Raw genomic sequence first — 57,671 nt, forward strand, 5'->3', positions numbered from 1 at the left:
AAGGACTCATGCATAGATCACTAACTACACTCCTCTATTAAAAAATTAGCCGTAGACTTGATCTCAAGCGGTTAAGTTAGTTCGTGAAAAAATGCTATTATTTCATGCACTTTTTAACTGACCTATACCGTTTAAGACCGTAACGTCAATGTTACTAACGCAATACCATGATCGGTACTTTCGCCATCACGCTCAAAAATAGGATTAATTAAATGTCGATCATAAGTATCATATCCGCTAACTTCATAAAGACTGTCGTGATAGCTGGCATCAAATTCACATGACAATAATATATAGTCGAGAACAGAGCTACTCGCACCAAAATAATGTGTTGGTGTACGTGGCATTTTTTCTTCTTTACTCGTTTCATTTGTTATCGAGGCTTGAAATAAATCCCAACCATCTTTTAAACAATATTGAGCAAGATAGGCGTCGCGGTCAATAGACGACACAAAACGTAAGGTGTTTGTCAGTAAGTGACTTAACACACCATCAGTTAAGGTATTATTAAAATCGCCCATTAATACCATAGGATTACTTGTAGTCTCACGACGCTCAATCATATCAATCATTAATAGTGTCGCTTCACTGCCACGTTGTATCGTTGACCCCCAACCACCAGCAACTTGTGCTTTTAGGCTTTCAATAATGGTTTGCTCTGGCGAGCGACTTTTATTTTGCTCATCAAGTTCGATCATTGAACGTTTAGATTTAAAATGCACAACATAACAATCACAGCTCCCCAGATGAGGAACCTTAACCGTTGCTCTTAATACTTTTCGGCTAAAAGAAAAGTGCTGAGTTAAACCTAGTGTTTGTGCCAGTTCAATATTTGGCTTTACTGCTGCAACCTCAATAATCGGATAGCGAGAAGCGATGGCGACAACCGGGCGTTTGTAAATAAAATCATCTATCACTTGGGGGTCATCAACCACGGCAAAATAACGATAGCCCTGCCCCGCAACTAATTGTTTTAACGACTCGGGACTAAAGACTTCTTGAAAGCCAATAATATCAGGTTGATACTCACGTAAATATTCAGCAATCCAATGTTGTTTTTTACGCCACTGCTCAGCACTATAAATACGCTCAAAATCATAGAAAGCATTGGGAGGCTCAAGATAATTGAACAAATTAAAGGTCGCAATTTTAAGCTGTAAATTTGATACGGCTATAGAAGGCAATATCAGATTTATTTCTGTTGGATCTTTTTTCTCTGGGTAATCGATGATGTTAACTCTACTAAACGTTGAACTGTGATTATACCTGAGATAAAAAATTAAAAACCAACAAGATAAATTACCATTTAGCTAACAGCTTATTTACGTCACTTTTTGCTGTCTTTGATAACTTTTGTATTAATGCAAAAGGCACAAACTCGCCGTTAATTTTTTCTTCGATATCATCAAGCATCGATAACCATAATTTTGCGGTCATCTCTGCATCAAATAAAGCCCGGTGAAAGGCTCCATCTGATGGAATGTTTTTATAACGAATAAGTGTCCCTAGTTTATGATTAGGCGCGTCTATATTAATTCTACGTGAAACCAGTAATGAACAAATAAATTGCCCCGAGTATCTTCTAGAAATATTATTAAGCTCGGCGTCCAAGAACTTTTGATCAAAAGAAGCATTGTGCGCAAGTAAATTATCATCGCCAAGAAAATTGGCAAACTCTGCCATCACTTCATCACAAGAACCGACCTCAGCGAGCATCTGATTAGATATTCCAGTGTATTGTTCAATAAAGCTACTAACCCGAAAACCAGGATTCATTAACGATTGAAATTTGCCGGTAACCTTACCGTCTACAATTCTAACCGCCCCTATTTCTATGGCCCTATCACCTTGGGTTGGTGATAGTCCTGTGGTTTCAAAATCAAGAACCACTAACGAATTCGCATTTTCATGCATGTAAATTAACCCTGTAAATTAATGCTAGGCTGATTTTAACGGCTCTGTTTCAAAAGGAAAGTAATCATTACTTGTAAGATATTTAAATTATTCTTTTCAAAAATCAATTTGAAAACTACACTGTATAAAAATACAGTTGAGATTTAAGTGATGAACGTTATTCCTATTTACATTGAAGCAGGTATTTCAGGGTTTTAATCACCCGCAGCCGAATATAAAGAACTGGGGTTATCACTAGATACACTCCTTATTAGACATCCTAACGCTACATTTATTGGTCAAGCATCTGGTGAATTTATGCAGGGAGTAGGCATTTTTGATGGCGACTTACTTATTGTAGACAGATCGCTCACCGCTAGAAATGGCGATGTTATTGTGGCAAATTACAATGGTTGTTTTGTCTGTAAGTTAATTGATAAAAAACAAGCACGGCTATTATCTGCATCTAAAGATTTTGCACCGGTTAGTATTCAGCCCGAAGATGATTTTCAGCTAGAAGGTATAGTCACACGTGCTATTCGTCTTCATCACCCAGCACCTGAATTAACCGCATGTATGCACTAGTTGATGCCGTGTCTTTTTATGCTAGTGCCGAAAAAGTATTCGACCCAAGCATAAGAAATAAGCCCGTCGTTGTTTTAACCAATAACCACCCTAGACTATTTTCACTAAACACCAACCATACACTTTTTACAATGTGAAAATTTAAAGTATTATTGAAAACTATTATATTAATTAATAGGGTTACATTTAAAAAATAAGCAGATTTGAAAAGACTCTTAACGGATGAAATAGCATGTAAAGATAAAACAAAAAATTCAGTTGTTAGAAAATAAATTTGGGTACATTATTTAGATGACCTTCAGTTAGACGATGTAGAAATTGAATTAGCAAAAATTAATGCAAAGAACACTTGGGAACAACTTAAAAGCTACTTACCATTATATGCATTTTTCAATCAGATCGAAAAGTAGTGACAGATATAGTGAAATTCAAAATCCTTTAAAACTTGCAGTTCAAGAAATTTTGTAAGACTAGCGACTGATGGATAGTTTGAATGAAGTGGCTATTGAAGTGGCTATTGAAGTTGAAACTAAACTAAATGAGGTAGTAGTAAAGACTTTAGAAAAACTAGACGAAATAAATCCATAAATTTCAGATAGTCTTACCCCTTTAATTCCTAACGCAGACAGCCTCAAATCCGTTGATGTTTTTAAGTCGGTATCTATAACTGGAAATGAAGATATTCCTATTAATAAAAGAGGTCGCTGTGTTGAAAGGCTAGTTCTTTTGAATTTTTTAGATCATAAGCTGAAAGAAAAAAGATGAAAATAATGCCCCCAACATTATTTATGCTATTGAATAGCCTGAAACTTTACAGCAGCCAAGTTATCAAGAAAAATTAATCGAAGCATTTATCGAGCTTTCTAAGAGCCATAATGCACACGTATTACTTACCTCTCATGGTCCATCAATAGTGAAATCACTAGATTTTTACCATCTTAAGTTTATAAAGAAAGAACCAGCTAAAGGCGTTTTAAATGTCAAGAGAAGCGAGTCGCCTTATCCTCGTTCAATGAAGTGATTTTTTTGGCATTTGGCGAATCACATGATGAGTGCCACAATGAGTTATATGTATTTATTGAGAGTGAATAATTATTAACTGAATATAAAGGTGGCAGACCAACTATCAGCTATATAACAATAAAACGAAATGGTGCTCTTTTAGAAGAGAAAAAATTGTCAGTGAGTATATACGTCATGAAATACATCACCCCGAAAACATAAATAATGCACCGTGCTCAGATCAAAAACTTCAAGGTTCAATTAATGATATGAGAATATTTATTCAAGCTCAGATGAATTAATAGGAACCGGTAAGAAATTAAACAGTACAAAAGAGAGCTTTCAGGTCAACATTTGTCATTAACTTAAGTAAACCTAATGTCGGGTATGTGGCTTGAGTAACTTTAGAAAAATGAACACGGGTAGTTTTTCCCTCACCAAAAGCTAACGTCAAAAAAGTGCACAAAGAAGAAGTAAGCTTTTGCCGAGAACAACTGAACATCAGTTAGTTGACCTAAACATGTCGACAGCGGAATTAAGATTATTGGCATACCGGACGTTCCCACAATCGCTTTTGAGACTAACTCCATGCTCAAAAGCGCAAAATACAGTTATAGAACAAGAACAATATCTATGGCTGCTGTAAGCTCGTTGCTGCCTGAGGGGCAAAATCTCTGGATACGACTTTTTCCACAGTGACGAAATTAAACATGTTCATTATGTTTAATATAGAGATTAGATTAAATATTACCTCCTTCTTGTCTTTTAAAACCATCATACAGATTAACTTTTTATTTGATTTTTTATTCATGGTTAATTTTGAATTGAGCAACTAAGGTTTGCATATCTGTTAATAGTTTCGCTAATTCTTGTCTAGCTTTTGAAACGTCAACTATCGCTTGAGAACTCTCTTGGGTTTTGTCATTAATTTTAACAACATTCATATTAATTTCCTCGACAACAGTCTCTTGTTGCTCCGATGCTGTTGCTATTCGTGTACTCATATCATTTATTTGGGTAATAATGTCGGCAATGCTATTTAATGTATCCCCTGTCGATGATACGCTATTTATTACATTGATTACTTGCTCTTCGCTTTTCTTCATTAACGTTACAGCGGAGGTTGAATTCTTTTTAAGCTGGCGTATCAGAGCGTTTGGTCAACTTTTTTTGGTGTAGCATGGTTCCCCCCCATACCAAGCTGAAAGTATTATCAATATTGACTTTAGACTGTTCGAGTAAGTCAGCGATTAACGTTAGCAGACGTCAAAGCAAACTTCTTTTTAAGTGCATAAAAGCTCGAGTTGATAACTGCGGTTATTGTTAATAGTCAATGATGGTTTTCTATTGCTCTTAGCTACGCGTAATTCTCATGGTTATCTCCTAAATTAAGTCTGGAGATAACATAACGAAGATCAAACGCTAACAACAGGTGCCATTAGCTATTCGCTTACGAAGCTTTTTTCAAAAATCCGTAATTTAGATACGGCTTTCTCATGTCAATGAATGCTCAACTTTATGAAAAATTTGTCTTATAAATCTAACAGTAATGACCGCTATCAATTCAACGGCGCAAGTTGAACTTAATTAAAGCACTAAAAACTATACGCCCCACCCAAATAGATGACATCAACATCATTAGGCTCTAAAGCATAACGCGTAAAACCTAGGCTTAACTGCCATTGTTTGGTTAGTTGATAATGTCCCTCTAGGCCATAGTAAATATCATGATCGTCACGCCTAGTGGTTATTTGCTGTGCTTGATAGGTACTGGTGATGTTTCCTTCCCATGCTATAAGGCCCAGTGATACCGACGTACTTATATCTTCTTGTTGCCATAATTGATAACGCGCTCCAAGCGTAAAACCATCACCTAATACCGGCGATATGTTAGCGACACTATTGTGATATTGTGTTGGTGATAAACTGTCGCCGGTAAGGGTGACATCACCCTCACCCAGCTCAAGATAACTCGCTTCAAGGGTTAAGCCATTGTCTAGCTGATAACCAATACCTAATGACCAACTGATGTCACTGTCGCTCAGATGGGTAACTTCTCCTGACGGTAGCTGTGCAGTGAGGCTTCCTGTGTTAGCTTCGCTTTTTCCGAGCTCTACGCTGACCAACCAGTTGTTGGCGTGGCTCGTTGCACTTAACAGTAACCCCATACCTAGAGTAATTAATTTAGCGATCAAGTTTTTTACCTGGTTATGTTCTATAGGGCTACTTTTCATGAGCGGGCTCCTTGGCTTGTTAGTCTCTGCTGTGACACAGCCCGGCTATTTACCCAAGCAACTCTGCGGCGATAAACAAGTAGGGATACTATCCCCATAAACCACCAAGCTATTACGCCTCCACTACCGCTTTTATTGGTCACTGTAATGGTTTCATAGGCTTTAACGCTAACCGTAATTTGCCCTATCGCTTTGCCACCATTACCATCATCAATCGTATAGGTGATGATGTCGTTGCCGTCAAAGCCTGTTTTAGGGGTGTAGATTAACGTATTGTCAGTGCCTATCGTGACACTACCTTGCTCTGCATCGGCGCTAATAAGCGTTAAGGTATCATCATTACCATCACTGTCGTTTAGCAATGGCGCTATGATAATGGCTGTTCTGTCATCAGTGCTCGCACTGTCATTTTGCGCAACAGGTGCTTGATTTTCAATAATATTAACGGTCACATCAGCATAACTTGTACCGCCGCGACCATCACTTACACCATAGTTAATAGTAGCAACACCAATAAAGCTTATCGGTGGTGTGTAGATAAGTTGCTGGATATTGATAGCAATATCGACAACACCAAAATCAACACTTGCACTGTTAATCGTTAAGACATCGTTATCTTCATCGCTGTCATTAAGTAATACATCAATCGTAATGGGTGTATTTAGTGCAGTGCTTGTTGTTTCAGCTTCTGCAACAGGGAAGTGATTAGTATCTATTAATACGGCCACGCCGCCTGGGTCAACAATACTGCCGTTAGCTGAACCATCGTCATCGTTAGGGCCACCATCTTCAATTGTTAACTGTACACACCAATGGCCTTCGTTTAGTCCTATTGTCCAGCTTGCATCGCCAGGAGGAGGACAAAAGCCAAAGCTTCCTTCGCTTGAAGCAAACTTGTTATTAACATCAACAACAAATTCAACCCAGCCATTTACTGGCGTAAACTTCCGATACAAGGCATCAGCAGGTATGGGTAATCGTTGAGGTAGCACTAGATTGTAGCTTTGTCCTGCTTGAGGTAAACCATAAGCGATAAAGTCGAATATACCTCCTACATTTAGCGTATTTTCATCGTTTTGCACTTCATCAGGCGTCAGTTCAAGGCCACCACTTTGGTTATTCGCTACCGTAGCGCCTTTACGTAAACATACACCTGACTCACCTTCAACAAGGAAGAGTTGTGATTCACTGACTTGCTGTGGCATGACGTTACATGCACTGGGTACATCAAGATAATTAGGAATACCATCAAAATCATCATCACCAAGACCCTCTTCATTGTCAGGAATTAAATCGCCATCACTATCGACATCGGTTAATACGGCTAAGGTATCGGTAATAACAAGATAAATATTGGTTGTTGTTGATAGTGGTGTATCACCATTATCTGTCACCACTAAGTTCAAAGTTTGAATACCGGCTGTTAACCCTGCGGTGTTAAAGGTATAAATGGTTTCATCACTGTCAACATCGACCAATTCACTCTCACTATCTAGCCATTGATACTGGTGTGTATCAAGCGTATTACTATCAAAAACCTCTGTTTGAATAACCACTTGACCCGCATTGCTTTCAATCAATAAACGCTGTTCATTGTCTTGCGTCACACGATAAGTCACTTGTGGTGCAATATTTTGTTCAGTAATCGTTAAGGTATAAGCAGATTTAGCGCCCAGGTTAAGGGTATCATCGAGGGTAATGATTAACGTTTCACTTTCTTCAGCCATATCGTCAGCTAAAACATCAAAACTAATCGTGCCAACCTCTCCAGAGTTAATGACAATCTCACCTGCAATAAGGGTATGGTCGTTAGCATCAGCTGAGCCGCTCACGCTATAACCTACAGTGACAGGGTAAACAGGTGAAGTACCGTTTAAGTAAATCTCCACATCGTGTGAAGTCCCTTCTACTGACGTTTTATTTTGACTCATCGTAATCAGTGGGTACACGACGACAGATTGACTTGCCACACTCTTGAGACCTTGGCTATCTTCTGCTTGCCAATACGCTACGTTGTTACCCGGTCTAAATAACGTGGTGCCATCTACTAAGGAAACAGGCAGTATTTGTCCTGCATTATCCACAGCGGTGGCTACCCCTAAATCAACTTTAGTAAATAACGCCGTTGCATTAGCTATTACGTCTTCAGGTAGTGTAATAATTGGTAATTGTGCGTTGATGCCGCCATCAATAAATAACGTCACGCGTGCCTTTGCAGAGCCATTGTCTTGAGTTTTGTGTCCGTCATTGATAACGTAATCTAGCGAGATAACACCTTGTACACCCTCCTGAGCTTGATAAACTAACTGATTATCATCAATACTGACACTACCAATACTGGCAGAGGCGTTAGTGATAGTTAATTCGTCATTTTCAATGTCACTATCATTACTTAGCACATCAAGGATATAGACCCCAGTTTCATTAAAGGCAAGTGTAATATCATCATCGGTTGCTATAGGGGCATCATTAACAGAAGTGATAGTGAGCGTAACTGTAGCAGGCGCTGAATCTACATCACCATCATTCACCATATAGGTAAAGCTGTCTTCACCCTGATAATCCGCTTCAGGTGTGTATTGCCATTGCGCAGTATTATCTAAAGAAGCCGTTAACTTACCCTGTGAGGGTTCGCTTGCAATAATAAAGGTTAATTCATCTCCTTCATCATTGTCAGTGGCCGTTAAGGTAACAAACGTATCGCTATCTTCTGCTAAGGTTTCACTCACATCAGCAGCAACGGGTGCTTGGTTAATGTCAACCACCTCGAGGTTAAATGCCATTAAACTTGCTGATGCATTGCCACTGTCTGTTACGCTAATAATAATACCTGAGGTAATGCCAATATCACTCTTACTTGGCGTGCCGTTTAATGCGCCTGTTGTGGCGCTAAAGGCTGCCCAACTGGGTTCATTGGTAATACTGAAGGTCTGCGTATCACCTGCATCTGCATCTGCATCTGTCACACTCGGCGTAAAGCTATAAGCCACATCTTCAGCAATGGTCGTCGCTGGCGTACCCGTGATAACCGGTGCGTCATTGGTATTTGACACCGTGACACTAAAGGCGGTTAAGCTTGCGGTGGCACTGGCACTATCGGTGGCTGTTATCACAATCCCCGCCGTCACGCCCACATCATCATTAGTCGGCGTGCCGGTTAATGCGCCTGTTGTGGCACTAAAGGCCGCCCAACTGGGTTTATTGGTGACACTAAAGGTACTAGTATCGCCTGCATCTGCATCACTGACGCTTGGCGTAAAGTTGTAAGCCTCATCTTGCGCCACGGTTATCGCGGGCGTACCGGTGATAACCGGTGCGTCGTTGATATTTAACACCGTCACGCTAAAGGCGGTTAAGCTTGCCGTAGCACCGGCGCTATCGGTGGCCGTTATCACAATCCCCGCCGTCACGCCCACATCATCATTAGTCGGCGTGCCGGTTAATGCGCCTGTTGTGGCGCTAAAGCCAGCCCAACTGGGTTTATTGGTGATACTAAAGGTTTGGGTGTCGCCTGCATCGACATCACTGACGCTTGGCGTAAAGCGGTAAGCCTTATCTTGTGCCACTGTTGTGATGGGCGTACCGGTGATAACCGGTGCGTCATTAGTATTTGACACCGTCACGCTAAAGGCGGTTAAGCTGGCGGTAGCACCGGCGCTATCGGTGGCCGTTATCACAATCCCCGCCGTCACGCCCACATCATCATTAGTCGGCGTGCCGGTTATGGCGCCGGTTATGGCGCTAAAGCCAGCCCAACTGGGTTTATTGGTAATACTAAAGGTTTGGGTATCACCTGCATCGACATCCGCCACGCTTGGCGTGAAGCTGTAGCTGCTATCTTGCGCCACGGTTATGATGGGCGTACCGGTGATAACCGGTGCGTCATTGGTATTTGACACAACCACAGTGAAGCTTTGTATAGCCGCGGCGTTTTCATTATCAACCACGCTTAGTACCACGCTATTATTGCCCACATTAGCGTTAGTGGGTAAGCCCGATAACGTGGCGGTGCCATTGCCGTTATCTGCCACAGTCAACCACGTCGGTTGAGTGGTCGCGATAATGGTTAAATTTGTATCATCGCTATCGCTAGCAATTATGTTGTAGTTATAGTTACTGTTTTCAGTCGCGGCAGTTACCCCAGTAGAGGTAAAGTTAGGTAAATCATTGACTGAACTGACTGTCACATTAACTGTAATCGTGTCGTTGACTAGACCATCAGATACATTGACCACAAAACTGTCTGCACCAAAATAGTGGTTAGTGGGTGTATAACTTATCGCTTGACTATTACCTGTACCAGAAGCTGAAGCGCTGCCCTTCGTTGCTTGGCTGCTAATGCTCCACGTCAGTGGGTTACTATTAGCATCAGTGGCATCTAAGGTTAATGAAAACGCAGTAGGTGAGCCGTCTTCGCTCATCACAACCGTCGTATTAGTCCCTTGGGTTATCACAGGTGCAGCGTTAGACGTGGTTACCTCGACATTAAATGATGCTAAATCATTACCCGCGCCGTTTGAGTCTATAACCCGAATAACAATGCCTGACGTGGTTCCAACATGCGCTGGCGTTGGGTTACCACTGAGTTTACCTGTGGCGTCATCAAAAATTGCCCACGTCGGTTGGTTGGTAATAGTAAAGCTAAGCGTCTCGTTTTCAATATCGCTCGCCGCTGGCGTAAAACTATAAGCATTACCATCAACAACACTCGTTGCTGGCGCACCACTGATAGCTGGTGCATCATTAATCGCATTAATGGTGATGGTTTTACTCAATCCAGTGCCCGCTTCAAACCAATCGTTAGACGTGATCGTTAACGTACTTACATCGGTATTGTTTAGTGTCGTTTGAAATTTAATACGGTCACTATCATTAAGGAAGGTATTAATATCAGCACTTAGCCCGGTCAAGGTGATACTGGACGTACCGAATACTTGAGAGCCTGCAATGGTCGTTGATGACACGGTGCTATTGCCATCTTTGGCGAACAATAAACCGTTATCACTACTGAGCGTTACGGTAATCTCGTTACCGTTATCATCAGCAGTAAAAACATCGCTTAAATCTAACGACGTTTTGACATCTTCATCGATATCAAAAGGCCCAACGCTATTGGTAGCCTCGACAATCGTTGGTGACAGGTTGGTATTAACACTATGAACCTCGCCGGTTATATATCCCACAGGGATATTATTGCTTTCATCAACAATATCGGTGCCTGCATTTAAGTCTAAACGGATATCGCCTACTGTGACACCTGTTGTGATAGTTACGGTATAACTTGTTCCTGAGCCGCTTACAGTATTAATGACGGGGACGACATTAGTTGCGCCACTGACGAGAGTCAGTGTGAAGTCATTGATATCTAAGTTAATCACATCATCTGAAAAGACCATGTTATAAGTAATAGTGGATGCAGTTTGCGCTGGTGTACCCGATAAAGTGATGCTGGCGACATTGGGTAATGTATCGAGTGTTGTTAGGTTTAACGCCACCATAGAACCGTCTGCTTGCAGGTTAGTATTCGTGTCTTGAGCAACGATATAAACAGTGTAATTGACCGCATCACTTAAGCCAACAATGTTAGCCGTACCCGTGGTGCTGGTCGTCGCGATGGTACCACTGGCATGAACCGTGGCTCCAGCGTAATTAATCGCTGCTTTGGTTTGAGTAGCCGTTGGCGCGGTATCTGCCTGGTCAACAACAATGTAATAAACATCACCCTGCTCGTCTATATCGACAGCTAACGTTGCCCCCGCGTCAGTAATAGTTGATAAAGTCGGTGTGCTGCTCTCAAAAACTGGTGGCGTAGTATCGTCGTCGTCAGTGATAGTGATGGTTTGCTGCTGGGTTCCATTTTCAACAGCGCTACCGTCAGAGATGGTATCTACATCAATAATAATGGTTTCGTCGCCTTCTTCTACGCTGTCATTAACACTAGTGATCCCTGTTACTGCATCGCCGGACGTGGCGCCGCCCGTAATGGTAATATTAGTACTTGGCGAATTGTAATCAATTCCCGAATCGTCGGCTGAACCCGTGTAAGACAAATTAACGGTCACATTTGCATAGGTTGCATTGTTTAATGTAGCCGTGATGCTAGCCATGCCACCGTCTTCATTAATCGTGTTATCACTAACTTGTAACGTCACTACTGGGGTGACCTCATCATCGGTAATGATAATGGTGGGGTCGCCACCATTATCATTACCGATACTTAACACTGATGTGTCAATACTCACTACAAAGCTTTCATTGCTGGGCGCATCAAATATCGCATCATCTATACCTGTAGCGGTAATAAAGCCAGAGCTTAGGCCCGCCGTAATTGTGATACTACTACCTGACACACTATAATCATTATTAATACCGCTGTTATTTGTATCATCAAAACTCAGCGGTACGCTTAGATTGACTGGCCATTTGTTATTCAAGCTGCCCGTTATACTAGCTGTAATTATTTCGGTATCACCACTTTCACTTAGGGTGCCATCCGCAGCGCTTAAGGTAAAATCAGGTAAGTTGGCATAAATCGCATCGCTAACTTGACTAATCGCGGTGGTAAATGCGGCATTTGAATTACCCGATGCATCGCTAAGAATAAGACTAACGGGTATATCCGCCCCTGCATCTGCATCGGCCCCACCATCGGTGATGGTAAACGATGCGGTGTAGGTGGTGTCATTGGTCTTACTGAAACTTGCCAAAGTATATCCGCCTACCGTACTAGCCCCTAAGATATAGGTGTCAGTATCTGTGCTAACGGTAATGGTTGCATTAACGGTATCACCCACTTTATGGGGTGAATTTGGAATAACAATGGCGCTTATAACAGGCGCGATTAGATCGACATCGTGGCTTGCCCCTGAAGTATAAGTACTGATATAACCATTGTTATTATTACCATTGGCATCATCGTCAATGATGTTAGTCCCGGCATTTAGGTCTAAACGAATACTCCCCGCACCACTTATATTGCTCACGGTCACATCCACACTGGTACCGCTTGATGCAACAGCCGTAACATCCCCTGTTGCATCTCCTGAAACCGTGGTTACGGTAAAGTCATCCGTGCTGATGGCGTTCGCATTCTCATCAAACGCGACGGTGAATTGCATCGATGTATCGGTATTGTTTGGTGAGTCTTTAACCGTCACCCCTGTTACTATTGGTGGGCTGATGTCTGCTGTGGTAAAGCTCCAATCCGTAGTCGCTGAAATACCCGTATAACTGTTGCCTGAAATATCGTCAATAACAGTGGCATCCATGAGCACATAATACTCAGTGTTGTCCGCTAAATTCGCACTAGGGTTGATCGTTAAAGTATCGTTAGTAATACTTAACTGACCACCATGAGCGGCGACGTTAATGGTGGCCACGGTGCTATTGTTACTGCTCTTATTAATGGTGATATTACCCGTTCCCAGGGCAATATTTTCATTAAAGTCCATGCTGATATTAGCTGAGCTGCTCAAACCCGTGGCATTGTCTGCTGGGCTTAGGATTTGTAATGTTGGGGTGGTTAAATCAATTGCAATTGATAAACCACTCGATGCTGCTCCCACATTACCCAGTGTATCTGTCGCCGTTGCGGTAATACTATGCGTCACATTTGCTGTTAAGGCACTAGTGGTTAAATCCCAAGTTCCACCTGTGGCGGAACCAGAAGCAAGTAATGTTGAGCCTCCCCCTTCCTGATCACTGTATAATTTAATCGTAGTGCCCGATTCAGCAGTACCACTTAACGTCGGTGTAGTATCACTAGTGATATTATCTGAGTCTGAATCGCCCGAGTCTGTTCCTGTTGCTAAGTCTGGAGTGGATGGCGCCACAGGTGCCAATGTATCAACGCTGATAGTAAATGTTTGTATTGACGAAGTATCAACACCACCATTAGCCGACAAACCGTCATCTTGTACTTGTACATTTATTGTTGCTACCCCTTCAACATTACTCGCGGGGGTGTACGTTAAATTACCTGCGTTATTTATATCTACTGCAGAAACAACACTATTTACATCATTGGCTTCACTAATGATAAAGTTACTGATAGCTTGAGTCCCGTCATCACCATCATTAAAAGAACTAGCAAATGTATTAACGGTTTGTGTTACACCGCCTATACCAACGCCGCCTACTGTTTGATTTGCACCTATAGAAACGGTGGGTGCGTCGTTAACGGATGTAACACTGAGGGTACTTGTTCCTGAAGCACCTGAAAGTGCGCCATCATTAGGGGTTACCGTTAACGTGATATCAGTGAGTGAATTATTCGCAGTGGTCACCTCTATTTTATTCACCGTATCAAGATAAGTATGAATATTAGCTATTGACCCTGCAATGGTCATAGACGATGCACCAGAGTTAGCTACGGTGACACTATCAGTAACACCATCTCCATCTATTGAAGCAATAGTGCCGCTATTTACAGCCAAAATGACTGTTAGACTGTCACCTTCAGTATCAGAAAATGTCGCGGCTGATAAGTCAATTGCACTAGCAACATCTTCGGTTACTGTATAAGTGGTTGATAAACTTGTTAAGGTTGGGGCTGTGTTAGTATCAGACAGAGTAAATATTAAATCATCAAAACCAGGAGCAAAATGTCCACCACTATATATAACTTCCATAGTATCAACATTTGTAAGGTTCAAAGTCGCTAATTGACCATGTATACCATTAATATTAGTTGAATCATTGGCATTAATAGTTGTACTTTCACTACTTCCACTCGTAGTATTAGTGAACGTATAGGTACCTGTAGAAAAATCATTTACTTCAAGAAACTGAATAGATGTAATATCAATGATTGTATCAAAAGTAAAAATCACTTTGGTAAGACCATCACCTTGTGTATCAGCTATAATATTACCACTTGCTCCCCCAACAGATGCACTTGCTTGAGTAAATATATTGTTAGCATTTTCAGTAGTAACAGCAATAACGATACTTTGCTCACTGACATTAACCGCAAAATTGCCATTTTGAGTAAAAGTATCAAATGTTATTGTTGATGCCATACAAATATTGCTTATCATAACTGAAACTATAAAAGCAGTTAAAATTGATGGTTTTAGTTTTTTTAAAAATATCATGTTTGAATCCTAACATTTAACTTTATTTAACTTTATTTAACTGTATTTTATTTTATTTTTATACCAATTTCACTAATTATCTGTGCATTTTTACTGGTTAAAACAACCAGCTACTGCGTTATTTGATAATTAGAACAACTGGTTATTAAAATAAACGCCTTGTGTTTGGTCATTTTTCCTGCGTATAAAGTAGATCACCTAATTAATGAAATTGGTATTACCTTTGTGTTTTAAATATAAATAAATTACTTTTAGTTATTTAATGCCCCCCAAAACTTGACCTCTTATCTCAAAAAACCACCTGATCACCCATTAAGCTTAGCCATACTTAGTAGCTTATTTGGCATGAGTGGTTTTCGCAAAGCAATATAATAAAAGAGGTCGGTAACATATGAGATTAATTCTCATATGGCCTCTCGGAACATTTTGAATCCAAAGAGCTAGTACACTTTTCGTTAAATCAAGTTGTTATACCAATTACACTAATTAACACCCCAAATTGAGCCAATCTCTAAAACATATATTTTTCACCTGTTCTATATTACTTATAAAGATATGCCATGCATGACTACAAGATTCAACAATATCGTCATAATCCTTAGAACATTTATTCGCTAATTCATTCTGTCTTAACCACTGCCATACCTGCTCAACTGGATTCAATTCAGGTGAATAAACTGGCAACTTTATGATGCTAACATTATCAAATTCATCAACAACATTTTCTGTATGCCACCCCGAACATCCATTATGACCACGCTGTGTCTACCTGTTTGGGCTCTGTCAGCTCCGTCTTTGATGTGTGATAAAGCTAATAGACGAATTCGCATTCTACCATTGGTCTCTTGAGCAATAAGTACCTGTAAATTAATAGGCTCTAATTTCTCAGATAATTGTTTTTGAGTAATATATTTCATACCTACAATTAGATTACAAAATTAATGTAATTGGTATTAGTTCAGTCGGTTCCAATGTATAGCATTACGAAACTTGTAACGATGATAAAAAGCTTAACAGCAATAGAAATTTTCAAAAAATTTACTTATGTTAAAAAACAATTATGGGGTGGAGAATTTTGGTCTGATGGTTATTTTACAAGTACAGTTGGTAAGCATGGCGATGAATCTATGATCCGAAAGTATGTTAAAAACCAGGTAATAATTACGAACAGTTCCATCAATGTTTTATTAACTGGATACTGGCTGTCCAAAGACTCGTTCAAGGCGAGTTAACATGGCCGGCCTGTCACTCTTAATCATGAAAGGAGCGAAGTCTTAGACAATGCTCACTCCCCACTTTAATGATTCATAATAACAATTTAAAAGAGTAGCTTCAGAGATCTTATCGGTTGCAACAAAACTTCGCCCATTTTGGCGATTAGGCACTTCATAATACTTCGCCAACGCTAATAGCTCAGATAACTCTCCTTGCTCATTAGTGAGGGCAAATTTAATGTCTTGTGAAAAAATAAAGTCTTTCACTACATCTTTCATTGGTAAGTTTAGTATGGCATCTAAGTTACTTAGTATACCGGTTAAGAAGGCTTTATCTTTGAGATGGTTAAATGGTTTTTCTTCAGCGATTAGCTCCATCATTTTAGCGCGAACTAATGACTCTATAAAAAGCTCTGGTGAACTATCAGATGATAATGTCGACATGGATATTATCGCGACATACTGCTTTATTTTATTTGTACCCAAATAGGTAATAGCTTGTTTAATTGAAGTGATTTCAATATTACCGCACTCTGCTGCACTATTAACCAATTTTAATATTCCGCTCACCAAAGTAACATCACGGCTAATAATTTGAGTTAATTGATCAAAATCTAAATTTGGTTTATAGGCTTCTAAAAATAGTTGAATTAAATTTATTTTCAAAGGTGATACGCAGGTACCTAACTTTATCTCTGGTTTGTGAAAAAAGTATCCTTGGTAGTAGTCAATATCGATTTTTTTCAGCTGCTGGAATTGCTCATTATTTTCAATACGTTCAGCAATTATTTTTATTTGACTTTCAGTAGAAAGTAATCGTTTTTTAAGTTCCTTAATTTGATCATAAGAAACCTCTTCAATATCAATTTTAATAATCGAAATATAAGGGAAAAGGCTATCCCATTTACTTGAAAAGTCATAATCATCCAACGCAACCCTATAGCCTTTTTTATGGAGCTGAGAAACATTAAAAATAAGCTCCTCTGATATATTAATAGTCTCTAAAATTTCAACAACGATATCTCTTGGGTTAAACAACAAGGGCGAGTTTTGAAGTAATGTGAACTCATCAAAATTAATAAAAGCTAACTTACCAAAACAAACATCGGTTAAATTACCCAGAATATGATTTTGAAGTATTACTTTTGAGGTTGCTTTTTCAGGAGATGATTCTTTAAATACATTGTCTAAACTATCTCTAAAAAGAAGTTCATAACCTATCGTTTTAAGATTTATATCTAAGATAGCTTGTCTTGCAATGAATGTGTTGAACGTTCTTTCCATTAATAAAACCTATGAATTATTATTATTAAAGGATAGTTACTATTACCAGAAAATCTACTCTAAATACTTATTAAATAAAATAATATAATATCAACCTATGGTAAGTTGGATGTGCAGTAATATTGAACAAATAAATAACATATTAAAGACTCAAAAAGCTTAATAACACCTTTTTTTTACTGTATACATTTATTAAGTAACGATAAGAGAATAAACATAGCTCACCTCATTTATTAATGCGATAAAAGTTGATGAAAAATATATGTGCGATATAACGTTAACCCTTGAAAGTGAAGGTAAAGATTTATTAATGACCATCACTCCTGTTGACGGTCAGCCTAAAGCTAACATCAAAAAACTACAAAGAGCATTTACATTATCAGAGTACTCTGCTTTTTTACTTATCGACGGCGCAATGGCGTTACTGCTGGAAGAAGTGGTGAAGGCCAATGAAAATAATGAGAAAAAAGAGACCTCCAGCACCTCTTTAATTATTGCTCATGCTGTTGATGCGAGTTTAACTGTCACTATAGGCCCTGAAAACATGTCTGTGACCCTAGAACTCACTGCAGGGTACAGCGGCAAACAAATAAAAAACGCAAATGTTATAGAAATATTAAAAGAGAACAATATAACCAAAGGCATTATTAAAGAAAACCTCATTAATATTGTTAGAGATGGCATACAACTTCAACCTGGAAAAAGTATAACGACTGAAATAGCAAAGGGGAAAGCCAGCACGAGTGGAAAAGATGGATATATAAAATATTTAGTGGATGACCCCGCTGACCGTATTATGTGTCCAAAAAAGCTCGATAATGGCAATGTAGACATGCGTGAATTAGGTGATTTAATCCACGTAAAAACAGGTAAAAAGTTAGCTAAGTTAATACCGCCAACCGCCGGTGTTAAAGGCTTTAATGTCATTGGAACTATTACTGATGCTGTATCAGGTGAAACGGCTGTTTTGGAAGAGTCTGACGGCTCATCTTTTTCGGATGAAAACAATAACATTCTCATTGCGACGATTGATGGTATGCCAAAACATTTAGACAATAGTGTCACAGTTAACACATTACTCGAAGTTGAAAACATTGATGTTGGTACAGGTAATATCCGTTTTGATGGTTCAATTTATGTTAAAGGAAATGTTTGCGAAGGCATGGAGTTATCTGTAAGTGAAGACATAGTGATAGGTGGAATAGTTGAATCAGCATCGATCGCTGCTGGTGGTAATATATCGATTGCACTGGGAATTATTGGGCGCCAAGTCTCTGAAGATAACCATTTAGAGAACAACACAGTACTTCAGGCAGAGGGTGATGTTAGTGCGCAGTTTGTGCAATACGCTGATATTTTTGCAAAAAATGATATTAAAGTGACCCAATATATTTCTCATAGCCAAATTATTGTGGCGGGTGATTTATGGGTCGGCAATATTGCCAATGAAAAGGCAGATGGCAAAGTTTTTGGTACTTCCGTGCTTGCCGGTGGCTCAGTTCATGTGGGTACTTTAGGGTCTCGTTGTGGGGCAATGACAAACTTTAATTTAAATTATTGGGTCAATACCACCGAAGAATTAAAAATAAGTGCCCGTGAAAAAGCGGACAAAATAATGAGACGACTACCGAGAATATATCAGTTATTACGCAAGGCTAATAACCTTAACGACAACAATACTCAACAAATAGAACGCATTAATCAAGCACTAAAACAACATTTACACTTGTTAGGTAAACTCAATAAAAACTGGTTAGAAAAAGAGAGTACTATAAATAAACATTTGGAGACTTTTGAACTGTCGGTATACAAGTCAATACATTCCGGGGTAAATATTGAAATATCAAATAAAACGACTGTTTTTAAGCGAGACCATGAAGCAACGCAAGTAAGATGGCTTGAAAATAAAATCAGTGTAGAGCCGATAGTTAATTAACATTCAAACTCTACACGAATAAATCATCCAAACGCTTTATTTAAGTGTATATGAACACTTCTTTATAAATTTCCAATTCAAACCACCAAAATAACATCAGCATTATTTTATAAATTCAGCATGCGCTTTTTTAACCTTGCTAAATCAATCGCATTAGACCTTACTGTTAGCTTAATTTCACTGTAGTCGTAATCTTCTTTTGTAACGCTCATGCTGGATCGAATTTCACCTATAATACCTTTCGCTGTATAAGGAATAACAATTTCTTCTTCAATCATTTCGTTCTCAGCAACGCCAACAATATATTTATGTAGTTTGGCGATATCAAGCGGATTACGAGCTGAGGTCATCATGGCATCAGGAAATTCTTCAATCAGTACTTGTTGTTGCTCAGCACTAAGTTGGTCTGATTTGTTCAGTACCAATAACTTTTTACTGTCTTCAACACCCACCTCTTCCAGTACTTCGTGCACGACATCGAGTTGAGAACGAAAAGAAGGATCTGATGCATCTACTACATATAACAATAATGAAGCGTCATGGGCTTCTGCTAGGGTTGAATGGAATGAAGCAACTAAGTCATGTGGTAACTTTTTAATAAAGCCAACCGTATCTGACACTAATATTCGTGGTTGAGTGGCCGGATACAAGGCACGAACCGTGGTATCAAGTGTTGCAAAAAGCTTGTTCTCACCCGCAACATCACTACCCGTTATCGCTCGCATCATTGAGGACTTACCCGCATTGGTATACCCGACTAAAGCGACACAAAAAAGCTCTGAACGTTGGGTACGTCGTCCTTTCATTTCATGTTGAACACTAACCAATTCACGTTTAAGCTCGGCTAATTGATCGCGCACTGCACGGCGATTTAGTTCTAGCGTCGTTTCGCCAGCGCCTTTACCCATTTGACGTTCTTTATCACCACATGATGTTTCACGAAGTCGTGGCGCCACGTAATTTAAGCGAGCGATTTCAACTTGTAATTTCGCTGTTTTAGTACGGGCATGACGACTAAATATTTCAATGATAATGCCAGTACGATCAAATACTTCTACGCCTAATTGATTCTCAACATTACGTAGCTGAGATGGGCTTAAGTCACAATCAAATACCACGACGTCGGCACAGCCAAATGGGAGGTTTTCTGAGGGGATATCTGCCGGATTAAGGGTAAGTTCTGCTTCGCCTGCTAAATTTTCATCGTCTTCTACGCCTTCGACGGCCCCTTGATTACCAGTAAGATGAGCTATTTCGGCCAGTTTACCTAAACCTAATACATTAACTTTTTTAGTTGAACTCTGCTTTTGCGACTGAGTGCCAACTACTTTAAATCCTAAGGTAGTCACTAAACGTGCAAGTTCTGCAAGTGACTCTGTTGCTTCATCACCCTTAAAATCAGGTGTACAAATAGAAATAAGTAGAGCGTTGGTAAGTGATGCTTTTGCTGTTGGTTGCATAATTTTTTATGTTAGTGCACCTAAGTGCAAACCTAATTTTATATCTAAAGTTGTAATATCCTACGCTGTTATAGGTAAGCTTTATAGAGCAATAACAGACTAAATATAGAGTTTATTTTTGTTAATGAAAAATAACTGAACTTTGGCGGTATTAAACAACAAATTAAAGACACATAACTTGGCTTAGTACCGTAAACATATCTTAATATTTACCATGGGCTAAAATACCTAAAACTTACTGAATTTTAATAAAAAAAAAAATCATTTTATCAAGTGTTTTTAGTTTTCTTATTTACAATTATTTGCCTACACTTATATTTTATTTGTAAGTATTAGTATATAAATGCCAAAAACATTATGTCGCCTCATGTTTATCTATTTCCTTGTGTTCTCTACAACGTCAATAGCGCAACAAGTTATAAAAGTCGGAGTGGGTAATTTTCCTCCATTTTTTATTGAAAAAGGAACAAAAGGTTTATTTGTTGAGATCATCGATGAAATATTCAAACAACTTCCTCAATACAAAGTAAAATACATATCCATGAGTAATAACCGGATATTGCATGAAATTAACTACGGAAAGTCAATTGATGTTGCTTCGAACGTTTTCCCTAACTCAAAGGTAAATGCCTATTTATCTGAACCCGTATTTCGCTTTAGGGACGTTGCTATATCGAAAAAGTCAAAAAAATTAAAAGTTAATAAAATATCTGATTTACAAGGGAAATCGATTGCTGCATACCAAGGAGCAACAGTGTTACTCGGTGAGGACTTTAAGCAAATGGCCGCTAAAAATTCAAAATATTCCGAACATGCACACCCTAAAAAAACGACTCAGCTCATGCTTTCGGGAATAAAGGATATTAGAGTCGGCGATATCAATATATTTTGGTACGATTTAAGCAACAAGTATTACAATAACGATATAAACGTAGCCCGTAAAAACTTCACTGTGCATTATTTATGGCCTTTTACCTACTCACATATGGCTTTTAAAGATCAATCGCTAAAAAACACAGTGAATGACGTTATAAAAAAGTTGAAAGCCAATGGGACAATAGAAAAAATTTATTCAAAACATCAAATGCAAAAGTAACCTTTTGCATTAACTTATCTACCTAACCTGGATGTTATAAAGAAACCAAGCATAGCTAGGGCAGTCCAAGATAATATTTAAAGGGGATTTAATCCCTAAAATTTCATTCATTATTTGACAACAATTATTCTTTGTTTGATGACGATAATGCCCTTTGCTCTTTGTATAAAGCGCGTTCAAGCCAATAATCGACACTTAGATAACGTCCCCCTCCTAAAAAAAGTAATGCGATCAACATAATAAAGTAGGTAACAGAAAACTCAATACCGTTATTTAGCATCACAACACTACCGCTTGACGTTATATAATCGTAGTTAGTGTGTTCTTGCAGTACCTCTTTTACGATGCCCAATTTATTGGATGCTTCAATAACTCTCTCATTAGCAAAAGGAGCGCTTGGATCGGTTATAGCTTGCCAACCATTGTCCCAATGAACGGTACCTGCCGCAACAACCATAGTGAACATTAAAGGTAGTGAAAGCCATCTTACTGCAAGGCCAAAAAAAAGGGCTATTGCGCCAAAAAATTCAGTAGCTGTGGCTAAGAACGCCATTAAAAATGGAAACGGTAGCCCTAAGCCCCATTCAGAGTTGCCGAACCACTCAACAATTTCCTCAAAGCCTTCTATTTTTTTAGTACCTGCCATCCAAAATATGGGGACTAAATACATTCTCAATAACAGCGGTGCTAAAAAATCGACTTCTCGTGTTTTATTTAACATTGCGTGGATTTTTATCAATTGTATTTTCAATGTTTGTTCCTTATTAAAAATCACATTAAAGAGAGTGATAAATTAAAGAGTGATTTTCGATTAATTATTCGTTAAGTTACCACTATGATGCTGCCCACTTTAAAAGGTTACAACATTGTTGAAAAAAAAACCTTCTGCAATTTTAAACCAAGATAAAAACAAAGAAAATGAACTGATTGAACGGCTAATAGAAAATAAAGATTTAGCTTACGAAACGCTCGTTCGTCAATATAGTGTTCGAATGTATACAACAGCACGTCGTTTTTTTTATACTGATGACGATGCTCAAGAATGTTTGCAAAAAGCATTTATTCAAGTTTTTAAGAATATTTCCTCATTTAAAAAAAATTCACAGCTCTCTACTTGGTTACACCGTATTACCGTTAATGAAGCATTAATGATGCTTAGACAAAAAAAAAGACAAAATACCACGTCATTAGAAGTGTTTTCTCAACGGTACAATGAATACGGTGAACGAACGGTGTTTGCTGATGAGCTAGGTAATAATCTAGAAGATACCTTAAGCAACAACATTGAAGTGCTCTTTGAGAAAAGTGAAGCAAAGTTGTCGCTTAGTGAGATTATTTACCAGCTTCCCGAAAAATATTGTAACGTGATACTGCTTAGAGACATCCAAGAAATGAATACCAAAGAAACTGCCGAAATATTAGCGGTGTCTGAAGCTTCGGTTAAAACACAATTACACCGGGCCAGATTACTTTTAAGAGCTATTTTAGAACAGGAAGACAGAGCAAGCATAGAAAGCAATTGGAAGGTGAACTGACATGCTAATGATTAAACGATTAATGACCCAACATATGCCTGGTATGTTGACCTGTGAAGAGGTTGATGGTTTTTTGTATGATTTTCATGAAGGAAACTTGTCTTACCTTGAAAAGTTTACATTTAAACTGCACTTAAGCATGTGCCGCGAATGTAGGGATTATGTAGAGGGGTATGTAAATGCCATTCGAATTTATCAAGCAGGATTTATTAAAACGAATCAATCCACCAAGATACCTGAAGATCTTATGCAAGCTATCTTAAAAAGTCGAACATCTAAGTAATTCATTCACAATTGGAAATATAACCGCATGGTCATGGGTCAATTAGGCATTATTGAACAAGCTCAGCAATACCTTAATAAAGTGTCTAAAAAACATTATGCAGAAATTACATCGCCTAACTTTATGAGTTCAGCAGGTGCCCATATGCGGCATATTATTGATCATTATTTAGCGATAATATCAGGTATAGAAAGCAAGTTAATTAATTATGATGTTAGAGTTCGAGGGAGTAAAATAGAGTCATCTCCTGAGCTTGCCGCAGGGAAGTTAACTGAAATAACGGTTTGGATCAAAAACCTTTCTCAGCATGACTTAAGTAAGATAGTTACGTTATCAACAGAAGTGTCAATAGACAATGAAAATATTCAAAAAGTACAAACCACTATTGCTAGAGAATTAGTTTTTGCCGGCAGCCATGCAGTTCACCATTTTGCCATGATTGCTCAAATATCTCTTACTCAAAAAAGTTCGGTACAAACAACAGAGCTACCACATAACTTTGGCTTAGCTCCCGCAACAGCAACTTTTTTAAGAGAAAACAGTGAACGGCCTGTTGATGCCAAAAATAAAGAGACGAACAATCACCAAACGACTATGCCCGTGATGAATTAAATGTGCACTTTAACCTATTTACTTAATCAAAATGGCTATGAATTGTTTTTTAATCGTGACGAACAGCGCACGCGTTTGTTGGCTATCCCCCCTCAACCACATCAAATTGATAATGCTATTTACCCTATAGACCCACAGGGCGGTGGAACTTGGATTGCAGTGACTAAACAAGGAATGTCACTCGCGCTGCTCAACAATTACCAAGCAGTTGTTAATATAAATAAAGATAAAGATAATATAATGAGCCGTGGACAGCTTATTTTTTCTTTATTGCAAAACCAAGAAAGTGTTATTAAGCAATTAAAAGTTATGGATTTAGAGGTGTTTCAACCTTTTCAGCTGTGTGTTTTTCCTGATACTTTATCAAAAGACAACCCAACGATTCATTGTGTAAAATGGGATGGAAGTGAACTTGTTGATGTAAGTGTTGATGTTAAGGCTGACTTACCTATCACCTCATCAAGTATTGACTTTATTGATGTCAGTAAAAAAAGAAAATCTCGTTTTATCGGTACAGTAGATATAAATAACCCCCATTCAAATCAACATAGAGACTTTCATTTTTCAACAGAAAAAAATGGTCAGTATTCTGTAAATATGCAAAGAGAAGATGCGAGAACCGTTAGTATTTCTCATATATCTGTTAACAGTGACTTATCTAAGAAAAATGAAATTTGTTTCGAATATTTTGACAATGTTGTGCAGAAATCTCATACCGTTGCCTGTCTCAAAGAACAGAGACCGGCATTAGCGTAACACTTATTATCACTTTAACCGCACTTGATGAATCATTTACTTTTAGCTTTTAGCTTTTAGCATAGTTTAAATACGCCGTTTTAGATGAACCTAGATAAAGTTTTAATAGCTTTTCTGGCGCCTCGGGTAAATTAACACTGAGCAATAAACCTGGCGTATGATTAAAGTTAACATCGATACCGGTGCAATGAAATATAGCCCCTAGTTTATGATACTGCTTCAATAATACAGGAATATCTTTGCTGTCTTCTTCTATTCCTATCACTAATGCCGACAACTGATTTAGCTCGACAGGTGTGGCGCTAATAAAATCTTTTACTTCTGGATGAAGTTGCCCTTTAAATGCTGCTTTAGCGTTAACTCCAGCTTTGTTAGTCACCATAACTTCATCGATTAAAGCAACTGAACGAGGGTCATATAATTTACTTAATGATACCGTACCGTACAATGTTCTATAGTGTGGGTTTTGACAAACAAACGCACCAATACCTTTCCATAATAATAATAAGCCATGAAAACTGTTTTGGTGGGCTGCAATAATAAATGATCGCCCCATTTCTAAACAAGGTTGCTGCTGATTAATAAAACCACCACTAAAGTTAAACATCTGCGAAAGATAAAGTTGTGATACGCCTCCCTCATTCTGTAAAAGGTCAGTCTGCCCAATTCGATACGCACCAATAATCTCTTCATTTTTATGATCGAAAATAAATAAGTGCATATACGTTGCATCAAATTTGTCGGTATCACATGTTTCACCGCTCCCTTCGTCTAACGTTCGAAAGGTTATTTCACGCAACCGAGTGATTTCTTGTACACATAGTGGTATTTGCTTTTGATAGCCATAATAAACAGAGAATGATTTAAAATCTAATAAATGCTGTTCATCAGGCAACTGAGCAAGTTCGCTTTTAATGTTGACTTTATCTGCGGTCGGGATAATATTTTTAAATGCCATAGGGTCGTCATCTTCAAGCCAAGGCGTAAAATAGTTTTCATCATTTAAGTAACATTGTAACCGCACAAAATCATTCATTCTTTTAATACCTTTAAATTCATTAAGTTGCTTAATTGACAGTAAGTTATTGGTTTTTAAATCAATATTATGTGCTTGTAATTTAAACATTTCATGGGCCAACATTAGCAGTCGAAAGCGGTAGTAAATTCTGCCCATACGATGGAATAACTGACTATTAGTACCAGAAATAAAAACAGGTAAAATAGGTGCCCGTGTTTTTTGGGCAAGTTTAATCACTAAGCGATTCCAGTCACCATCGGTTATTCTTTGTTTGTCTGACTGAAAAAACGAAACCCTTCCCGCAGGAAATACAACCAACAAACCGTCATTTTCAAGGTGGCTAAAACATTGCTTTATTGCCAGAGTATTTATCTTGGCTTTTGGCTTTAAAGGGTTAGCAAAAATGAAATAATCTTTAATTTCTTTAAATATTTGTAAACCAACATTCGCCATTACTTGGGTGTCTGAACGAAATTCGGTAAGCAAATGAGCAATAATAACGCCCTCAATCATGCCATAAGGGTGATTACAGACAACAACACATCGACCACTTTGTGGTACTTTTTCTAAAACACCGTTAACACCTGACACCTGAACACCTAAGCCATCAAGTAATTTTTGTGAAAACTGTTGCTTGTCTAACCCCGACAATTCACAAGACTCATAAACATTACGCAGTTTATTTATGCCTAATAACTTATCTAAGAAAGGACCAAAAACTTTAATAATTTTACCCATAAACGTATTAGGCGCCATGGCAGCAAGTCTCAAATCAGAATAAGGTTTATCTAATGGTTCAATGTTCATAATATCTTCAATTAATAAGGAAAAAGGATAAGCCTAAAGAGGTTATATAACTTCGCTAAGTTATTACTGAGTTAATCAACTAGTTAAATACAGCTAAAAAACTCGACTCTACTTTTTGATGTTAGAAGTGATTAACAAGTTACAAATTTTACTCAAATGTCACTGTTCTTCTCTGTACAATGAATCAACACACCACGATTTTTCAATAATAACTTGTTCATTTTTATATATTTTAGCGGTAAATAATTCACCTGAATTTATTACTCCAACACCTTTTGGTGTGCCTGTCATAATGATATCGCCATCTTCAAGTGTTAAAAATGTTTGTATTTCAGCAACTAATATTTCAGGTTTGTTGATCATAAGCTCATAATTGGCTAATTGCTTAAGGTGGTTGTCTATAAATAGTTCCATTTTATAACTTTTATAATCATCACTACACCTTACAAAATCGCTAAACACCGCCGATTTATTAAAAGCTTTAGCTCGCTCCCAAGGTAACCCTTTAGACTTAAGTACTTTTTGTACCGCTCTTTTAGTTAGATCTAGGCCAAAACCAATACCAGAGATTTTATTGTTTTCAATAATAAAACTAATTTCACCCTCATAATGTATTTCTTCATCTTGATTACTTTCAATATGGTCAGAGATAGCGGAATTAGGCTTAATAAAAATCACAGGCTCAGAGGGTGTCTCGTTGTTTAGCTCTTCGATATGTTCTACATAATTTCTGCCGATGCAGACAATCTTAGTTGGCTGAAAGTTTATACCTTCATACTTAACATTGTTCATTTATACTTTTCCTGTATTCGGATGCTTTGGGTTGTTCTGCAAACCACACAATAGACCTTATTTGATCACTATAATCTACCGTAAAACCCTAAATTTATATAGGAGAAGAAGAGCAATAATTTAACGTTTACTCAGAGTGGTTCAAGCACTGGGCACGAGGCTAGACGCAGCAGTAACATTGAAATATTAACTGACTATAAAATCAGGTTATGAAATGTGAGTAAATAATTGATAGAGAAGAAATTATTGTCACTATGGTGTTGCACTCGTTACAAAAAATTTTAAAGCACGGGGAGAAGTTGTTTTAAATTAAACCAAACTCAATGGCATATATTTAGATAAAGCTTTAAGGGGGTAAACTTCATTGTTATTAAAATCATACCCTCAGCTAATAGTGATTAGTGAGGGTTTATCTTGCTTACTAAGCTTGGTATACCCATTCTAAAAAACATTTAGAATCGGTAATATTGCCAAACTTGATTAACTTTGTACCATTTTGATCGTTAACAACAACATTATGTTTGTTAACTGAAATGGAATTAATAGGTGACTTAATTGAATAAATCATTCCTTTATATGTATAAGACATAATAAAACTCTTTAATTTGCGCATCTGCGCATTAATAATAAAAGCCATATTACTGTGTGAAAACGTTTAGATATTTATAAATATCTGATCAAGAGAATAATGAATCTTGATAACCTCAGACAACAATTTAGGCTTGATAATTTGAGTTATGGCTGACTGTGAAAGGGAAAGACAAAACATTAATCATAACAAATAATAACTACGTGTCATAATTGGTTAAATAAACGAGAGGCGATTAGATAACGGTGTCACTATAAACAGGTTAAAAGATAAAGTAAACTACTATTTAACCTATTTATTTTTTATCAATAAAAAAGTGGCAACCTCTATAGCCGTCGTATTTTTTATCAAAATTTTCCAAAAGCAGTGACACTTTAGTGCTTTATAAAAAACAGCTGTTTTTTAAAGTGGAAATCTAGCTGTTTAATTGCGTGTGCTTAACTGTTCAAATAAATCAGAGAACTTCACACGATTGCGATAACCTTTAAAAAAATATTTATGATCAATGTTTCCATCAGGATTTATAATCACAACACCAGGATAAGGGATACCATAATTATCATCATCTACTTGATAATCTTTATTAAGAATACCATAAGCTTTTACTGTTGCTGCGCCTTGATCTGATAATAAAGGAAAGTCAAGATTGTTTGCTTGAGAGAAGCTATTCAAAATATCAGTATTATCATAAGATATAGCTGCAACGCCATAACCTAAGGCTTTAAATTTATCCGCATATTCATTGAATTCTATTAAATGACGTTTACAAAATGGACACCAGTCAGCTGAACGAAAAAAAAGAATAACCCCCCCTTTTTCAGCCGTAATATCTTTAATGTTAACCGCTGATTTTGTCTCATCTATTACCGTTAACGTGGGGGCTTTATCACCAACAACTGGCCCTACATTTATCGAGACCTGCTGTGAAAATGCCGCTTTAATAAAAATAATCGGCAATAGCAATATGGCAACTACCGACATGAAAAATATAGATTTTGTCTTATGTATCATGGCTTTTATAAACTCTTTTATGAATAATTTTTTGTTATAAACCCTATAGACCGTGCTTTGCCAAGATTTAATTCATCAAGTCTCATCAATTTTATAATATATAAATTACTGCAGTTTTGGTGCAACACGATGTTTAGTTGCTTGTTCATAACCAAAAGCAGCCTCAATCAATGTCCCCTCTTTTAATTTGCCAGAAAACATTGATAAACCAACAGGTAAACCATGAACATACCCCATAGGTATTGTTATATGGGGATAACCTGAAATTGCTGCTGCAGAAGATGCAGCACCTAAGTAATGGTCTCCATTTATCCAATCAGTTTTCCATGCGGGTCCCGTAGTTGGAGCAATTATCATGTCGAGATTGTGCTTTTCAAGCAAAGCATCAATACCTTCCTCTTGTGTTAGTCGCTTCGCTTTTTCGAGTGCTTCCAAATAATTTTTGTCCGTAATACTTCCTTTAGCTTGTGCCATTAAAAATATTTCTTGTCCAAAATACTTCATTTCAACATTAGCATTTTTTGTGTTGAACTCAATCAGTTCACTCAGCGATTTGGGTATCCCGAGTGCAGTTTTGGCCAGATACTTATTAAGTTCATCTTTAAACTCGTAAAGAAGCACTTCAAATTCAGCATCACCCCATTGATCTTTATTTTCAAAGTTAACATTGTCAACGATCAACGCACCTTGCTTTTTAAGGTCTAGAACGGCCTGACTAAACACCTTGTCTAGCCCTTTGTGATAGCCCATTAAATTGCGCGCAATACCGATACGTTTACCTTTTACACCATCAAGCTTTAAGTGCGATAAATAATCTATATTTGAAGACACAACATCTTGATCATCTTTGTCTGCTTTTACCATTGCAGATAAAAGAATAACCGCATCAGTAACGTTTTTAGCCATAGGACCTGCGGTATCTTGACTATGAGCGATAGGGATAATACCGTCACGGCTTACTGTACCTAATGTGGGTTTGATCCCCACAATACCGTTAATGGCAGCAGGACAAGTAACCGAGCCATCAGTTTCAGTACCAATAGACACCGTTGCAAAGTTTGCAGCGGCAGCAATGCCAGAGCCAGAGCTAGATCCACAAGGGCTGGTTGTTATATCGTAAGGGTTTCTACTTTGTCCATATAAGCCGCTCCATCCACTTGACGAAGCTGTTGAACGAAAATTTGCCCATTCACTTAAATTGGTTTTTCCTAAAATAATAGCGCCAGCCTCTTTAAGTTGTTTTACCAAAAAAGCATCATTTTCTGGAAAATTTTTGGCTAAGGCAACTGAACCTGCGGTATTTGCCATACCGTCTGTAGTGTCAATATTGTCTTTAAGGAGAATGGGAATACCGTGCAAACTGCCTTTAAAACCATTTTCAAGAAAATAACGGTCAAGTGCTTTTGCTTGCTGCAGTGCATTTTCATTTAGTTGTACAACTGAATTCAATTTCATGCCTTTATCATCAAAGGCTTCAATACGTTTTAAATAAAATTGAACTAATTGTTCACTGGTTAACTGCTTGCTTTGCATTTGCTGGTGAATATCATTAATGGTAGTGCTTTCATTAATTTCTGCACTAACATCAAAAGTGATGGTGACTAATAAAATGAGTAAAGCTAAGTGTTGAAAAACCTTCATGCGTATTCCTAAAGTATAACGTTGTACGTTTTATAATTGAAACAGGGGGGACTTGTCTATAGGCGGTTAATATTTAAACAAAAATAAAGTGTAATGAGTGTTATCAAATCTATACAAATATGGATCGTCATAAAGAATGAGAAAGGCTTCACGCAATTATAAATTTTAGCATCTTATTTACATGCTAAATTGAACAAAAGGTGATACTCATCTGCAGCTCTAATACTAATAAGTGATTGAGTACTTATGATCATTAATGTCACACTGAAGACCTAAATTAGTATTCAAAATCAGGTGATTTTATGTTTAATTAAATACGAAACAGGATGTTAACCTTGGCTTATCTAATGACAAGTGATCCGAAAACCAGACGTTAAATATTTTCTATCGTTACGTTACTGTTTTTATATCCATAATTAAAACTTTTCTCATTTACTCAGGAAAATGAGCCAATCGCTCAAATAGCAGCCTCAGATTAATCTGTTCTATCTTTAAACTCACACAAACTTTCGATAATACAATAACCACAGCGTAATTTGAGGGTTAAACAAGTATAACGTCCGTGAAAAATCAGCCAGTGATGAACATCCACTTTCAATTCTTTGGGAATCACTTTTAAATGCTTTTATTCTACTTCTTCTACGCCTATACCCATGACAAATTTAGTGCGACTAGATACACGGTAAACTTGGGTATCTGCCGCAATTGTTGGCTAGCCGAAACATAATGAAAGTAGATATCAGCCGTATTTGAATACGGCTGAATTTGCAAAGATGTACGTTTTAGTTAATTGAAGTAGTAGGCATATTTATCTAATATTGACTTAGCGACTTCTTTTAAATTGGTGTTATGACCCGCACTATAGTCGTAGGTATCGAGATCAATATCATAAAGTTGACTTAACCATATAAATTCTGCCAGATCCAGCAATAAACCTTTTCCATGACCGTGACCCTTTTGATCCGAAAAAATAGATGTATTACGGTTGCTACCTATTAACTCTGTAATGCCAGGTAGTTGACCAGCCTCAAACATATGCCATAGCTCAATAGCAGCAAAAGCGTAAGGTAAATTGATTATTTCTGTATTAGGGTAAAGTAACCTAAGCGCATCAATGTCGACTTGTATCTTGCTGCTCAATCCATCAACGATTGTATTCTCATAGGTGGCCACGTCACTATAATCAGCAGGAAAGTCTAACCAAGGTGTTCCAATTACGATTCTAGTATTTGGATTTTTTGACAACGCATAATCTATCCAAAGTGTATAACCCTCCATCGTTGGATTAGCTGTCATGCCAAATAATTCTACTTCTCCTGTATTTAGGATTGCTTGAACTTTATTTCTATGACCTTCGTCTTCCCATAAGGCAATTGGCGTTCCTGACTCACCACCCGACCTTTCAACGTGCTGATTATGATAGTCGTTACCAAGTTGTGTCATATGAGTAGGAATTTGTCTGGCGATAGGGGCAAAAAAACTGTGCCCCATAAATAGAGTGTTGTATCCAGTAACAGGCGTAGAGACTTCCTCATTGACTATGGAAGAGAACTCGGGAAAATAATGCATGATTTGAGCGTCATTTATCCAGCTACCATTTTCATTCTGAAAGTCCCCCCACATATCAACATAACGGGTTATTTTGTCGCTGATGTCTAACTCCACAAAGCGGGCAAGAACTGGCTCTACATAGACAGGATTATGTTGGTCATCATCGTCAAAATCAGGACCGTAGACTAGATAAGTAATGGGGCTATTAATAGTAATCTCGTCCACAGGACTCCACGTACCAACATCTTGCCACGCGCCTCGAGGTAAGGCGTTATACATATAAATCCCTTTGATAGAAGGATGATTGCTGTGAGCTAATTGCCAGCTAATAATAGAGCCGCGAGAGCGCCCACCAACAACAATAAGGTCTGGGTCTAAATTGTATGTATCCGCATTCGCTATTACCCATTGAAACATCACTTGCGCATCAGCTATACCTATGGCTGCTTCATCAGCGCCGCTGATTGTTGCTATTGACTCCCAACTCACGGTTGCATAGCCTTCATTGGCGATTGCATGTAACTCTTTTTCGTCCATACCGTCGGCCGAACCACCATTGCCATGGGCAAAGAGATAAATAGGGGATGGCTTAGATTGGTCATACGCCAAGTGAATATTTAGCCATTGGCGTTCTGGATCGTCCATGCCATAAGGAATGTGATTATGATCCCACCGCCCACTATTTGTCTGAGAGGTTATTTCAACCCCAACGCTCTCGGACTTATCTCCGCCTGAGCCAGAACACGAAAGTATATAAGTTTTATTGCCTATTTCTGATTCTGATATTGTTTCGCTACCAGACGCAGCTTTATCTCCGCTCCAATTTCCAGACGCAGAGCAGGTATCTGCATTAGTTGTAAACCAAGTTAAAGTGAACTCTGAGTTCACTTCAACACTTTCGATAGTTGTTGACAAGGTTACCGTGGGAGAAGGGGAAACAGGAACAGATGATGAATCATTACTACTACCGCCACCACATCCTAATAATCCTGTGAGAAATAATAAACTGCAAATCAACAGAAAACGATTATTGAACATTTGAATCATCTATACGAACCTCAAGTTAAACTAATTCTGTCCCAAAATACCAAAACTCGTTTTATTGTTAAAGCTTATTTACAAATATTTACTTGACCTATCGTTACATCAATAGTGCCTTACTTTTCTGCCAATATTTCCTATAAAGTGTTTGTATTCTGCTTTATCTTTAAAGTCACAAATCTTCAATTATGCAAGAACCACACTTTGGTTTACGTGCAAAATAGGTGTATCGACCATGCAGAATACACCAATGGTGTACATAAACGTTGAATTCTTTAGAGACAACTTTGAGTAGCTTTTTTCAACTCACACTACATTTTTACCCATAGCAAATCTAATTTGGGTTATACACGATCGATGTGGGTGTCGATAGCTAATGTCAGCTTGTGGCTAGCAGTTGCTCTAATGTTCAATTAATACCTAACGTCAGCAATACGCATCAAGAGAGCATTAGCAAGAATAAAAGTTAGTGCCAAAACATAACCGATTAGGGTGTTTAGTTTAATCGTCACTTATACCACTTTGTTGGGCTAAGATATGCTCAGTAATTTTAATCCTTAATAAATCACAGATGAATACGCCTAGACATATACAAGCCTCGGCACTTATAATCACCGCATTGTTACCAAGAGTAACCTTTTTAGTTTAATACACTCAAAGCACAAACAAACAAATCACTCCCCTAAGGAACAAAATGAAAAAATTTACTATCCCTCTAATCGCTTGTCTAGCCTTAAGCGCTTGTGCTACTTTTGACCCATATACGGGTGAGCAAAAAGTTACCAATACCGCGAAAGGCGCGGGTATAGGAGCAGGTGTTGCTGCTGTGGCAGCTTATTTAGCCAATAAAAATGAGGATGATATAAGTAAAAGGAATCGTAGAATATTGAAAGCTGCAACGGGCGGCGCGGCGATTGGTGGTGGTATTGGTTATTATATGGATACACAAGAAGCTGAATTGAGAAAACAATTGCGTAGTTCAGGTGTTAGCGTTGAACGTGAAGGTAATAACATCAACTTAATTATGCCTGGCAACATTACCTTCCCTTCAGGTAATGCCAATATTGATCAACGTTTCTTATCTGTTTTAGATTCGGTTGTTTTAGTATTACAAGAATTCAACAAAACCTTGATAGTCGTTGCAGGTCATACTGACAGCTCTGGCTCTAACGCATTAAACCAGAGTTTATCAGAGCGCCGCGCTCAGTCTGTTTCTACCTACCTTAATAATGCAGGTGTTATTATAGATAGAATTGAAGTGATTGGTTTTGGTGAAACTCAGCCTGTTGCAAGTAATAATACAAAGGCCGGTAAAGAACTTAATAGAAGAGTAGAAATCACTTTGCTTCCAATTACAGAGTAATACCGTATGAAATATTTACTTGCTCTTTTAATTCTCGTAACATTAACAGCATGTCAAACGGCAACAGAGCTACAAAATGCCTCTTCAAAAGGTTTAGCTAATATTTATTCTTGTGGACAAATAAATGCTGCATTTGCTGCCTATGAGGCAGATAAAACTTCTTTCGCAGCACTTGAACAAATTGCGGCGATGTCAGGGTTAGTGATTAAGAAAAGCACAGAAAAAAGTGCTAGTTCATACTACGACAGTATAAAATCAGCGGCCAGTGTTGCGCTGCTTGTTCAGGGTTGTCAACCTAGAGCTTAAAATCATTCAGTTTTAAATACTCCTTAAAAAGCTCCTCATATTCAGGGGCTTTTTTACCATAAAATTTGAGATGAACCGCGATAACTTGTAACTCAAACTGCTCGTTATACTTATCAAAAAAAGCAGTGCTTATTAGCACTGCTTTTTTTATTTAGCATCCCACCTCAACTACCAAAACGCTAAGGTGATACAGAAGCCACCTGACCATGTTTCTTATGTGCCACAATTAAGAGTATAAGTAATATAGCACCCGTTATCGCTCCAATTAACTTGCCATGTTCCATAGGTAAGTTTAGTCCTATTCCTGCGGTCATAATATAAGAGATGCTAACACTCGTGCCAATAATAGCAGGCAAACTTACTATCCAATGGAAAGTACCACGATCAAATAAAAACTTAGTTGCCAGCCACAACACACTGGTAGAAAGTAGCATATTTGAAAAAGCAAAGTAGCGCCAAATTATTGAAAAATCTAGTTTTGTCATGAAATAAGCAATAATAAGAATAGGTACAGCTAACAGTAAGCGATTACGTAAGCTTTGAGGAATATTAAACGCATCGACTAACGTTAAGCGTAATGAACGAAAAGCAGTGTCACCTGAGGTAATAGGGAATATTGCAACGGCAATAATAGCCATAATTCCACCGAGTGCGCCAAGATAACTGTTTGCAATATGGTTAACCACTAAACCCGGGCCACCTTGATCAAGTAATGATTTTAGTTCTGAGTAGCCTTCAGGGAAGGCCGCTATACCAGCCAACGCCCATACACAACCGACAAGACCTTCGCACATCATCGCGCCATAATAAACCGGGCGCACATATTTTTCATTGGTTAAACAACGCGCAATAATTGGCGCTTGTGTTGAATGAAAACCACTAATTGCACCACACGTAATGGTGATAAATAATAATGGCCATACAGGAAGTCCGTCAGCATTAGGCTCTAAGAAATCATGGCTGTAATGATCTGCATTGAAATAGCCCAAAAAATCGCCTGCAACAGGTAAATGCGGGGCATCGATAAGTAATGATACAGCGATAAGCGAAGTCATTACTATCATAAGTAAACCAAACAATGGGTAGAGCTTAGTTATTATTTTATCAATAGGTAATAATGTCGCTAATAAATAATAACCTAAAATAACTAGTACCCAAAAGGTGTTACCCGCTAAAAAAGTGCCCTCAAAGTAACTTAGATTACTTAATAAACCAGCAGGGCTCATAATAAAGACAACGCCAACAAAAAATAGCAGCATTGTGGTAAATATTAGCATGACCCCTTTAAAATAAACGTTGTAATAATGCCCCGCTATTTCAGGTAAACTTTTACCATCTTCTTTAATACTCATTACACCAGAGAAATAATCGTGTACAGCACCGCCTAAAATATTACCTAATACAATCCAAATAAGTGCCACCGGACCATAGAGGGCACCTAGAATTGGACCAAAAATAGGACCTACACCCGCAATATTTAAAAACTGAATAAGAAAGGCTTTAACCGGATGAATAGCAACATAATCAACGCCCTCCTCAAAACGTACTTGAGGTGTTTCAACGTTACAGTCGATACCTGCTTGTTTTTCAATAAAAGGGCTATAAAACTTATAACCCAATATTAATAGAGTGATGCAGATAAAAAAGATAATCATAAGTGTTTATTACTCCGTCCTAATAAATAGATTCAATAAAGGGTACTTGGCAGGTATGTGTGCAATCGTACTTACGTTCAGTATGCCTATATAAATTAAGTATTAAAGGATAATTTTTATTAAGGAACACTTAATTATCTAACGATAGGTAATTAAGGCTAACTAACTGGAGTGTGTTTACTTATAAACGATTAGTTTCCTATCGTCTAACCATATATTGTGCTCACTAGCGTTATTGAGTTAGCTGAATTTTTCTCTTCAACGAACTCTAATCTCACCCACTTTACACAAACATGAGATTGCAGCTCACTTTAATACACTCATTTTTTGAATAAAAATAATTTTACGCTAATCTTTAGTAAATTAAAAAACATAAGTACGCATGAAACTCGCTACTATTATTCCATCATTTCGCGTACCTTTTTTGGTATTAGCCCCTATTTGTGTATTTCTTGGTGCTAGCATCAGTTACAAAGAGCAAGGTGCTATTGATTTTTGCTTATTAGCCATTGTTATGTTGGGTGGCATTTTGGCACATATTGGCGTTAATACGCTTAATGAATATCAAGATTACCAAAGTGGCTTAGACCTAAAAACAATGCGTCCCCCCTTTAGCGGTGGTAGCGGTTTGTTGTGCCGACAGCCTGAATTACTGCCATGGGTAAAAACAGCCGCAATTGTCTCTACCCTTCTGACACTTTTTATTGGCTTTTATTTCATATACCTACATGGTTTAGCCATTATGCCTTTAATACCAATAGGGGTGCTCGGTTTAGCCATTATTGTCAGTTACACTAAATGGATCAATAAACGGCCACTTATCTGCTTGGTTGCCCCAGGTCTTAGTTTTGGTTTACTAATGGTGGCAGGTACACAACTTGTTTTATCAGGACATTTTTCGTCAACACCTTGGGTAATTGGTGTTATCCCCTTTTTTCTGATCAATAACTTATTATTATTAAATCAATATCCTGATATTGATGCTGATAAATCGATTGGTCGCAACCATTTTCCAATTGCCTTTGGTATAAAGGCCAGTAATAGCATTTTTGCGTTATTTTCCGTGTGCTCAACTTTATTGATTCTTTTCTATATCAGTCAAAACATCTTACCTGCATTGAGTGCTCTTGCGCTTATTCCACAAATGTTGGCTTATATTGCTTTATATGGCGCTATAAAGTTTGGCGCCAGTATTGGTCAACAACCCAAATACCTTGCCTATAATATTGCTTGTACTTTATTAACACCTTTAACTATTGCAATTACGGTTTTTATTAACTAAAACAAGTAATTAATCATATATAAACTAATGAATACGTATGTAGCTTAGCTGTAAATTTATCAAAGGCGCTTTATGCTTGATGTAATAAAATACATTAGGAAACACTCATGAAAAAATAATGCTCTGCCTTATTATACTACTTTCATTCCCAACGTTATTCGCACAAACGGTTAAAGTAAGTTCACCCGATGTAAAAATAGTACTCAGTGTTAACGATAATAGAAAACCAAACTACGCGATTAATTTTATTGGTGGAAGCATTATCAAGCCATCTTGTTGGGGTTTAGCGTTTAAAAATACAATTGTATTTAGCGACGGATTTATCCTTTATGCACACCAAGAAAAATCAGCTAACAAAGTATGGCAACTACCTTGGGGGTGAACGTAAAGATGTTACTGATCATCATAATGAGCTGTTAGTTACTTTTTTAACGAGCAAGAAGATCGAGGGTGAAAAATTCAAAGTACGTTTCCGTCTATTTAATACAAGTCGCGGCTAACGATGAATGAGTGTTACCACTCGCCACCATCGGCAGTGCTGCTATTCACTTTAAAGCTTTATAACGGTAATTTTAACCGTTTTAAGTTGCCTACAATCATTTATAATTAAATCAGCTAAAAGGTAGGTGGAGGTTACTTTATCTACCTTTTCTTACACTCAAACGCTGAGAATAGTCGATGTTACAAAATATCAGCCAATGACAAAGAAAATTATCAACGTAAAGCCGCGGAACTGAACACTCAGAAAGTGATTCCTGAATATCAAAAGTTTTATGCTTTTTTTACTAAAGAATACATGACTAACTGTCGTCAAAATGTTGGTATAAGCCCATTTAAAGGTGGAAAAGAATATTATCAGTACCTTATTGAATTTTACACCACCACATCGATGTTAGCTGAAGAAATTCACCAATGAGGTTTAAATGAAGTAGCACGTATTCGTCAAGAAATGAATGTGATTATTAAAGAGGTTAATTTTAAAGGTGATTTTACCGACTTTATCAGATTCCTGCGCACTGACCCACAATTTTATACCAATGAGCCGCGCGATTTAATTGAAAAAGCGAGTTATATTACGCGCAAAATGGCCGCAAAATTGCCCAAATGGTTTTCAGTATGACCTCGCTCAACCTTCGATATAAAAGCGTCTCCTAATGGTGGTACTTATTATGTCGCGTCAGATGGGAGTGGTACTACCTCAGGCACTTACTTTATCGATACTAAAGACCTAAAAAGTCAGCCTTTATATACCCTAGAAGCCTTAACCTTTCATGAAGCTGAACCTTGCCATCATATGCAAAGTGCTATTCCTTAAGAAGTTAATATGCAAGAGTTTAGAAAAACACTTTACCACGCCACGTTTGGTGAAGGTTGGGGTCTATATTCAGAGCATTTAGCCAAAGAAATGGGGGTTTATCAAGACCCTTATAGCAACGTTGGTCGTTTGACATATGAGCCTTGGCGCGCATGTCGTTTAGTCGTAGACACCGGTATGCATGCTAAAGGTTGGTCTCGCCAGCACGCCATGATTACTTAGCCTAGAACACGGCATTAAGTATGGCAGATGTTACCGCACAAATTGACCGTTACATAAGCTGGCCAGCACAAGCGTTGTCTTATAAAGTGGGTGAAATCAAAATCCTTCAGTTACGTGCGATGGCAGAAGAAAAGTTAGCTGAAAAATTCAACATTAGAACTTTTCATGACCAAATACTTAAAAGTGGTAGTTTACCTATGGCTTTACTAGAAGGTTAACCGTTAACTGGGTTAATCAACAGCTGCAGTAATGATACATAGTGGTCATCAATCACTGATGTAATCACTGAACATATAATTTAAAATGCCGATTGTTTCACAATAATCGGCATTTTATCAGGCGCTAAAAAATTTTATATCAAATAGCGTTAAACTAATAAAATCAACGAGGTGGTCGCTCTTTTTTAAGTTTAATAATCAAATCAATATGAGGAATAAGTTCCTCTATTTCTCGAATATGATCGCGTAAACTTCCCCACTGCGTTAATTCTAATTTACCGGAATCTAATATGGCGAGTTTAAGTTCACTAACCAACGAATTCTCATCGACTTGCTCTATAAATTCATTAATACGTAATAGATTGTCTAACTCTGCTTGAGATATTATTTCTATGTCACTACTTTTTTTCATCGCTAACTCTATAAAAAGACTCTATAAAAACAAGTATAGCCAAGCTTTATTTTTTTGCTCAACATCAATAAAACTCAACGTATTTTAATCGTCATAATTCAGTAAGAAAAAAGTCATATTCAACTTGTAAAGTGCATCATGTCAACTAAATAGAGCTCAATAAGGGATACTCATGGAACATAATAGCGTTGATGAATATGATGAAATTTTTAACCTTTTCGACAGTTTGCTTATCGACAAAAAGGAGTCTCGCTCACGTAAAAGAAAATGGCGAGAAATAGAAACGTATAAAGACAGAAAACGTTTACACCAGGAGCTTCATGACATACAAAACTACGGTTCTTAATCATAAAGTGTTGGAATAAGTTGCACTGACTCTAACGCTAACTCTTTTGTTCTATGGCTGTGCAAAATCAAATAAGGTTTTGCCTGTCATACGATAACCGATCCATTCATCTTTTGATACAGCACCAATGGCTTCGTAAAAGTCACGTGAGGGCTTATTCCAATCTAAACAGCTCCATTCAAAACGTGCACAATCATTATCAATAGCAGTTTTGGCCATCGTTTTTAATAATTTCAAGCCTGCACCTTTCCCTCGATGCTCTGGCGTTACATACAGATCTTCAAGGTATAAACCTGATTTGGCTAACCACGTTGAGTAGTTATAAAAGTAAATGGCGGATCCAATAGCAATACCATCAAGCTCACAAATTAAACCGTGTACTTGTGTATTTTTACAAAACATAGTGTCTTTTATTGTATCAACAGTGGCATACACTTCATGCTCTGCTTTTTCATAAATAGCGAGTTCTTTAATAAAAGTGAACAAAAGTTCTGCGTCATTTAGGGTCGCATCACGTATAATTATTTCAGACATTTTACTTCCTCGTTTTCTTAATTAATTTTTGCTGTACAGCATACCAGTACAAAGATATTTTCTCACGAACTATACAGTAGAACAAAAAATAAAAATGAATATTGAACCCATAAAAAAATTGCGATCTAACAAGGTAAATAACCGCTTTAAACGATACAATTAACCCAATAGAAAAATGGCACAGGTACACTTTTTAAATGATCACTGTTTAAAGATCATTTTATCGCTACAATAAAAAATCAATTATCTCAATTAAAACAAAAGGAAAGTCCGTGTTCAATAAAATAGCTTCACTCGTATTATTCACTTTTATCACTTTGCCAGTATTTTCAGCTGATATCAGCCCAACTGCAAAAAAAACAGCTGAATACGCCGTTCAAACCTATCAAGCCTCTATGGTTGCTAGCCTAACTGAGTTAGTGAAATACAATACATTAGCTGTTGATGGCGTTTCAGCGAATAACAATCCTGAGCATATTGCTTTTAAAGCAGAGCTTAAAAAACAAGCTGAAGATTTAGGCTTTGATTATACTGATGATGGTTATGTCGTTGTTATTGGTCTTGGCGAAAGTAAAGAACGGGTAGGAATAATCACCCACGGCGACATACAACCAGTGAATCCTAAAAAATGGCAGAAGTCGCCGTTTGAACTTGATACCACTTCAGAGCCCGGCAAACTTATCGCCCGTGGTACAGAAGATGACAAAGGCCCAATATCAACAGCGCTCTATGCCATGAAAGCGATTAAAGACAAAAATATAAAACTAAATAAACGTATCGAATTATATGTTTATATGGCAGAAGAATCAGACTGGGGACCGCTTCAAGAGTATATTAAAACGCATACACTGCCACAAACCAATATTACCATTGATGCAGAGTATCCTGTGGTCACCGCAGAAAAAGGCTACGGAACCATAAAAATAGCTTTTAATAAAAATAATTACACAGGTTTTGACGCTTATATCAGTGAATTTAGTGGCGGATTTTTTGGTAGTCAAATACCTGAAGATGCTAAAGCGGTCATTGCAAATGCAGATATGACTTTACTGCAGCAAATGATGGACAAAGCAAGAGACTATCAAGGTGTTAGTTTTGATTTCTTACTCAAAGAGACCCAATTAACGGTAACCGCACTAGGAAAATCAGCTCACTCATCTAAGCCACAAGAAGGCGTGAATGCTATTCCATTCTTAGCTGATTTATTGTCACAAACACGCTGGCCAAGTAACGGTGCAGGTACATTAGTGAACTTTATTAATGACAATATTGGTTTAGGGTTAGAAGGGAAAAAGTTTGGCAACATTGCCTATAGTGATGATTTTATGGGGCCTATGACGGTTTCTCCGACGGTTATTAAACAACTTAAAAACAACATTGAATTGAATATTAATATTCGTCGTCCACGGGGTAAATCAGCGCAACAGCTAACAGAAGAAATTAATCATGTTATCGCAACATGGAAGCTGACGAATATGGCTGACATTACCGAATTAGAGCATTATATTGGCGACCCTTTTGTTCAAAAAGATGCCCCACATATTGAAACATTACTGGCTGTATTTTCACACTTTACCGGAATAAAAGATGCTAAGCCTATCGCTATTGGTGGTGGAACAAATTCACGCTTATTTCCCAATGCCGTAAGCTTTGGTCCATCAATGCCCAATGCCAATTATACCGGACATTCGGAGCATGAATTTATTACCATGAAACAGTTTGTTTTAAATTTAAAAATGTATACAGCAGCTTTAGTTGAAATGGCTGCTGCCAAAGCGCAATAACACATGAGATAAGCCAGTAAGGAATAGGAATACGTATGAAAAAAACATGTATAGTTACCGGTGGTAGTTCGGGAATTGGCCTAAGCATCGTAAAATTATTTACTGACCATGGCTATCAAGTGTTTAATCTAGACTTACAACCCAGTAACCTTACTGTGCTTGGTTCTACTGATGTTTTGTGTGATATAAGTAATGTTGAACAAGTTAGCGATATTATTAGTGATATCGCTAAAACAACGACTATTGATGTTTTAATCTCGAACGCAGGTATTCACTTTTCAGGTAATATTGAGAACACCTCTGAAGCTGATCTCGATAAAGTACTTAATATTAATGTCAAAGGTGCTTATGCAGCAGTAAAAGCGGTATTACCGAATATGAAAGCCAATAAAAATGGCGCGATTATATTAATGGCTTCAGACCAAGCGTTAATTGCCAAGCAAAACTCGTTTGCTTATAACATCAGTAAAGTGGCGCTTGCTTCAATAGCAAAAACTACCGCGCTTGATTATGCTCTTTTTAATATTCGTGCTAATGCTGTATGTCCTGGCACTATTGAAACACCGTTGTATCATCAAGCCATTGATAATTATTGTGATCGCTCGGGTGCAAACAAAGCAGAGATCCATGCTGAAGAAGCGGCTTTACAGCCTTTAGGCCGATTAGGGCAACCCGAAGAAGTCGCTGAACTTGTTTATTTTTTAGCGTCTGATAAAGCTAAATTCATTACAGGCAGTTTACAAGTGATTGATGGCGGTTATACCGCACAGTAACAGTATTGATGGCTTTAGTTTCAATGTTAGTTTTAAACATTTAGAATAAAAACACATGATAAAAATAATCGATCCACACCTGCATTTATTTAACCTTGCGCAAGGCGACTACCAGTGGTTAAAAGCTGATAATCCCCCGTTTTGGCCCGATAAAAAAATAATCGAAAAAAACGTGACGGAAAAAGAGCTACATTTTTCTGCTCCTTTTGAAATGGCTGGCTTTGTACATATTGAAGCCGGCTTTGATAATCAGCAGCCTTGGCGTGAAATTGCTTGGTTAGAAAGTACTTGTTCCCTGCCCTTTAAATCGATTGCTGGTATTAATTTACGTTTACTAACAAATGAATTTCAACAAGCACTAAAAAAGCTTAACGGCTACAAATCTGTTGTTGGTGTGCGCGATATTCTCGATGAAAATGCTTTCGAGTATTTATCAAATCCTCAAGTTCAAAAAAACTTAGCGCAGTTGGCCAAGCAAGAAATGATTTTTGAATGCCAAATGCCTTTATCTGATGTTAAGGCCACCGCTCAATTAATAAAAGTAGTCAATGAACTACCGACGTTAAAATTAGTCATTAATCACGCGGGTTGGCCACCTGAAGACACACGTAGTAACGCATGGATAAATTGGCAACAAAGTGTTCAAGCACTTGGACACTATGACAATATCAACCTTAAATGTTCAGGTTTTGAAATGGCTAATCGGCAATACTCGTTGTTATGGCAACAACAGGTTATCAAACAATGCATAACAAGTTTTGGCGTAAATAAAACCATGCTAGCGAGTAATTTCCCTTTATGTTTATTTAAAGAGAGTTATCAAGAAAACTGGCTCGCTCATCAACAAAACAAGCAACTATCAGTAAACGATCTTGAATTATTATGTTATAAAAATGCGCAAAAATTTTATAAGTTTTCAACATAAAGATTAAACTAAGAAAAAAAAACTACCCACAACACCTCAGATAAAATAGTATTCCATTACATTATATTTTAATGGGTCAATTAATGGATAACTTCGACAGAAAAATTCTAAAAATATTACAAAATGATTGTACACAGCCCATCAGTGAGGTTGCGGCTCAAGTGGGTCTTTCAACAACCCCTTGTTGGCGGCGCATTCAAACCATGGAAAAAAACGGCATTATAAAAGGTCGTGTTGCTTTGGCTGATCCGGAGAAGTTAAATGTTGGCTTAACGGTTTTTGTAATGATAAAAACCAACCAACATAACCCTGACTGGCTTGATGATTTCAGTATCAACTCAAAAAAATTTCCAGAAATCATTGAATTTTATCGGATGAGTGGCGAGGTTGATTACTTACTCCGTGTCGTGGTTTCAGACATGAAGGCCTATGATGCTTTTTATAAGAAACTGATAGGCCAAGCAAGCTTTGCTGATATTAGTTCAAGTTTTGCCATGGAAGAAATTAAATATACTACCGCACTACCGGTTGACTATATGTAATCTAGCTTAGATATCGCTTTCCTCAAGTCATAAAATAGTCTAAAAACCAAGTGTATACTTTAGCTATTGATTTAAGTGTTTCGCATGAAACCGCAAATGTTCTTCAATAAATGATGAGATAAAGTAGTAACTATGATCATAGCCTTCGTGCACAGCAAGTGTTAATGGGTAGCCATTCACTTTGGCTGCTTCTGCTAATGCTTCCGGCATTAATTGCGTTTTCAAAAAATCATCAGCGCCACCTTGGTCAACTTTAGCGGGAATAAACTGCGTTGCTATACGCATCAACTCACTTGCATCATGCCTGCGCCAAATTGCGGTGTCTTTCCCTAAGTAAGTGGTAAAAGCTTTTTTGCCCCATGGCGTTTTTATTGGGTTGCAAACAGGGCTAAATGCTGACATTGAGCTGTAACGTTCAGGGTTTAACAGGCCAATGGTTAACGCGCCATGTCCGCCCATTGAATGTCCGCTAATCGCGCGTTTATTGGATACCGGAAAAGCGTCTTCAATAATGGCGGGTAATTCATTAACAACGTAATCGTACATATGATAGTGACGATTCCAAGGTGCTTGTGTGGCATTAACATAAAACCCTGCACCTTGGCCCAAATCATAACCTTCATCATCGGTAACACCTTCACCACGAGGACTAGTATCAGGAGCAACAATAGCCATGCCTAATTCAGCAGCCATGCGCAATGCCCCCGCTTTTTGCATAAAATTTTCATCGGTACAGGTTAGTCCCGACAGCCAATACAACACAGGCACTTTCTCCCCGCTTGATACTTGCGGTGGCAAGTAAATAGCAAAACGCATTGTGCAATTTAGCGTTTTAGATGGGTGACTATATTGCTTATGCCAGCCGCCAAAGCTTTTATTAACACTGATGTTTTCTATCGTCATGATAAAACTCAAAAAAATGCCACTTTTGTATTTATACGGCTACGCTAAAAGTGGCAAATAAGCGCACTTAACAGCGCTGATGGTGACTGAAAAAATTAGTCATATTATTTATCAAACGTTACTTATCAAAATGAATAACACTGCGAATACTTTCGCCTTTATGCATTAGCTCAAACGCTTCATTAATATCGTCAAGCCCCATGGTATGAGTAATAAAATCACTCAAATTAAATTCACCCGCTAAATAACGTTCTACGTAATCAGGTAACTCAGTACGACCTTTAACACCACCGAACGCAGAGCCTCTCCATACACGCCCAGTCACTAGTTGAAATGGGCGGGTTGATATTTCTTGTCCGGCACCCGCAACACCAATAATCACTGATTCACCCCAGCCTTTATGACAACACTCTAAGGCAGAGCGCATTAGGTTTACATTACCAATACATTCAAATGAGTAATCAACGCCGCCGTCTGTCATTTCAACAATGACGTCTTGAATAGGTTTGTCGTAGTCTTTTGGGTTAATAAAATCGGTAGCACCTAATTTTTTGGCAAGCTCGAATTTACTTTCGTTAATATCAATCGCAATAATACGACTGGCTTTCGCCATAGTTGCACCAATAACCGCTGATAAACCAATACCACCAAGGCCAAAGATAGCCACTGTTGCGCCCTCTTCTACTTTCGCAGTATTCATGACCGCGCCCATACCCGTGGTCACCCCACAACCTAATAGACAAACTTCTTCTAATGGCGCTTCTTTATTGACTTTTGCTAATGAAATTTCAGGTAATACGGTGTATTCGGAGAATGTTGAACAGCCCATATAATGGAAGATTGGCTGACCGTCTTTATAAAAACGGGTTGTGCCATCAGGCATTAAGCCTTTGCCTTGTGTCTCACGAATTTTTTGACAAAGATTCGTTTTACCCGAGAGGCAGAATTTACACTCGCCACATTCTGGTGTGTATAAAGGAATAACATGGTCGCCTACTTGAACACTGGTAACACCTTCACCAATTTGCTCAACAATACCACCACCTTCGTGACCTAAAACAACAGGGAAAATCCCTTCTGGATCATCCCCAGATAAAGTAAATGCGTCAGTGTGGCATACGCCAGAGGCAATTACTTTTACTAACACCTCACCTTTACGAGGCAGCATAACATCGATTTCTTCGATGGATAATGGTTGCTTAGGGCCCCAAGCAATAGCGGCTTTTGATTTAATAAATTTATCAGTCATCTTGATTCTCACTTTTCAATTAATCGCGTTTCTAAAAGTTTATATTGCAGACGAACTTGCTATATTTGAGCCTAGTCTACGGTGTTTAATGAAAGATGATAATACGTTAAAAACGTAATTCACTTTTACCAGTTGGTAACAATAAAGTGAGTATTGATAAAGTACCATCATCATGAATACATTACTTTAATGGCTGTGGCCTTGTGAAAGATTAATGATGCCGATACCTATAGCGACTAATCCCATACCAAGCCAAGTGGTTAACTCCAGATGTTGACGATACACAACCGTAGATAATAACGTCACGGTTATAATGGCTAACCCTGCCCACAACGCATGCACAATACCCACTGGCATACCTTTCATTGCTTGGCCTAAAAACATGAATGCGGCTAAATGCCCGAGTAAAACTAAAGCACTTGGCACAGGTCGAGTAAAACCATCAGTTTCTTTTAATGCAACATGAGACATTGCTTCAGCAACGACACCTAAAAAAAGGAATAACCAACTCATTTTTACTTCCTATAATGTTATGCAGGCAGTTATTGCCTGAGTAATGCTGCACTTTTTCTGAGTAAGTTACTCATCAAATAACTCAATCACAGCAAGCTTGTCTTGATGGTTGCTATTATATTTACTTCTAAAGAAATGATAATATGCTAATTTAGTAAATAACTTGTACACAGGGGTAACAATCATGCAGTGGGATGGGATTAGCGAATTTGTTTACGTGGCGGAAAATGAGAGCTTTACGCTCGCTTCAAAAAAAATGGCGATATCTACTGCACAAGTGAGTCGCCAGATAAGTGCGTTAGAAAAACGCCTTAATATCAAATTATTTTATCGAACCACACGAAAAGTCTCATTAACTGATGAAGGCCGTGTTTTTTATCAGCACTGTCGCAGCGTTCTCGATGGTTTAGATGCCGCTGAGCGTGCCATCACAAATTTACAATCTAAACCTCAAGGTAAAATTAAACTAACTGCTCCCGTCACCTATGGTGAAAAACAAATATTGCCGCTAGTAAATAACTTTATAAAGCAATATGACGATGTTGAAGTGTTAGCTTATTTAAGCAATCGTCAAATTGACATCGTTGATGAAGGGTATGACTTAGCTATTCGCCTGGGTAAATTAAGTGATTCAACAATGATGGCAAAAAAATTAGGTAAGCGAGCAAACTATGTTTGTGCCTCGCCAAGCTATCTAGAAAAACAGGGTATACCACACTCTATATCAGAGCTTAATAAGCACAGTTGTTTATTGGGAACAAATGATCACTGGCATTTTAGAGAGTCAGGCAGAGAAAAAAGTATCCGAGTAACGGGAAGGTTACGATACAACAATGGTTATAGCTTAACCGATGCAGCACTCAAAGGCTTAGGAATAGTGCAGTTACCTGATTACTATGTTCAACAGCATATTCAACGTGGCGAACTGGTTACCTTGTTAGACAGTTATCGTGCGCCTGACGAAGGTATATGGGCGGTTTATCCTCAAAACCGCCATTTATCACCCAAAATAAGGTTACTCGTTGACTATTTAGCTGAGCAGTTGCTTTGATTTCAAGGGTTATTTAAAGCATTTACAGAGTTAGTCGTTAGCTCAACGTTAAGCAACTCTCGATTGTATAGCAGGGTTTATCGGCACGAACACCGATCCCCCCCCCTCTTATTGGTCTCTTTTTATTCATTTTTAAAAATATTATTTAACATACCTGCAAGTCGAATACCTGCTTTAGCGATTCGTTCATTTAACAGTGGCGTGTTTTTATAAACATATTCATAACCTAATTCTTTATCTTCAGGAAAATCATAAACCCTTTCTCTTTTAGATTTAGACTCTTTCGCCCAGTCAAGATAAACAGCCTTTTGCCATAAAGTAATCGTTTCTGGCGTTTGGTTATTTAAAAAATGAGCATACTCAGTATAAGACAATTGCTGCCTCTCAAGAATCGAGGAATCCCAAACAGCATGAAGTTTTGTGGGTTTTCCAAACCATTTTACCGTTATTGTATTGCCACCAAGATCATCCCTTCGCCCAACATGTAGCGGTTGGTGGATATCGCCAACAAAATGTATATAAAAAGCCAATGCTTGCCACTTTTCTTTTTTTGAGAGGTTTGGATCTCGAAGTTTTTTTTCAAAATCAGATAACGCTTTTAATATATCACCTGCCTTATTCCTCACAAGTCCATTAAATAGTTCGTCATCATCAACAGAGATATAATGCCAAGGTTTAGCATAGTCCCAATTTTTATCTGAACGAATGTTATCAGGCCAATTGGCTAGTTTTGCTAACGGATCACCGTTAGTAATTTGCATAAGGGCTTGTTTAGCAGAAGGGTCGAGATTATCTTCTGCTATTTTAGCCACGATTCGGTGTCCATTGGGACCCAAGGCTAGAGCGGTTTTAATCGGCAAATGGGCGAGTGTAATTATCATAACCGCCAGCAAGCTTTTATTTATCATTTATATAATCCATGTTTTAGCGTTGTATTGTGAGTCTTTAAATCTTATTTTTATCTTATTAAAACATATGCTTTAGCATGAGTCATAAACTGATAACACATGCTAAAGCGAAACGACTCGCGATTACTTCAACGCATTAACCGTAACATTCGGTGAGCGTTTTACCACTTCATCATTTAATTCAATACCTAAACCAGGTACTTCAGTGACTTGGAAGAAACCATTTATCGGTTGTGGGTCTTGTAAACACAATTCACGATTCCAATGCTTGGTCGCATAAGTATGGTGCTCGTGGATTAAAAAGTTAGGGATAGCTGTTTCTAAATGCAAAGATGCAGCTGTTGCTACCGGGCCACCACAAACGTGCGCTTGAATACGAATATCATAAACATCAGCATAGTCACACACTTTTTTAGATTCGGTAAAACCACCACATAAGCCAACATCAGGCTGAAGTACATCAATACTTTGATCTTCAAAGTACTGGCGCACATCCCAGCGGTGATATAAACGCTCGCCACCGGCAATCGGTACATTAACTCGCTCAGCCACTTTTTTATGTACTTTAGCGTTCAAGTAATTAACAGGCTCTTCATACATCATACAGCCGACTTCTTCGACAATTTCGCCCATTTGAATCGCAGAAGCAGCGCCCATTAATGAATGCGATTCAAAAATAATATCAACATCTTCGCCGACCGCATCGCGAATAGCGCGTAATCTGTCGCCGAATAATCGCATTTGTGGTTTGGTGAATAATTTAGTGCGATCAAACGATGAGGTGCCATCAGCGTTATAAACAATAGGGTCTACTTTTACTGCGTCATAACCTTCTGCTACCGCTTTTAATGCCGCTTCAGCATATTCTTGAGGTAAGAATAACTTCTTAACTTCAACATCCCAATCAAACTGTAATTGGCTAGCATAAGTGCGTAACTTATCATTAACTTTACCGCCTAATAATTGATAAACAGGTACTCCCAATGCTTTACCTTTTATATCCCAAAGTGCGGTATCAATTGCGCTCATTGCCGAATATAAAACGGGACCACCACCAAGCCCCCAAAAGCTTTCACGCAACATTCGAGACCATAACAATTCTGTTCTAAACGGGTCAAAGCCAATCAATACCGCTTCGGTAATTTCTTTTATCATCGCCGCTGCAGCGCTATGTCCCCAATCATAAGCAAGCCCTGCTTCACCGACACCAGAAATACCTTCGTCAGTATGAACACGAATAAAAACAGGGTTCCAACCAGCGCGATCTGGACATTCAATATCAAAAATTTCTACGTGAGTTACTTTCATTTTATCTTCTCTAAATAGGTTGAGGTTTGTCGCAGAGAACTTACTTCAATAGTGGCGTACGAGATGCAAATACGGCTTTATTATTGTTAGGTCGCAAAGTTAGGGTCAGCACGATACACTTTTCTGACCATGGCCGGCCAAGACTTTTGCCCACCGGAACTGCCCGTATGAACAATATTAGCTTGTGCTTTAATACCGTCGACAATGCTTTGGTCTACTAAAATGGGGGCCATTGCGGTTGCCATCACTTGCAATTGTACTTGGCAAGCACGCGTTAAGTCGTACATGTGCATAAACGCATCACCGATTGTATCTCCTAACGTTAAGCCACCATGATTTCTCAGCAACATAAAATTTGCCGTGCCTAAGTTATTTTGTAAGCGTAATTTTTCATCAGCGTTTACCGCTAAACCTTCGTAATCATGATAGCTAAGAGAGGCAAGTGCAAACATAGCATATTGACTTAACGGTAATAACCCTTCTTCTAAGCTAGCGACCGCGATAGTTTCATTAGTGTGTAAATGTAAAACACATTGGGCTTCGTGACGTGCTTCATGCACTGCACTATGAATAGTAAAACCTGCAGGGTTAATTTCAAAAGGGCAATCAGGGTCAATAATATTGCCCGCTAAGTCTATTTTCACTAAATTTGATGCGGTTATTTCGTCAAAGGCTAAACCGAAAGCATTAATGAGTAAGTGCTCAGACTCAGGAATACGCGCTGAAATATGCGTGTAAATCAAATCATCCCAGCCATACATGGCGACAAGGCGATAACAAGCCGCTAAATCAATACGTGTTTGCCATTCTAGTGCTGACACTTTATTTTTTAAGTTAATCTGTGGAATAGTTAACATTAAAGTCCTTTAAACAATTGTTATTTTGGTATTTTAAATCATCGATAATACGAATCAAACCACTAGTTTAAGAAATCACCCTTAAAGTGTAGATAAAAATAAGCTAAGGTAAGTCGTCATTCACATTAGCTTAAATAAACATCTTAATTAAACTACCAATGAGTAAAATAAACACTAAAATTGGGATAATCTTTGAATACTTAGCTTGTTCCTCATCCCCCATAGGTTTACCAAAACGTTCACCGAATATAACCATTAACGCGATACCAGCAAATACCGCTAATAAAATCATTATTAATGTCATTATTTCTCCAATTATGAGTATCTAAATCAATTGCACATTGCATTAGCTGATTATTCAATTACCATAACAAGATAACACGTAAAATGCGTAAACAATAAAATGACTGCACCGGATAACTTTGCTGAAAAGCGAAGGTTTATTATAAGATTAGGGAAAGCTTTGCATAAGTTTGGTACGCCAGCTTATCGCCTAGAGGCACATCTGCAAGATGTCTCAACATTTCTTGAATTAAAAGCCTGTTTTATCATCACGCCAACAGCGCTAACGTTTGTATTATCTGAAGATGAAGAGAATCAGCAATATAACCATGTTATTCGTGTGAAGCCCGGTGAACTTGATTTAGGATCACTTGCTCGAACCGATGAGTTAGTTGACGAATTAAGTTCTGGACAGCGCACATTAACTGAAGCAATTGAACGACTTGATGAAATCGCCAACAAACCTAACCCTTACGGGCGTTTTCTTACTTTTCTAGCTTTTGGCGCTTCAAGTGGTGCTTTTTCCATGTTGATGCACACCAGTTGGAATGATGTGTTTTGGTCGGTATTGCTCGGTTTTGTTGCTTGCTTATTTACCTTTTGGGCTGAATACTCTCGCCGAATTACCGAGACACTAGAGCCAATTGCAGCCATAACAACCGCGCTATTGGCCTCGGCAATCACCCTTATCGATCCAACAATCAATATGCCATTGGTGATACTTTCTGCCATTATTGCCTTTATACCTGGCTTAGCCTTAACGCTTGGTTTAGCTGAATTAGCCGCTCGACATCTAATGTCAGGAACCGCACGTATTATGGATGCCATAATGATGCTGTTTAAGCTTTATTTTGGCGCAGTCCTAGGTATGGCGTTAGGAAAGTTATTTTGGGGCGAAGTTGTATACGTTACCCCCGGTAATATGCCAATTTGGACCGCATGGGCAGCCGTTACCACGTTATCAATTAGCTTGGTTATTTTATTTCGCGTGCGTAAGAAAGATGCACCTTGGGGAATGATTTCTGGCTATGTGGCTTACGGTGCGAGTATTATTGGTGCCGCTTATCTGGGGCCAGCGCTAGGCGCGTTTGTTGGAGCATTTGTACTGGGGATGTATGCTAATTTATTCTCACGCATTATGAGGTTACCTTCTAGTATTGTTAAATTATTAGGCCTTGTTGTACTTGTGCCGGGGAGTAAAGTTTATATCGGTTTAAACAGTGCGGTATCTGGTGTAAATATGCTCAATACCAATAATATTGGCTCAGAAGCCTTTTTAATTTTTATGTCGTTAGTGGCGGGGCTTATTTTCTCAAATGTTGCCCTACCCTCACGTAAAGCGTTGTAATATAAGTGCCTGAATGAAACAACCCAGTAAAAAAACCGCTTATCATCACGGCGACTTACGCAGTTCACTCGTAGAAACGGGTGCTAAAATGATAAAAGAAGCAGGCATCGAAGGGCTTTCATTACGAAAGCTCGCTGAACGCATTGGTGTTTCTCGTACAGCAACGTATCATCACTTTAACAATAAAAATGATTTACTTTGCGCGATAGCTGCATTAGGTTTTATTCAATGGACAAATATTTCTAATACGATATTTGACGACAAAAACCTTTCAGGGGAAGAAAAGTTTCGTGAATTTGTTTATCAGTACATAACATTTGCAACACAGAACGCTTCAATTTACGAATTGATGTTTGGCAAAACAATTTGGAAAAAAAACAATAGCGATCAAGCACTGCGTGACATCGCTTACCCAAGCTTTAATTATCAACTAGAAATGACCAAAACTTGGCAACAGCAAGGTTTATTGATTGACAACGAAAATAGCTTACGTTTAGCGCAAGTGACTTGGGGAACATTACACGGAATTGTCCGTTTACTTATTGATGGAATTTACCTTGATACCAGCCATATTGATGAAATGTGCGAGTGTGTAGTAAAGGTTTTTATTCAACAACAAAAAATATAACAAGGGTTAAACATGTCTGAAGACAACCAAAATAAAACAGCTCAGTTTGATCAGTTCTTTTCAATCACTTACCCTTTCAATGTGAACGCAACTCTCATTGAAAGTAACACTCCGCCAAGTTACCCCGCATTTATGAACACCATGCCCATGCCGTTTAAGATGGCCTCTGAAATAATCACACTTGACCAAACGGCATTAAGACCTTTGCAAACAATTGGTAGTGTTGCCGGACAGTTAGTCGATTATTTACATCATCAGGCCAAAAAAATTGATTTGCTCGTCAGTTATATTCTGAGTGAACAAGACAATGAAGCACAACGTTACCAAGGCACTGATTTCGGTGGTGGTGGTGTTATTTTTACCAGTAAAACCCCCTTCGCTGTTGGTCAATTTATTGAACTAAAAATATTCCTACTTGACGATAATTGTGCAATTTACTGTTGCGGTGAAATAATTTCAGTCAAGACTGAGAGTGATGAACTTAATAGCTTCAAGGTTATTTATCATCATATTCGTGAAGAAGACCGTGAAATATTAGTGCGTTGTAGCCTTCATCAGCAATCAAAGCAATTACAGATCTTAGCGCAAAAACGTAATGAAGAATCAGCTAAACAAACCTAATACTCTTTTTTATTGCACCTTGTTATTCGTGCAATAAGTCAGTATTACGATTTATGCTGTATTTACTCCTTTAAATCTATCTGATAAACCGCGCACTTTAACGCCTATTCCTTGTTGAATAAAGCAAAAACAGATAGCGTTATTAGATGACAATTTCAGGAACATACCTATGAACATGAATAAAAGAGCTTTTCTAAAAGCGGGTAGTGCAGGTCTTGCCGCATTATCCGTATCAACTGCTGCGTTCGCCTCATCAACTAAAATGGCTGAGTCAAAGCACTCAACACTGAAAAACATTACCCAAAGTGTTTCGGCTATAACTACTAAAGAACGTGAAATTCGCATTAAAAAAGCACAGAAATTAATGCAGCAAATGAATATCTCTGCACTCATTATTGAGCCGGGTGCAGCAATGGATTATTTCTCGGGTATTCAATGGTGGCGCAGCGAACGCCTAACCGCGTTAGTTATTCCGCAACAAGGTAAAGTCGGTATTGTTTGTCCCTTTTTTGAAGAACCCAGCATTCAAGAAAGTTTGGCTATTACTGGTGATATTCGTGTTTGGCAAGAACATGAAAGTCCTTTTGAGCGCATTAAACAAATATTAGTAGACCGGAATATTAGCCTTGCAAAAGGTACTATTGGTTTTGAAAATTCAGTGCGTTACTTTGTTCAACATGGCGTAATGAGTTTACTATCAAATATGCAGCATGTTAGCGCAGAGCCTGTAACTCGTGGTTGCCGTATCATTAAAAGCCACCATGAACTACAACTAATGCATAAAGCGAATGAAGTAACACTATTAGCTTATAGCGAGGTTTACTCAAAATTAGAAGTGGGGATGACATCTTCACACGTTAAAAGCCTGATGAGTAACGCACAATCAATGTTGGGTGGCAATAGCCCATGGAATATGGCATTAATTGATCAAGCAAGTGCTTTCCCACATGGCAGTAAAAAGAAGCATTTGATCCAAGAAGGTTCAATTGTTTTAATGGACTGCGGCTGTAATGTTCATGGTTATCAATCAGATATCAGCCGAACATTTGTTGTAGGTGAGCCATCAAAGCGTCAACGTGATATTTGGCAAACGGTACGTACAGGACAAAAAATAGCGTTTGAGCAAGCCCAAATAGGATCTGCTGCCGGTTTAGTTGACGATGCCGTAAGAAAGCATTATCAAGCACAAGGGTTTGGACCTGATTATAAACTACCCGGTTTATCTCACCGAACGGGGCATGGCATAGGTATGGAAGGCCATGAAAGTGTGAATTTTGTTCATGGTGAACAAGAGAAATTAAGAGCAGGCATGTGCTTTTCTAATGAACCCGGTATTTATATTCCAGGAGAATTTGGTGTTCGCCTTGAAGACTGTATTTACATGACAGATAAGGGCCCGCAGTGGTTTACTGTACCGCCCGACTCTCTAGATTCACCCTTAGGCAAAGTGGCTACATTTACTTAGTTGCCCTTTAGGCTTTATTTATAGACTTTGTTGATGATGATACAAAATATAAACAGGGTCATTTTTTGATATATTGATTATTGGAGTTACCATTGCCGCGCATGTAGTGAACACGCTAACTAACATGCGCGAATTATTTTACGCGGTAAAATAATCCCACTACAAGTTCTAACACTCAAGAATTCAGCACTATTAACCTTCTTTAATTCTCCCCTTTTGTATCACCTTTTCACACAACTCCCCCAACTTTATTAAGGCTTGTAATCTATGCCCTTTCGTTGGGTGTGCAAAGCTTAATCTCAGACAATTTGAGAACTTTTTGACCGATGAAAATAATCGGCCAGGAGTAATAATTATCCCTTGAGCAATCGCATCTTTATAAAGTAAGAATGTATCAATCTCTGTTGGCAACTGCACCCAAATAGCTAGACCACCGTCAGGTACAGTAAATGTTGTCGATATTTTCCAGTTATCTGCAATCGCATCAGTTAACTGATCTCTTTGCTTAAGCAGTACTTTACGGTATTGATGCAAGTGCCGTTCGAAATGCCCTTCGGCCAAAAAACTCGACAAGCCATATTGAATGGCTTGACTCGTCGATAATTGATAAACCAATTTCATGTGGACTATTTTGTTTAAGTGCTTACCCGCTACAATCCACCCAAGTCGTAAATCTCTTGATAATGACTTTGAAAAAGAGCTACATAAGATAAAATTACCCTGCGTATCATAATTTTTAAGCGACTCGACTTTAGAATGAAAGCCAAGGTCGCCATAGATATCGTCTTCTATTATGATGATATTTTTTTCTGTCGCAAGGGCTGCTATTTTACGTTTTTCTTTTGTTGGTATCAGTGCCCCCGTGGGTGTAGCAAAATTTGCGGTTAGCACACAGGCTTTTATATCCCATTTTTTTGTCGCTTCCTCAAGCGAATCAGCGGTTAAACCAATAGTGTAAGAAGTTGGCAGCTCAAGCACTTTTAATTTAAGTTGTTGTAATAACTGTAATACACCATAAAAAGCAGGGCTCTCTATCGCAACAATATCACCGGGTTCGCACGTTGCAGTTAACGCCAAAAACAAACTATTTTGACACCCTGAAGTAATGCATATTTCCTGTTCTGAAATATGAAGATCACGCCTTCTATAATGCTCACTAATTTGATGCCTTAATGGCAAATATCCGGTGGGTTCGCAATAATATAACGCATTATTTTGTGGATTCTTTCGTAACGCACGGCTGATATGTCGGTTCAATAACAATAAATGGTTTGGTGGTTTAGTAATGTCTAAGTTTATTGGCGCTATATCAAAAGCTGCCGTTCTTTCCATAATTTCATAAAAAATTTCAGGTACATCAACCAGTTTGGGTTTGTCGATTTGAGTTAGCCCTTGACTGATCTGTTGTTGAGGTTTAACGGCTGAA

48 protein-coding genes and 6 pseudogenes (1 of these 54 only partly in view) are annotated in these 57,671 nt (G+C 38.1%); 26 read left to right on the forward strand and 28 right to left on the reverse strand.

Annotated features, from left to right (window positions below; all coding sequences use genetic code 11):
- Positions 1-131: 131 nt before the first annotated feature.
- Both H4J73_RS04175 and H4J73_RS04180 read right to left on the reverse strand, forming a co-directional pair.
- Complete coding sequence (locus tag H4J73_RS04175) at positions 132-1,133, reverse strand: endonuclease/exonuclease/phosphatase family protein (RefSeq protein ID WP_259367802.1); 1,002 nt, start codon at positions 1,131-1,133, stop codon at positions 132-134.
- A 166-nt stretch (positions 1,134-1,299) separates the two neighbouring features.
- Positions 1,300-1,914, reverse strand: a complete 615-nt coding sequence (locus H4J73_RS04180) for a PolC-type DNA polymerase III (protein WP_182223220.1) — start codon at positions 1,912-1,914, stop codon at positions 1,300-1,302.
- A gap of 150 nt (positions 1,915-2,064) precedes the next feature.
- Here H4J73_RS04180 and H4J73_RS04185 point away from each other — a divergent pair.
- Both H4J73_RS04185 and H4J73_RS04190 read left to right on the forward strand, forming a co-directional pair.
- A pseudogene (locus H4J73_RS04185) lies at positions 2,065-2,478 on the forward strand (LexA family protein).
- A pseudogene (locus H4J73_RS04190) lies at positions 2,466-2,564 on the forward strand (hypothetical protein); the annotation flags it as partial. The pseudogenes H4J73_RS04185 and H4J73_RS04190, both read left to right, overlap by 13 nt.
- Before the next feature lie 1,719 nt (positions 2,565-4,283).
- Here the strand turns inward: H4J73_RS04190 and H4J73_RS04195 are convergent.
- The 5 genes from H4J73_RS04195 to H4J73_RS20900 form a co-directional block, all read right to left on the reverse strand.
- The gene (locus H4J73_RS04195) at positions 4,284-4,586 is read right to left on the reverse strand and encodes a hypothetical protein (protein ID WP_182178154.1); all 303 of its coding nucleotides are present in this window, start codon (positions 4,584-4,586) and stop codon (positions 4,284-4,286) included.
- A gap of 489 nt (positions 4,587-5,075) precedes the next feature.
- Positions 5,076-5,714 (reverse strand): TonB-dependent receptor domain-containing protein, encoded by a 639-nt coding sequence (locus tag H4J73_RS04200; RefSeq protein ID WP_182178156.1) that lies wholly within the window; start codon positions 5,712-5,714, stop codon positions 5,076-5,078.
- Positions 5,711-14,734 carry an Ig-like domain-containing protein gene (locus H4J73_RS04205; RefSeq protein WP_182223219.1) on the reverse strand — a complete coding sequence of 3,008 codons (9,024 nt, stop codon included), beginning with the start codon at positions 14,732-14,734 and terminating at the stop codon, positions 5,711-5,713. The genes H4J73_RS04200 and H4J73_RS04205 overlap by 4 nt, the downstream gene beginning before the upstream one ends.
- Before the next feature lie 561 nt (positions 14,735-15,295).
- Positions 15,296-15,493: a hypothetical protein gene (locus H4J73_RS04210; protein ID WP_182178160.1), complete on the reverse strand. Its 198-nt coding sequence runs from the start codon at positions 15,491-15,493 to the stop codon at positions 15,296-15,298.
- Positions 15,494-15,495: 2 nt separating this feature from the next.
- Positions 15,496-15,726 carry a hypothetical protein gene (locus H4J73_RS20900; protein ID WP_182178162.1) on the reverse strand — a complete coding sequence of 77 codons (231 nt, stop codon included), beginning with the start codon at positions 15,724-15,726 and terminating at the stop codon, positions 15,496-15,498.
- Between the two features lie 33 nt (positions 15,727-15,759).
- Here H4J73_RS20900 and tnpA point away from each other — a divergent pair.
- Positions 15,760-16,041, forward strand: a pseudogene (gene tnpA, locus H4J73_RS04220) (IS200/IS605 family transposase); the annotation flags it as partial.
- Between the two features lie 42 nt (positions 16,042-16,083).
- Here tnpA and H4J73_RS04225 read toward each other — a convergent pair.
- On the reverse strand, positions 16,084-17,307 hold the full coding sequence (locus H4J73_RS04225; RefSeq protein ID WP_182178164.1) for an EAL and HDOD domain-containing protein: 1,224 nt from the start codon (positions 17,305-17,307) through the stop codon (positions 16,084-16,086).
- Between the two features lie 262 nt (positions 17,308-17,569).
- On the opposite strand from H4J73_RS04225, the gene H4J73_RS04230 reads away from it, so the two are divergent.
- A complete protein-coding gene (locus tag H4J73_RS04230; protein ID WP_182178166.1) occupies positions 17,570-19,243 on the forward strand; it encodes a DUF342 domain-containing protein in 1,674 nt (557 codons plus the stop codon).
- A gap of 107 nt (positions 19,244-19,350) precedes the next feature.
- Here the strand turns inward: H4J73_RS04230 and hflX are convergent, their stop codons facing one another.
- Entirely contained in the window at positions 19,351-20,703 is a 1,353-nt protein-coding gene (gene hflX, locus H4J73_RS04235; RefSeq protein ID WP_182178167.1) for a GTPase HflX, read from the reverse strand.
- Positions 20,704-21,070: 367 nt separating this feature from the next.
- Between hflX and H4J73_RS04240 the strand changes: the two genes are divergently transcribed.
- On the forward strand, positions 21,071-21,799 hold the full coding sequence (locus tag H4J73_RS04240; protein WP_259367928.1) for an ABC transporter substrate-binding protein: 729 nt from the start codon (positions 21,071-21,073) through the stop codon (positions 21,797-21,799).
- Positions 21,800-21,923: 124 nt separating this feature from the next.
- Here the strand turns inward: H4J73_RS04240 and H4J73_RS04245 are convergent, their stop codons facing one another.
- Positions 21,924-22,520: a DoxX family protein gene (locus tag H4J73_RS04245; protein WP_182223246.1), complete on the reverse strand. Its 597-nt coding sequence runs from the start codon at positions 22,518-22,520 to the stop codon at positions 21,924-21,926.
- A 145-nt stretch (positions 22,521-22,665) separates the two neighbouring features.
- On the opposite strand from H4J73_RS04245, the gene H4J73_RS04250 reads away from it, so the two are divergent.
- Genes H4J73_RS04250 through H4J73_RS04265 form a run of 4 tightly spaced genes read left to right on the forward strand, consistent with a single transcriptional unit; the run spans position 22,666 to position 24,985 of the window.
- Positions 22,666-23,334 carry a sigma-70 family RNA polymerase sigma factor gene (locus tag H4J73_RS04250; protein ID WP_182178169.1) on the forward strand — a complete coding sequence of 223 codons (669 nt, stop codon included), beginning with the start codon at positions 22,666-22,668 and terminating at the stop codon, positions 23,332-23,334.
- A 1-nt stretch (position 23,335) separates the two neighbouring features.
- Positions 23,336-23,617 carry a zf-HC2 domain-containing protein gene (locus H4J73_RS04255; protein ID WP_182223217.1) on the forward strand — a complete coding sequence of 94 codons (282 nt, stop codon included), beginning with the start codon at positions 23,336-23,338 and terminating at the stop codon, positions 23,615-23,617.
- Positions 23,618-23,644: 27 nt separating this feature from the next.
- Complete coding sequence (locus tag H4J73_RS04260) at positions 23,645-24,229, forward strand: hypothetical protein (RefSeq protein ID WP_182178173.1); 585 nt, start codon at positions 23,645-23,647, stop codon at positions 24,227-24,229.
- Entirely contained in the window at positions 24,230-24,985 is a 756-nt protein-coding gene (locus tag H4J73_RS04265) for an NRDE family protein (RefSeq protein ID WP_182178175.1), read from the forward strand.
- Between the two features lie 49 nt (positions 24,986-25,034).
- On the opposite strand, the gene H4J73_RS04270 is transcribed toward H4J73_RS04265, so the two are convergent.
- From H4J73_RS04270 to H4J73_RS04295, 7 genes and pseudogenes are all read right to left on the reverse strand, one after another.
- Complete coding sequence (locus H4J73_RS04270) at positions 25,035-26,810, reverse strand: lysophospholipid acyltransferase family protein (RefSeq protein ID WP_220460651.1); 1,776 nt, start codon at positions 26,808-26,810, stop codon at positions 25,035-25,037.
- Between the two features lie 159 nt (positions 26,811-26,969).
- Entirely contained in the window at positions 26,970-27,602 is a 633-nt protein-coding gene (locus tag H4J73_RS04275; RefSeq protein ID WP_182223216.1) for a fumarylacetoacetate hydrolase family protein, read from the reverse strand.
- 1,012 nt (positions 27,603-28,614) lie between these two features.
- Positions 28,615-29,202, reverse strand: a complete 588-nt coding sequence (locus H4J73_RS04280; RefSeq protein WP_259366579.1) for a peroxiredoxin family protein — start codon at positions 29,200-29,202, stop codon at positions 28,615-28,617.
- Between the two features lie 105 nt (positions 29,203-29,307).
- The gene (locus H4J73_RS04285; RefSeq protein ID WP_182178179.1) at positions 29,308-30,843 is read right to left on the reverse strand and encodes an amidase; all 1,536 of its coding nucleotides are present in this window, start codon (positions 30,841-30,843) and stop codon (positions 29,308-29,310) included.
- 475 nt (positions 30,844-31,318) lie between these two features.
- Positions 31,319-31,555 (reverse strand): annotated as a pseudogene (locus H4J73_RS20365) (endonuclease III); the annotation flags it as partial.
- A 74-nt stretch (positions 31,556-31,629) separates the two neighbouring features.
- A complete protein-coding gene (locus H4J73_RS04290; RefSeq protein ID WP_182178181.1) occupies positions 31,630-33,411 on the reverse strand; it encodes a hypothetical protein in 1,782 nt (593 codons plus the stop codon).
- Positions 33,412-33,540: 129 nt separating this feature from the next.
- Positions 33,541-33,815, reverse strand: a pseudogene (locus H4J73_RS04295) (hypothetical protein); the annotation flags it as partial.
- A 314-nt stretch (positions 33,816-34,129) separates the two neighbouring features.
- Here H4J73_RS04295 and H4J73_RS20755 point away from each other — a divergent pair.
- Together H4J73_RS20755 and H4J73_RS04305 are read left to right on the forward strand one after the other, a co-directional pair.
- Complete coding sequence (locus tag H4J73_RS20755) at positions 34,130-34,798, forward strand: OmpA family protein (RefSeq protein WP_182178183.1); 669 nt, start codon at positions 34,130-34,132, stop codon at positions 34,796-34,798.
- A 6-nt stretch (positions 34,799-34,804) separates the two neighbouring features.
- Entirely contained in the window at positions 34,805-35,104 is a 300-nt protein-coding gene (locus H4J73_RS04305; RefSeq protein WP_182178185.1) for a hypothetical protein, read from the forward strand.
- 179 nt (positions 35,105-35,283) lie between these two features.
- On the opposite strand, the gene H4J73_RS04310 is transcribed toward H4J73_RS04305, so the two are convergent.
- Positions 35,284-36,759, reverse strand: a complete 1,476-nt coding sequence (locus H4J73_RS04310; RefSeq protein ID WP_182178187.1) for a carbon starvation protein A — start codon at positions 36,757-36,759, stop codon at positions 35,284-35,286.
- Positions 36,760-37,141: 382 nt separating this feature from the next.
- Between H4J73_RS04310 and H4J73_RS04315 the strand changes: the two genes are divergently transcribed.
- The 5 genes and pseudogenes from H4J73_RS04315 to H4J73_RS04350 all read left to right on the forward strand — a co-directional run bounded on the left by H4J73_RS04315 (position 37,142) and on the right by H4J73_RS04350 (position 39,796).
- Positions 37,142-38,041, forward strand: coding sequence for a prenyltransferase (locus H4J73_RS04315; protein WP_182223215.1), 900 nt, complete (start codon positions 37,142-37,144; stop codon positions 38,039-38,041).
- A 118-nt stretch (positions 38,042-38,159) separates the two neighbouring features.
- On the forward strand, positions 38,160-38,423 hold the full coding sequence (locus H4J73_RS04320; RefSeq protein WP_182178191.1) for a glycoside hydrolase family 97 N-terminal domain-containing protein: 264 nt from the start codon (positions 38,160-38,162) through the stop codon (positions 38,421-38,423).
- Positions 38,371-38,541: a hypothetical protein gene (locus H4J73_RS20905; protein ID WP_182178193.1), complete on the forward strand. Its 171-nt coding sequence runs from the start codon at positions 38,371-38,373 to the stop codon at positions 38,539-38,541. The genes H4J73_RS04320 and H4J73_RS20905 overlap by 53 nt, the downstream gene beginning before the upstream one ends.
- A gap of 233 nt (positions 38,542-38,774) precedes the next feature.
- Positions 38,775-39,578, forward strand: a pseudogene (locus tag H4J73_RS20375) (DUF885 domain-containing protein).
- Positions 39,579-39,598: 20 nt separating this feature from the next.
- On the forward strand, positions 39,599-39,796 hold the full coding sequence (locus H4J73_RS04350) for a DUF885 family protein (RefSeq protein WP_182178199.1): 198 nt from the start codon (positions 39,599-39,601) through the stop codon (positions 39,794-39,796).
- A gap of 163 nt (positions 39,797-39,959) precedes the next feature.
- Here H4J73_RS04350 and H4J73_RS04355 read toward each other — a convergent pair whose 3' ends face one another.
- Positions 39,960-40,208, reverse strand: a complete 249-nt coding sequence (locus tag H4J73_RS04355) for a hypothetical protein (RefSeq protein ID WP_182178201.1) — start codon at positions 40,206-40,208, stop codon at positions 39,960-39,962.
- Between the two features lie 172 nt (positions 40,209-40,380).
- Here H4J73_RS04355 and H4J73_RS04360 point away from each other — a divergent pair, with 172 nt between their 5' ends.
- A complete protein-coding gene (locus H4J73_RS04360) occupies positions 40,381-40,554 on the forward strand; it encodes a DUF3545 family protein (protein WP_182178203.1) in 174 nt (57 codons plus the stop codon).
- A 51-nt stretch (positions 40,555-40,605) separates the two neighbouring features.
- Here H4J73_RS04360 and H4J73_RS04365 read toward each other — a convergent pair whose 3' ends face one another.
- On the reverse strand, positions 40,606-41,088 hold the full coding sequence (locus H4J73_RS04365) for a GNAT family N-acetyltransferase (RefSeq protein ID WP_182178205.1): 483 nt from the start codon (positions 41,086-41,088) through the stop codon (positions 40,606-40,608).
- A 272-nt stretch (positions 41,089-41,360) separates the two neighbouring features.
- Here H4J73_RS04365 and H4J73_RS04370 point away from each other — a divergent pair, with 272 nt between their 5' ends.
- The 4 genes from H4J73_RS04370 to H4J73_RS04385 all read left to right on the forward strand — a co-directional run bounded on the left by H4J73_RS04370 (position 41,361) and on the right by H4J73_RS04385 (position 45,112).
- Positions 41,361-42,872: a dipeptidase gene (locus H4J73_RS04370; RefSeq protein WP_182178207.1), complete on the forward strand. Its 1,512-nt coding sequence runs from the start codon at positions 41,361-41,363 to the stop codon at positions 42,870-42,872.
- Between the two features lie 35 nt (positions 42,873-42,907).
- The gene (locus tag H4J73_RS04375; RefSeq protein WP_182178209.1) at positions 42,908-43,645 is read left to right on the forward strand and encodes an SDR family NAD(P)-dependent oxidoreductase; all 738 of its coding nucleotides are present in this window, start codon (positions 42,908-42,910) and stop codon (positions 43,643-43,645) included.
- Positions 43,646-43,700: 55 nt separating this feature from the next.
- Entirely contained in the window at positions 43,701-44,570 is an 870-nt protein-coding gene (locus tag H4J73_RS04380) for an amidohydrolase (RefSeq protein ID WP_182223214.1), read from the forward strand.
- Positions 44,571-44,653: 83 nt separating this feature from the next.
- On the forward strand, positions 44,654-45,112 hold the full coding sequence (locus tag H4J73_RS04385) for an Lrp/AsnC family transcriptional regulator (RefSeq protein WP_182178213.1): 459 nt from the start codon (positions 44,654-44,656) through the stop codon (positions 45,110-45,112).
- Positions 45,113-45,175: 63 nt separating this feature from the next.
- On the opposite strand, the gene fghA is transcribed toward H4J73_RS04385, so the two are convergent.
- From fghA to H4J73_RS04400, 3 genes are all read right to left on the reverse strand, one after another.
- Positions 45,176-46,015, reverse strand: a complete 840-nt coding sequence (gene fghA / locus H4J73_RS04390) for an S-formylglutathione hydrolase (RefSeq protein WP_182178215.1) — start codon at positions 46,013-46,015, stop codon at positions 45,176-45,178.
- Positions 46,016-46,133: 118 nt separating this feature from the next.
- Positions 46,134-47,264, reverse strand: a complete 1,131-nt coding sequence (locus H4J73_RS04395; RefSeq protein WP_220460001.1) for an S-(hydroxymethyl)glutathione dehydrogenase/class III alcohol dehydrogenase — start codon at positions 47,262-47,264, stop codon at positions 46,134-46,136.
- 186 nt (positions 47,265-47,450) lie between these two features.
- On the reverse strand, positions 47,451-47,777 hold the full coding sequence (locus H4J73_RS04400) for a multidrug efflux SMR transporter (protein ID WP_182178217.1): 327 nt from the start codon (positions 47,775-47,777) through the stop codon (positions 47,451-47,453).
- Between the two features lie 184 nt (positions 47,778-47,961).
- Here H4J73_RS04400 and H4J73_RS04405 point away from each other — a divergent pair, with 184 nt between their 5' ends.
- Positions 47,962-48,828: a LysR family transcriptional regulator gene (locus H4J73_RS04405; protein ID WP_182178219.1), complete on the forward strand. Its 867-nt coding sequence runs from the start codon at positions 47,962-47,964 to the stop codon at positions 48,826-48,828.
- Between the two features lie 122 nt (positions 48,829-48,950).
- Here the strand turns inward: H4J73_RS04405 and H4J73_RS04410 are convergent, their stop codons facing one another.
- The 4 genes from H4J73_RS04410 to H4J73_RS04425 all read right to left on the reverse strand — a co-directional run bounded on the left by H4J73_RS04410 (position 48,951) and on the right by H4J73_RS04425 (position 52,205).
- A complete protein-coding gene (locus H4J73_RS04410) occupies positions 48,951-49,736 on the reverse strand; it encodes a S1/P1 nuclease (RefSeq protein ID WP_182223213.1) in 786 nt (261 codons plus the stop codon).
- Positions 49,737-49,859: 123 nt separating this feature from the next.
- Positions 49,860-51,044 carry a mandelate racemase/muconate lactonizing enzyme family protein gene (locus tag H4J73_RS04415; protein ID WP_182178223.1) on the reverse strand — a complete coding sequence of 395 codons (1,185 nt, stop codon included), beginning with the start codon at positions 51,042-51,044 and terminating at the stop codon, positions 49,860-49,862.
- An 86-nt stretch (positions 51,045-51,130) separates the two neighbouring features.
- Positions 51,131-51,901, reverse strand: a complete 771-nt coding sequence (locus H4J73_RS04420; protein ID WP_182178224.1) for a class II aldolase/adducin family protein — start codon at positions 51,899-51,901, stop codon at positions 51,131-51,133.
- A gap of 130 nt (positions 51,902-52,031) precedes the next feature.
- Entirely contained in the window at positions 52,032-52,205 is a 174-nt protein-coding gene (locus tag H4J73_RS04425; protein ID WP_182178226.1) for a hypothetical protein, read from the reverse strand.
- 99 nt (positions 52,206-52,304) lie between these two features.
- On the opposite strand from H4J73_RS04425, the gene H4J73_RS04430 reads away from it, so the two are divergent.
- From H4J73_RS04430 to H4J73_RS04445, 4 genes are all read left to right on the forward strand, one after another.
- Positions 52,305-53,531: a threonine/serine exporter ThrE family protein gene (locus H4J73_RS04430; RefSeq protein WP_182178228.1), complete on the forward strand. Its 1,227-nt coding sequence runs from the start codon at positions 52,305-52,307 to the stop codon at positions 53,529-53,531.
- 13 nt (positions 53,532-53,544) lie between these two features.
- Complete coding sequence (locus tag H4J73_RS04435) at positions 53,545-54,159, forward strand: TetR/AcrR family transcriptional regulator (RefSeq protein WP_182178230.1); 615 nt, start codon at positions 53,545-53,547, stop codon at positions 54,157-54,159.
- 12 nt (positions 54,160-54,171) lie between these two features.
- Positions 54,172-54,780 carry a PilZ domain-containing protein gene (locus H4J73_RS04440; RefSeq protein WP_182178232.1) on the forward strand — a complete coding sequence of 203 codons (609 nt, stop codon included), beginning with the start codon at positions 54,172-54,174 and terminating at the stop codon, positions 54,778-54,780.
- A 169-nt stretch (positions 54,781-54,949) separates the two neighbouring features.
- Positions 54,950-56,245 (forward strand): Xaa-Pro peptidase family protein, encoded by a 1,296-nt coding sequence (locus H4J73_RS04445; protein WP_182223212.1) that lies wholly within the window; start codon positions 54,950-54,952, stop codon positions 56,243-56,245.
- A 192-nt stretch (positions 56,246-56,437) separates the two neighbouring features.
- Here H4J73_RS04445 and H4J73_RS04450 read toward each other — a convergent pair whose 3' ends face one another.
- A protein-coding gene (locus H4J73_RS04450; RefSeq protein WP_259366580.1) for a PLP-dependent aminotransferase family protein crosses the window boundary here: on the reverse strand, positions 56,438-57,671 show its 3' portion. It continues 203 nt past the right edge of the window; only the last 1,234 of its 1,437 coding nucleotides appear in the window; its start codon lies off the right edge, out of view; the stop codon is at positions 56,438-56,440.

Source organism: Colwellia sp. MB3u-41, assembly GCF_014076845.1.
Taxonomy (GTDB): Bacteria; Pseudomonadota; Gammaproteobacteria; order Enterobacterales; family Alteromonadaceae; genus Colwellia_A.

Coding starts and splice junctions, on each gene's coding strand:
- H4J73_RS04180 (WP_182223220.1), bottom strand. CDS start 1,914: ATGCATGAAAATGCGAATTCGTTAGTGGTTCTTGATTTTGAAACCACA.
- H4J73_RS04195 (WP_182178154.1), bottom strand. CDS start 4,586: ATGAAGAAAAGCGAAGAGCAAGTAATCAATGTAATAAATAGCGTATCA.
- H4J73_RS04200 (WP_182178156.1), bottom strand. CDS start 5,714: ATGAAAAGTAGCCCTATAGAACATAACCAGGTAAAAAACTTGATCGCT.
- H4J73_RS04205 (WP_182223219.1), bottom strand. CDS start 14,734: ATGGCATCAACAATAACATTTGATACTTTTACTCAAAATGGCAATTTT.
- H4J73_RS20900 (WP_182178162.1), bottom strand. CDS start 15,726: ATGAAATATATTACTCAAAAACAATTATCTGAGAAATTAGAGCCTATT.
- H4J73_RS04225 (WP_182178164.1), bottom strand. CDS start 17,307: ATGGAAAGAACGTTCAACACATTCATTGCAAGACAAGCTATCTTAGAT.
- H4J73_RS04230 (WP_182178166.1), top strand. CDS start 17,570: ATGTGCGATATAACGTTAACCCTTGAAAGTGAAGGTAAAGATTTATTA.
- hflX (WP_182178167.1), bottom strand. CDS start 20,703: ATGCAACCAACAGCAAAAGCATCACTTACCAACGCTCTACTTATTTCT.
- H4J73_RS04240 (WP_259367928.1), top strand. CDS start 21,071: ATGTTTATCTATTTCCTTGTGTTCTCTACAACGTCAATAGCGCAACAA.
- H4J73_RS04245 (WP_182223246.1), bottom strand. CDS start 22,520: ATGTTAAATAAAACACGAGAAGTCGATTTTTTAGCACCGCTGTTATTG.
- H4J73_RS04255 (WP_182223217.1), top strand. CDS start 23,336: ATGCTAATGATTAAACGATTAATGACCCAACATATGCCTGGTATGTTG.
- H4J73_RS04260 (WP_182178173.1), top strand. CDS start 23,645: ATGGTCATGGGTCAATTAGGCATTATTGAACAAGCTCAGCAATACCTT.
- H4J73_RS04265 (WP_182178175.1), top strand. CDS start 24,230: ATGTGCACTTTAACCTATTTACTTAATCAAAATGGCTATGAATTGTTT.
- H4J73_RS04270 (WP_220460651.1), bottom strand. CDS start 26,810: ATGAACATTGAACCATTAGATAAACCTTATTCTGATTTGAGACTTGCT.
- H4J73_RS04275 (WP_182223216.1), bottom strand. CDS start 27,602: ATGAACAATGTTAAGTATGAAGGTATAAACTTTCAGCCAACTAAGATT.
- H4J73_RS04280 (WP_259366579.1), bottom strand. CDS start 29,202: ATGATACATAAGACAAAATCTATATTTTTCATGTCGGTAGTTGCCATA.
- H4J73_RS04285 (WP_182178179.1), bottom strand. CDS start 30,843: ATGAAGGTTTTTCAACACTTAGCTTTACTCATTTTATTAGTCACCATC.
- H4J73_RS20755 (WP_182178183.1), top strand. CDS start 34,130: ATGAAAAAATTTACTATCCCTCTAATCGCTTGTCTAGCCTTAAGCGCT.
- H4J73_RS04305 (WP_182178185.1), top strand. CDS start 34,805: ATGAAATATTTACTTGCTCTTTTAATTCTCGTAACATTAACAGCATGT.
- H4J73_RS04310 (WP_182178187.1), bottom strand. CDS start 36,759: ATGATTATCTTTTTTATCTGCATCACTCTATTAATATTGGGTTATAAG.
- H4J73_RS04315 (WP_182223215.1), top strand. CDS start 37,142: ATGAAACTCGCTACTATTATTCCATCATTTCGCGTACCTTTTTTGGTA.
- H4J73_RS04320 (WP_182178191.1), top strand. CDS start 38,160: ATGCTCTGCCTTATTATACTACTTTCATTCCCAACGTTATTCGCACAA.
- H4J73_RS20905 (WP_182178193.1), top strand. CDS start 38,371: ATGCACACCAAGAAAAATCAGCTAACAAAGTATGGCAACTACCTTGGG.
- H4J73_RS04350 (WP_182178199.1), top strand. CDS start 39,599: ATGGCAGATGTTACCGCACAAATTGACCGTTACATAAGCTGGCCAGCA.
- H4J73_RS04355 (WP_182178201.1), bottom strand. CDS start 40,208: ATGAAAAAAAGTAGTGACATAGAAATAATATCTCAAGCAGAGTTAGAC.
- H4J73_RS04360 (WP_182178203.1), top strand. CDS start 40,381: ATGGAACATAATAGCGTTGATGAATATGATGAAATTTTTAACCTTTTC.
- H4J73_RS04365 (WP_182178205.1), bottom strand. CDS start 41,088: ATGTCTGAAATAATTATACGTGATGCGACCCTAAATGACGCAGAACTT.
- H4J73_RS04375 (WP_182178209.1), top strand. CDS start 42,908: ATGAAAAAAACATGTATAGTTACCGGTGGTAGTTCGGGAATTGGCCTA.
- H4J73_RS04380 (WP_182223214.1), top strand. CDS start 43,701: ATGATAAAAATAATCGATCCACACCTGCATTTATTTAACCTTGCGCAA.
- H4J73_RS04385 (WP_182178213.1), top strand. CDS start 44,654: ATGGATAACTTCGACAGAAAAATTCTAAAAATATTACAAAATGATTGT.
- fghA (WP_182178215.1), bottom strand. CDS start 46,015: ATGACGATAGAAAACATCAGTGTTAATAAAAGCTTTGGCGGCTGGCAT.
- H4J73_RS04395 (WP_220460001.1), bottom strand. CDS start 47,264: ATGACTGATAAATTTATTAAATCAAAAGCCGCTATTGCTTGGGGCCCT.
- H4J73_RS04400 (WP_182178217.1), bottom strand. CDS start 47,777: ATGAGTTGGTTATTCCTTTTTTTAGGTGTCGTTGCTGAAGCAATGTCT.
- H4J73_RS04405 (WP_182178219.1), top strand. CDS start 47,962: ATGCAGTGGGATGGGATTAGCGAATTTGTTTACGTGGCGGAAAATGAG.
- H4J73_RS04410 (WP_182223213.1), bottom strand. CDS start 49,736: ATGATAAATAAAAGCTTGCTGGCGGTTATGATAATTACACTCGCCCAT.
- H4J73_RS04415 (WP_182178223.1), bottom strand. CDS start 51,044: ATGAAAGTAACTCACGTAGAAATTTTTGATATTGAATGTCCAGATCGC.
- H4J73_RS04420 (WP_182178224.1), bottom strand. CDS start 51,901: ATGTTAACTATTCCACAGATTAACTTAAAAAATAAAGTGTCAGCACTA.
- H4J73_RS04425 (WP_182178226.1), bottom strand. CDS start 52,205: ATGACATTAATAATGATTTTATTAGCGGTATTTGCTGGTATCGCGTTA.
- H4J73_RS04430 (WP_182178228.1), top strand. CDS start 52,305: ATGACTGCACCGGATAACTTTGCTGAAAAGCGAAGGTTTATTATAAGA.
- H4J73_RS04435 (WP_182178230.1), top strand. CDS start 53,545: ATGAAACAACCCAGTAAAAAAACCGCTTATCATCACGGCGACTTACGC.
- H4J73_RS04440 (WP_182178232.1), top strand. CDS start 54,172: ATGTCTGAAGACAACCAAAATAAAACAGCTCAGTTTGATCAGTTCTTT.
- H4J73_RS04445 (WP_182223212.1), top strand. CDS start 54,950: ATGAACATGAATAAAAGAGCTTTTCTAAAAGCGGGTAGTGCAGGTCTT.